Here is a 57,671-nt window from a genome sequence, read left to right as displayed (position 1 = left end):
GAACGCCGAGACGGTGGTGAAGTACATGTTGTCCGTCGCGCGGACCACCACGTCCTTGTCGACGAGCTGCGCGGCCTCGGTGGCCACGGAGGCGAACAGCGCGTCACCGGGAGCGATCAGCGGGTTGGCGTCCCCGGCGGCGTTGATGGAGACGAACGCGACGATCATGCCGAGCATGGGGGAGCGGCCCACGGCGCGGAAGGCCACCGCCCCGAGCGGGATGAGGACCACGTACGCGGAGTCCGACAGGAACTTCCCCAGTACGCCACCCAGGGCCACGCCCAGCACGACCGCGCGCGGGGACAGGCCCGACAGCATGCGGCGGGCCAGCGCCTCGAAGAGTCCCGACCGCTCGGCGACCGCGACGCCGAGCATCACCATGAGCACGGTGCCGAGCGGGCCGAAGGTCACGAAGGACTCCTCGGCACCGGTGATCAGATCCCGTACGGCGTCCGCCGACAGGGCGCTGCGCACGCCGACCAGGTCACCCGAGGAGGGATCCTCGACCCGCAGACCCGAGACGTTCAGGGCCCAGCTGACGAGGGCGACCACCCCGCCCAGGATCCAGAACAGCCAGAACGGATGCGGCAGTGCGTTTCCGGCACGCTCGACCAGGTCGAGGAGGCGGGAGCCACGGCCCCCCTCGTCGGGCTCGTCGGCCTGCACCTCCTGGGTGCGGCTGTCGGGTGTGCTCATGGCGGACTCCTGTGAGGACGGTGGAACGAGGGCACGACGCGACCGCGTCGCGGGCGCTGTGTGGGAAACGGGGACCCAGGGCCGCGCACGATCCGTCGCGACGGCACGCGGTGTGTTTGCCGGGTTGCGCTGCACAGTAGGTCCCGCGTCCGGTCCCGTCACCGTCCTGCGGAACAGTTGACCTCATGACGTCAAGTGATCGCCATGACGTGGGCGACTGCCTAGCGTCACGGAGGTGATCTCGTACGACACCCCCCACGCCTGCCCGCCCGAACCCCTCCAGGACGGGGCCCTGTGGCGCCGCACCCTGCGCGTCCCCATGCGGGACGGCGTCCATCTCGCCGCCGACCTGTACTCCGCCTCACCCGAGCCGGAGGCCACCGCGCTTCCCGTGCTCCTGGAGCGCACGCCGTACGGCCGGCGCACGCAGCGCGGTTCGGACCAGGACCGCGGCGACGCGCCCGTCCCGCAGCCCGAGGACATCGCCCGCCACTTCACCGAAGCCCGCTACCACGTCGTACGGCAGGACTGCCGGGGCCGCGGAGACTCAGAGGGAACGTTCGTGAAGTACCTGGGTGAGGGCCCGGACGGCGCGGACACGATCGCCTGGCTCAGGAACCAGCCGTGGTGCGACGGCAGGGTCGTGATGACGGGGGTCTCCTACTCCGCCCACGTCCAGGCGGCCGCGGCTGCCGAAGGAGCGCAAGGGCTCGCCGCCATGTTCCAGGACTCGGGCGGCTTCTCCTCCGCGTACGACGCGGGGATGCGGATGGGCGGCGCCTTCGAGCTGAAGCAGGTGACCTGGGCACTGCGGCACGCGGTGCAGAGCCCGGAGGCGGCGGCGGATCCGGTGCTCCGCGAGGCACTGCTGCGGGTGGACGTGCCGGGCTGGTTCGGTGCGATGCCGTGGCGGCCGGGCTGCACGCCGCTGCGGCACCTGTCGGCGTACGAGGACTTCCTGCTGGAGCAGTGGCGGCAGGACACCTTCGGGGACTACTACCGCACCCCGGCGCTCTACGGGCGGGGCTTCTACGGGCGCTTCCCGGATGCGCCGAGCCTGCACATGGGCAGCTGGTACGACCCCTACGTCCGCTCCACCATCGAGAACTTCACCGCCCTGCGGGAACTGAAGTCGGCGCCCTCCCACCTGGTCATGGGCCCGTGGACGCACGGGCACCGCTGCGAGACGTACGCCGGAGAGGTGGACTTCGGTCCGCGGGCGACACTGGACGGCAACCTCGCCCCGTCGTACCTGGAGTTCCGCCGCCGCTGGTTCGACCGCGCGCTGGGCCGGGACGACGAGGGGGGTCCGGAGAGCGGAGACCTTCCCGCCGTCCAGTACTTCCTGATGGGCGGCGGTGACGGCCGACGGGATGCGGCAGGGCGGATGCGGCACGGCGGAGCGTGGCGCACCGACACCCGGTGGCCGCCGACGTCGACGGTCCCCGTCGCCCTGTACCTCACCACCGACGGCGCCCTCACCCTCGACCCGCCCACCACGGCCGCCGCGTCGGTGACCTACGACTTCGACCCGCACCATCCGGTACCCACCATGGGAGGCCAGGTCACCTCGGGCGAGCCGGTGATGACCGGCGGGGCGTACGACCAGAACGCCCCGGACGCCCGGGTGTACGGGGCGCGTGAGCCGTACCTGCCGCTGGACTCCCGCCCGGACGTGATCAGCCTGACCACACCGCCGCTCCAGCAGGACGTGGTGCTGGCCGGCCCGGTGTCCGTACGGCTCCACATCTCCACCACGGCCCGGGACACCGACTTCACCATCAAGCTGATCGACGTCCACCCGCCCAACCCCGACTATCCGCACGGCTTCGCCATGAACCTCACCGACGGCATCGTCCGCTGCCGCTTCCACCGCTCCTACGAGAAGCCGGAACTGCTCACTCCGGGCGAGGTGTACGAGATCGAGGTCACCGCCCCCGACACGGCGAACCGCTTCGCCGCCGGCCACCGCATCCGGCTCGACATCTCCTCCAGCAACTTCCCCCGCTTCGACGTCAACACGAACACCGGCGAACCGGAGGCCGCCGCCCGCCGCACCACCGTGGCCGCGAACACCGTGCACATGGATGCCGAACACCCCTCCCGCCTGCGCGTGTGGGTGGAAGGAGGAGCGGACGCGTTCGCCTAGCGGCCGGAGCGGGTCCGGCCGGCCCCGCCGCCGTCAGCCGCCTCAGCCTTGACGATCTCCATGAACCTGAGGACTCTCGAAGGTAGTTGACGATCCGTCAGTCATGCCGGATCGAGTGCTGTCGAGAGAGGAGTTCAAGGGTGCCTGACTACGAGTTATCCCCCGATGGGACGAGGTTCCCCTTCCCGCCGGGTCCTCACGGCAGCCCGCCGCGGGACTACAGCAGCAGGCGGAGCGCCTGCCCGCTGGCCCCGGTGGTCCTGCCCAGCGGGGACGAAGCTCTCCTGGCGACCACGTACGACGACGTACGGGCAGTCCTCGGAGACCCGCGCTTCAGCCGCAATCTGCGCTACGTGGGCGCGCCGCGCATGCTGGCCGCCGCCGACTTCTCCGACGATCCGAACGCGCTGGTCAACATGGACCCGCCCGAGCACACGCGGCTGCGGCGCATCGTCCAGGCCGCCTTCACCCCTCGGCGGGCCGAGAGCTGGCGCCCCCGCATCCAGGCCGTCGCGGACGAACTCCTCGCGGAGATGCGCGCCGGGTCACGCCCGACAGACCTGATGACGGCCTTCGCGTTCCCGCTGCCGATCGACATCATCTGCACACTGCTCGGCGTCCCGTCCCAGGACAGCCCGCACTTCCGCGGCTGGTCGGACCTGTTCCTGTCCACGAGCACCGCCGACGCACCGGAACGTGCCAAAGCCGGGGCGGAGTTCGCCGCGTACGTCGACGCCCTGATCGCCGCGCGCCGCCGGGCCCCGGGCGAGGATCTGCTCGACGCCCTCATCAACGCCCACGACGCGGACGACCGGCTCAACGAAGTCGAACTGGCCCGCATGGTTCGAGGGTTGATCATCGCGGGACACGAGACCACCGGCAACGTCATCGGCCGCGGCATCGTCACGCTCCTGCGGCACCCGGACCAACTCGCCGTGATTCGCGATGATCCAGCGCTCCTGAACATCGCCGTCGAAGAGATCCTCCGCATGGAGGTCCCCGGCCACGGAGGGCTGTTGCGCGTCGCCACCGAAACCGTGTCGCTCCCGTCAGGGGGAACTGTCAGCCAGGGACAGGGAGTTCTTGCCCCGGTCGTGGCCGCGAACTTCGATCCCCAGCACTTCCCGGCCCCGGACATCTTCGACGTCCGGCGTGCCGACAACAAGCACATCACCTTCGGACATGGGCCGCACTTCTGTCTGGGCGCCAATCTCGCGCGCGTCGAACTGCAGGTCGCCATCGGCTCGTTGATCCGGGAACTCCCCGGCCTCGCGCTCGCGGGCAGCGACCAGGAACTCTCCTGGACCAGCGGAAGCCGGGTCTGCGGCGTCTCCCAACTCCCCGTCACCTGGTAGGCAATCCCCCGAACCATCCGTCACTGACGGAGCCGCCTGCGCAGCACGGGCGCCGAGGCGTTCTCCCAGGCCGCGGGCACCTCCTGTTCCCTGGCGTGGGCGACGGCCTGCTCCGTGCCGTACAGCAGACCCCAGGTGAAACCGGCTTCGCCCGCCGCCTGGGCCGCCACGGCCTGATCCCTGATCGTGCCGCGGGCGACCACGCTGTCCTGATGATCACCGAGGACCTTCTGCACCGCCTTGACCCGCTTGCCCAGACGCTTGGCCGGTTTGCCGAGGGCAGGGCGGGCCACCTCGGTCGCGTAGCGCACCTTCTTCGCCGCCTTGCGGGCCTCGTGCAGCGCCACGTCCCGCTTCGGACCGGGCGACAGCGCCAGAGCGGGGGTCATGCGCTCGGCCAGGCGGTCGTACTCCTTGAGGACGGCCCTGGTCATGACCTTGCCCGCCTTCTTGCGGGCCTTGGCCCGCAGCGGGGGCTGTTCCACCAGCGTGGCGAGGGAGTCGAGCAGGGTCAGATAGCGGCGCGAGCCCAGGGCATCGAGAGTGCGCTGATGGGACTCGTTGCCACGGGCGACGTTCCACGTCTGCAGCCGTGCCACGACGGGGCCGAGAACGAGTTCCTCGGGCAGGACATGGATCCGGTGGGTGAGGCGCTCCATCAGTACTTCCTGATCGCGCTCGGCGCCCAACTCGCCCGCCAGCCACTTCAGTTCGGCCCGGATCGGGTCCGTGACATCGCGGTCGAGGACGGACCGGTACGTGCGCAGACAACTGCGCAGACGGCGGCAGGCGACGCGCATCTTGTGCACCGAGTCGGGCCGGTCGCGTCGTACAGCCGGGTCCAGGGCGGTGAGGATGCGGATCTGTTCGCGCACGTACGCGAGGACCTGCTCGCCGGCCGAACCCGGGTTCAGGTCCAGGTCGCCGGACTGGTCGGCTCCGACGGCGCGGGCGCCGGTCGCCGTCTCGTCGAGGGCCCGGGACAGCTTCGACGGGGACTGCGCACGAGCGATGCCCTTCTTGCGCAGCCTCTTGTCGACGGCGTCCAGCAGAGCGGGATCGGCGCCCTCGGCCAGCTCCACCTCCACCTCGTTCCACGCGGTACGCCTGCCCTCCGCGCGCAGGGACTCCGCGCGGACCATGTCGATGTTCAGCGCGGCACGGACAGTGCCCTCGGCGTCGACGAGATGCCGCACCTCGCGAGTCGAGCGGATACGAACCACCGGGGTCAGCCGTGCGCCGCGCGTGCGGGAGACGGTCAGGTCGACCATCGTGTCCGGGACGGCGTCGGCGTCGGCGTCGGTCAGGGCCGACTGGATCTCCTCCCGGCTGTCGCCCGGCAACGGCAGCTTGAGATGCCACCCGGCGTCGGAGCCGCCGGTCCTGCGGCGCAGCGTGGCCGAAGAACCGGACAGGCGAAGGTCGGCGGTGTCGTAGTAGACCGCGTCCAGCTCCTCGGGTCCCCGGTCGACGACCGCCGTGACACCTTCCACACGCTCCAACCGGGACAGCCATGAGGCATCGGACAGCCAGGACGTGTCGGAGGACGGAGGGACGGCGTACTTGCGTTCTGTCTCGCGCATCGACTGGACCATGTAGTACCGGTAGGCGCGATCCGCCTGGCGAAACACGGCCTTGGACGTGATTTCGCAATTCTGTGAGGGATCGGGCGCGTCGCAGGGTTCACCGGCGGGCGGGCGACGGGTGGGCTGGCGACGGGTGGGCAGGAGCCGCCGCCCGGTGGGATCAGCATGCTCGCCACGGGTCGCCGTCCGTGCAATGAGGGCCGCTGTTTGCCGACCGTGGGGCTGGATACCCGGCGCGCATGGCTGGAGCAAGCGACAAGACGACGAACGGACAGTCGCCGACCGCGAGCGCGCGAGCGGCGAAGAAGACCGTGACCGAAGGCGCCGCGGCGCCGGCGAAGGAGTCGCAGCGGGCCGCCGCCGAGGCGGCGGAGAGTGCCGGAGAAGCGGCCGCCGCCGTGGGCCACGGCAGCAAGGAAGCCGTGGTGAGTCTCGGCGGAGCGGCGTCGGAGAAGGCCAGAGAGGCGGCCAGGACAGTGCAGGGCACCGTCTCCTCGGCCGCCCAGCAGACGATCGGGAAGGCAGGCATGGCCTGGACCCTCCTGAAGGCCAGGAAGGTCGTGGTGGCAGTCGCCGGAGCGGGGACCGCCACCGTGGTCCTCTGCTCCTACACGCTGGGACGCCGTGCCGGTCTGCGTCGGCGTGGACCGCTCTCCCGCCTCAGCGGCGGCCGTCTCTGAGCAGCAGAACACCACCGAGGCGCTCCTCGGCACGGGCCCGCGAGAGCTTTCCGCTCTGGCGGGCCCGGCTGTCTCGCCAGCGTGTACGGGACCTGCCGCTCGGCCGGCCCGTACGGGAACCGAGGGCCGGAGCGGGGCCGTGCCCGCCGCCCGCACCGCTCAGCGTTTCCCTGGCACACGAGCCGCCATCTCGGCGCCGACGACATGCCCGAGCAGGTGGAGCGGGGCCGCGGTCACCCCGGCCCGGTCGACGGCCCGAGCGTAGGCGTGAGCCACGTCCCGGTCCACCAAGCCGTGCACGAGCGGCAGTTCCGGCAGGGTGGCGCGCAACAGGGACTCCGTACGGCAGGAAGCGAGGGTGTCCTCGATCCAGGGCTGGGCGAGGTAGCCGGCCGCAGCCGCGGCGGGCAGTCCCGCGGCGGGTTCACGGCGCGTGCGGCCGATGTGGAGCAGGCCGCCGCCCAGGATCAGTACGTCCTGCTGGTCCTGCATCCGGGAGAGCGCCCGGCCGGTGTCGAAGCAGTGCGGGAACGAGTCGTCGACCACCGTGGTGCCGGGCCTCAGCCGGTCCACGTCCAGGACCGCGGTGCTGCCGCTGATCGCCGTCACCAGCAGCTCCGTTCCGTACACCGCGTCCGGCAGTGTCTGCCGGGACTCCACCACGTCGACCTCGTCGGCCAGCCCTCGCTCGCGCAGGTCCCGGGCCAGTCGCGTCAGTCGCGGTCCGCTGCCGAGTACGTCGCACAGCAGGAGCCGCCGTGGTGGACGCGTGGCCCCTGAGAGGAGCAGCTCCAGCGACGAGGAGCCGATCGAACCCAGCCCCACGAACGCGACATCGAGGTCCGCGAGGTTCTGGCCGGTGGCGTCCAGAGCCGCCTGCACCGTCTTGACCACTGACACAACGGTTGCCGCGTGGCCGGTCGTGACGGCCGCCGGTCCTTCGACACAGGACAGCACGTCGAAGCCGTAGCCGGTCAGCGACGGGATCATCCCCGCCAGTGAGACGCAGCGCGCGCCGAGCGAGGAAGCCAGCGAGACCGCGCGGCCGGCGTGCCGGACGAGGCCGGGATCCCGGCCGAGTTCGTCGGTGAAGAGCGGCACGCAGACGAAGCCCGATCGGCCCAGCGGTGTCTCCACCGTCTCCAGGAGGCGCGGCGCGCCGTCGGGGAACAGCATCGTGCGCAGCTCGGCGCGTGGCAGCGCCCCGTCGGGCAGGCCCGCCAGCCGCGCCAGATGGTCGGGTGCGGGCAGGTATCCGACCAGCGCCGCGTCCATCGTTTCCCGAGGCACCTGCCGTCGAACCGCGGGCTCAGGGCTTGATGCCCGGGTGAGCCGGGTGCGGATCGAGTGCGCGAAGCCGTCCAGCGCGCCTGGCGAGAAGGCCCTCGCGGACCCATGGAGCGTCACACGCAGCCCGTCCCCGTCCGGCCGCACCGCCATGAACACGTCCGTCGCCGTCGACGGCGGAGCGAACGCGCTGTCCGCGTCCTCCCACGACACCGTCAGCGTGCCGCCGTTGGGCGCCGCCAGCGCGGAGAAGTCCAGGAAGGTGAAGAAGAACTGCGACGTCACCGGCAGCCCGTTGGCGTGCCGCGGCAGGACGTCGTCGTGGGTCCGTGCCTCCTCGGCCTCGGCGACGATCCGGCGCAGGGCATCGCCGAAGTGTCCTTCTGCTGACGCCGGGCCCGCCGTGGCGGCCGGCCGTACCGGTACCGCCGCGGCGAACGGGCCGAAGATCCGGTGTACGTCCGGCAGCGGACGGTCCCGCCCGCTCACCGCCAGCCCGAGGACCAGGTCCGCCTGGCCGGTCGTCTCCGTCAACTGCTGGTAGTAGGCGGTCAGCAGGGGCGCGTACAGGGTCGCCCCCGCTTCTGCCGCGAGTGCGCGCAGCGCTGCCGTACGGCTCGCGTCGAGCACGAACTCCGCCGACACGAACTTCGCCGAATGGAAGGCGGGGGAGTCACTCGCGGTATCGCCGCTGCCGTGGTCGGGCGCACGCAGCACCGGGGGCCGGTACGGGGCGCTCAGCCGGGCTCGGCGTTCCGCGGCGTCCGGCGCAGGGGCGGATCCCGCCTCCGCTCCGCCTTCGATGCCGGTCTCGGCGAGCAGCAGGCAGTGGTCGCGGAAGGTGGCGCGTGGTGTGGACGGTTCGGCTGCGCGGTCGGCGGTCAGCAGGTCGTACGCGTCCGTCAGTTCCTGCATGAGCAGTGCGGCGCTGTATCCGTCGCCGATGAGGTGGTGTGCGTGCACGAGGAGGACGTGCTCGTGCGGAGCCAGGGTGAGCACGCGAAGTCGCAGCAGGGGCCAGGTCCACGGCTCGAAGCGCCGGCGTGCTTCGGCCGCCGCCCGCTCGTCCACGTCACCGCGGTCGCGGAGCGTCTCGAAGACGACCGGCAGCCGCAGGGAGCGCGGCAGTTCCTGCTGGACGGGCGGCCGCGCGCCCGAGGGGAAGACCGTACGCAGCATCGCGTGGCGTTCCACCAACAGGTCCACCGCGGCCTGGAAGACCTCCTGGTCCAGTGGGCCGGACAACCGCAGCCGCGCCAGCCAGGCACCGCCGCCCGGCGAGAGCTCCTCGGCGAGGAGGAATCCGCGCTGGCCCGGTGTGAGGGGGAAGGGGGCCGTGTGGTCCTCTCGCGTCGGGCGGGAGCCCGTGGCCGTGGCCTCCTTCGTCCCGCACGGTTGCCCGACGGCCGAGTCCACCGCCGCGTCTACCGCAGCGGCCAGCGCGGCGAGAGTGCGGTGGCGGTAGACCGCCGTCGGCCTGGGCAGCGGCCCCTCCTGCTCCCCGAGCCGGGCGAACACCTGGAGGACGAGCATCGAGTCGCCGCCGAGGTCGAAGAAGTCGTCCTCCCGGCAGACCCCGTCGGCCTCCAGCAGCTCGGACCAGATCGCCGCCAGCCGCCGTTCCGTCGGCGTCGCCGGGGGAGTACCACGACCGGCAGTCATCGACAGCGAGGCCGATGGCGTGCCCGCGCGGTCCGCGCGGTCCGCCGGGACAGTTTCCCGGTCGGACAGAGCGCGGCGGTCGACCTTGCCGGTCCCGGTCAACGGCAGCGCGTCGACGACCGTGATGCGTGCCGGGATCATGTACGGCGGCACGACGTCCGACAGGTGTCGACGCACATCGCGGGTTTCCGGCGGACCGGCACCGGGCCGGACGGTCACGAACGCCAGCAGACGCCCTTCGTACGCGGTCACGGCGGCCCGCGCGATGCCGGGGTGGGTCTGCAGGGCCGCTTCGACCTCTCCCGGTTCCACCCGGTTCCCACGGATCTTCACTTGGTCGTCGACACGGCCCAGGAACTCCAAGGTGCCGTCCTCGCCGAGGCGTACCCGGTCCCCGCTGCGATACCAGCGGCGACCGTCGCGTACGGCGAACGCACGGGCCGTCAGGTCCGGCTCGCCCAGGTATCCGGGTGTCAACCCGACACCCGCGATGAGCAGTTCACCGAACTCGCCCGGCCCACGCGGCGTGCCGTCGGGGCCGACCACCTCCAGCTCGGTACCGGCGACCGGCCGCCCGATGGGCAGCGTCTGCACGTCGTCGTCGGGTCGGGCGTCGATGACATGGCAGGTGGCGTTGATGGTCGCCTCGGTGGGCCCGTACAGGTTGGCGATCCGTGTGCCGGTTCCGAACAGGTCGAACCACCGGCGTACGTGTGCGGCGGGCAGTGCCTCTCCTCCGACGTGCACCCAGCGCAGTGCCGACAGGTCCGGTCGGCCCGCCCCGTGTCGCACCTGCTCCTCGGCGGCGGACAGCAGTTGCTCCCAGAGCGTCGGCACGGAGCTCCAAACGGTGATCCGCGCCCGCTCCACGTACGCGAGCAGCAGCTCGGGGTCACGCCGCAGGTCCTGCGGCACGGTCACCACGGTGGCGCCGACCAGGAGAGGGGCGAGCAACTGGCGTACGGAGGCGTCGAAGCAGGGCGATGCCGTCTGGGCCAGCCGGTCCTGAGGGCTGTAGCCGAAGGTGGCGACCGCCCAGTCGAGGTAGTTCTCCATCGCCCGGTGGGTGATGGGTACCGCCTTGGGGCGCCCGGTGGATCCGGAGGTGAAGATGACGTACGCGATCGCCTCGGCCCCCGCCAACGGTACGGAGTTGTCACGCATCGAGGCCTGTGAGGTCGGCGTGTCGTCTACGGCCACGGTCCGAACTCCCCGGAGAGCGGAGGCAGTTGACGAGGTTGACGCATGACACACCACGACGCCGGCGCCCGTGCGGGCCAGCTGATCCGCAAGTCGTGCCGCGGGGTGGCCCGCATCCAGCGGAACCCAGCCGGCACCGGCCCGCAGGATGCCCACCACGCCGATCACCGTGTCCGGGCCCGGCTCGGTGAGGAGTCCGACCAGGTCGCCCGGACGCACGCCGAGGGCGCGCAGGCGCGCGGCGAGCAGAGCCGACGCGCGGTCGAGGGCCGCGTAGGTGAGCGTCGTCGATCCGCCGTCGACCGCGGTTGCGGTGGGCGTGGCACGGAACTGGTCGAGCAGCCGGCCGACCAGGCTCGGGCCGCTGTCCGATGCGGCGAGCGGTACGGACGTCACGGGGGAAGCGGGGGAAAGGGCCGTAACAGGCACAGACGCAGGCATAGGCAGAGGCGCAGGCACGGATGCAGATGCGGGCACAGGTGCAGGCATAGGTGCAGGTGCAGGCGGTGCGGGAACCGCACACAGCGCGGTCAGTTCCTCGCGGTACTCCAGGTCCAGACGCGCCACCGTCGCCCGCTCGAAGAGCGGCAGCGGGAAGTTCCACGACATACGCAGGACAGGGCCGTCCGCCCAGCACAGCAGGCTCAGCCGGGTGGCCGCCGAGCCGGTCCCGGCCGCGGTCGCCCGTACTTCCACCGGGCAGTCGGCCGCCAGGCGGGCCGGGAAGCGGGCGAAACTGAAGCCCGCCGGGCTCACCGTGCGAGGGCCGCCATCGGCACCGGACAACAGCCCGGCCAGATCCAGACTGCTCAGATCGGCGTGCCGCTCGCTCTCCAGCCATGCCCCGCGCAGCCGCGCGGCCAGTGCCGTGAGCGGCTCCTCCGGGTCCGCCTCGCACAGCAGCGGAAGCGTGTCGGCGAGCGGACCGACGAGCCGGTCCACCCCGTCGAACCGGTCCTCGCGCCGCGCCCGGGCCACGTTCACGGCGATGTCCCGGCGGCCGGTCCACCGCACCAGGCAGCGCACGTACGCGGCGAGCAGCAGGTGGAACAGTGAAACGTCATGCGCGGCGGCGAGCCGTTCCAGGCCGGTGGTGAGGGCCGCGTCGAGTTCGCCGTGGTGTTGTACGAGCGGGCCGGACGGAGGAGCGTCGGGATCACCGTCGTACGGCAGCCGCAGTGGTTCACCGCGACCGGCGAGGCGCTCCGCCCAGTAACGCCGCGTGTCCTCCGGGCTGTTGGAACCGGGGGAGTGGACGCGTGCTGCCGCGTACCTCGCGAAGTCCAGTGCCGGCGGGATCGGTTGGGGTCGTTCTCCGCGCCAGAGTGAGGTGTACAGGGCCCATAGATCCTCGGCCAGCACGTTGAGGCTGTATCCGTCCGCCGCCGCGTGATGGACTACCAGGAGCAGGTGCGCGAGGCCCGGTTCCTGACGGAGCACGACGGCCCGCACCGGCGGTTCGACGGCCAGGTCGAAGGGCCGGTTGCACAGGGCCGATTCGACGTCGTCCACGTTCTGGGCAGAACCCTCGCGCACCTCGTACCAGGTGTGCAGGGGCATCGTCGGCGCCAGCCGCTGCATCGGCGTGGCGCCCGTGTCGTCGATACGCAGCCGCAGCATGCCGTGGCGCTCGGCCAGAGCTGCCAACGCCCGGCCGAGGACGTGGGTGTCCAACGGGCCACGGATCGTCAGGCGCAGATGGCCACGGGCCGGGACGTCCGGGTGCAGCCGACTGCTGGTGTGCAGGGCCAGTTGTACGGGGGTGAGGGCGAAGGGCGTGCCGTCGTCAGCCGCGGGTGGAAGCGGGGCGAGGCGAGCGTCCCGCCCCGGCTCGACGGCCTCCGCGTCCGCGTCCGCGTTCGTCTCCGCCTCCGCCTCCGCCTCCGCCTCCGCCTCCGCCTCCGCATCCGCATCCGCATCCGCGTCAGCTTCGGCGCCGGCTCCCGCCGCGGTCTGCGTGTCGAGGTGCGCGGCCAACTCGCGCACGGTCCGGTACTCGAAGAAGAGCGTGGTGGGCCATGGCCGTCCGGTCCTGCGCTCCAGCCGCTTGACGAGGTCGACGGCGCCCAGCGAGTCCAGCCCGAGCGACAGGAACGGGGCGTCGTCGTCGACGGCCGACGCCGGTACGCCCAGCGACTGCGCGAGCAGCTCCCGGAGCACGGCAGCGGCGCCGGAGACGGACCCGGAGACGGACCCGGAGACGGACCCGGAGACGGACGCCGGCCCGTCCGCGCCGGAGGGCTGACGAGCCGCCGAGGCGGCCCGCGGGCGTGGCGTTGCCGCAGGCCGCCTCGGCGAGCCGGCGCAGGCCGTTCCCCGCACGGACGTCAGATCGGCGAGTACCAGTTGTGCCGCGTCCATGTCGCACGCCGAACGCAGTGCGGCCAGCGCGGGCGCGGTCGCCAGCGAGCGGCTTCCGGCGCGGGCAACGGCGCCGGCCCCGAGCGAAGAGGTGAGCGAGGAGGCAAGTCCCGTCTCGGCGAACGGCCCCAGGTTCACCGACAGCCACGGTCGTCCGGCCAGCCGTTCGGCAGCGGCGAAGGAGTCGAGGAAGGCGTTCGCGGCCGCGTAGACGCCGAGCGCTCCGGCCAGCCCGGGCAGCACCGAGGCCACGGACGAGAACGCGACGCACACTCCGGGACTTTGCCCGTGCCGGTGCAGTGCCTCCGACAACAGCATCGTGCCGAGCGTCTTCGCCTCAAGCGCATCCACCGCTTCCTGCACGTCCGTTGAGCGCAGGCTCCCGGGGCGCACCACTCCGGCCGCGTGGAAGACACCGTCCAGCGGGGGCAGTTCGGCGACGAGCTTGTCGACGTCGTCCTGTGCCGCGAGGTCGGCCGGGTGGTAGCGGGCATCGGCGCCGAGCGCCGCGAGTTCCTCCACCAGGCCCTCGGGCGGCCGCGGAGAGCGGCCCGAGAGGATGACCACCGGCCGGCCCCGGCCGGCGAGGTCCCGGGCCAGAGCGGAACCGATACCCCCGCAGCCGCCCGTGATCAGGAAGGTGCCGTCGGCAGGCAGCCGCTCCCCGCCGTGAGGCGTCTCGGCCGACTGCGGGACGACGGTCCGTACCAGTCGCAGCCCGTCCCGCCAGGCGACCACTCCGGCCGCCTGGGGCGCCGCCGCCTCGGCGAGGACGGCCCGGAGCCGTTGTCCGGCGTCGTCGAGGGACGCGAGGTCGACCCAGTTCGCCACCACTCCCGGGAACTCCTCGGGCACGGCCAGAGCGAGGGCGCCCAACACGGCCTGCGCCGGGTCCGGATGCTCGGAACCGTGTCCCGTGACGTGCACGTCCTCGGTCACGACGAGCAGCCGGCGAGCCCCGGTCCGGTCGAACAGCGCGAGCGCCTCCCGGAACCCCGTGACCCACCGACGCTGCATCCGCTCGAACTCGGCAGCCGTGCCGTGCTCGGCCGCCCCGGCGACCAGGATCACCGTCTGCGCCGCAGCGACTCCGGAGCCCGTGACCTGACCACGGACTCCGGAATCCGTGGTCACCTCCACGCCCCGCTCCGCGAACTGTTCCCCGAGGTCATGCACCGCCGTCGCGTCCGGGCCGGTCACCCATACGGGTCCGGCGGGAGCGTCGTCGGCCAGGGGCGCCGCCTGCCACGTGACGCGATGCAGGAGCCCGTGCGCCGCGGAGTCGGGCCAGTACCGGCGCCGCTGGTAGGGGTAGGGCGGCAACGTCACACGCCGACGGCCCGCGTCGAGCGCTGTACGGTCCAGCGTCACGCCCCGCGCCCACAGGCGACCCACCGTCGCCAGCAACTCCCGCGCCCCGCCCGGGGTACCGCCCTTGGCGGCCCCGACCCGGTCAGCCTCGCCGGGCGCGGACACGACGAGCACCCGGCCGTCAGCGCTGGCGCCGGTGTCGTTGGCCGGATGCGGAGCGTCGGTGGTCGCAGGGTCCGCGGCGGTGGCCCGGCGATGGGCCGCCGCCGCGCGGATCGGGCCGGCGAGGTTCTCGTCCGGTCCGAGTTCGACGAACGTGTCGTAGCCCTCGTCCAGCAGTCGTGCCACGGCCCGGCCGAACAGCACCGGCCGCAGGGCGTGTTCGCGCAGATGGTCCGGGTCCATGAGCGGCTGCCACTCGGCCGTGAGCGTGCTCAACAAGGGCAGGTCGGCAGCCGTGGCGTCCAGGGCGTGTGCCGCGTCGGTCAGGGCCTGCGCGACCGGCTCCATCAACGGTGAGTGAAAAGCGTGCGGCACCCGCAGCGGGCGTACCACCGCTCCCAGCCCGGCGAGCTTCTCCGCCGCCCGCTCGACCACGTCGGGACTGCCGGAGATCACCAGCCGGCCGGGACCGTTGTACGCGGCCACCGCGAGCTCGCCGGGTGATGCGGCCACCAGGGCGGCCACGTCCTGTTCGTCGGCCCCCCGTACCGCCAGCATCGCGCCCGGCGCGGTCAACGTACCCATGAGCCGCCCGCGTTCGGCCGCGAACCCCACCGCGTCGGCAAGCGACAGCGCCCCGCCGGCACAGGCGGCCGCCAGCTCGCCGACGCTGTGTCCGACGAGCGCGTCCGGCCGTACACCCCAGGCCATCAACTGCCGGGCGAGGGCCACCCCGTGGGCGACCAGCAGCGGCTGCGCCACCTCGGTGGCGGCCTGCGCCCGCGCATCCACCTCCGCGTCCACGCACCAGGACGTCAACTGCCGCCCGTGTACGGTGCCGACCCCGGCCGACGCCTCGTCGAGCGTGTCGCGGTACACCGGCGCCGTCGCGTACAACGCACGGCCCTGGCCCGGCCGCAGTGCGCCCTGGCCGGGGAAGACGAAGACGGTCCGTGGCCGGTTCGCCACCGTCCCGGTGACCACTCCCGGCGCCCGGCCGTCACTCGTGGCGGTCGCCGCGGCGAGCCGCTCCCGGAGGTCCCCGTCGGCCACCACGGCCAGCCGGTGCGGTCCCTCGTCCCGAGCCGTGGCCGCCGTCAGACAGACGTCGCCCTCGTCGAGTTCCGGGTGGTCGCGCAGATGGTCCGAGAGACGGGACGTCCAGGCGGCCAGACCGTCCGCGCTGCGCGCGGAGAGGGTCAGCAGCCGCGGGCCGCCTTCCGCGCGCGGCGCAGGGGCGGAGGGGAGGGCCGGCGGTGCCTGTTCCAGAACCGCGTGCGCGTTCGTGCCGCCGAACCCGAAGGCGTTGATGCCCGCCCTGCGCGGACCCTGCGACTCCCAGTCGGTCAGCTCGGTGACCAGGGCGAACCCCGACCGCTCGACCGCGGGGGAGGGCGACGTGTGGTGCAACGAGGCCGGCAGCCGGCCTCGCCCGAGAGCCAGCACGACCTTGACCAGGGAGGGCAGTGCTGCCGAGTTGAGCAGGTGTCCGACGTTCGTCTTGACCGAGCCGAGCAGCCGCGGCCGCCCGTCCGCACGGGCCGGGAAGGTCTGTGCGAGTGACCGCAGTTCGATGGGGTCGCCGACGGCCGTGCCCGTCCCGTGGGCCTCGACGTACGTCACCGACCGCGGATCGACGCCGCAGATCTCGTACGCCCGGCCGATCACCTCGTGCTGTCGCAGCGGATTGGGTGCCATGAGGCTCAGGGAGGTGCCGTCGTTGTTGACGGCGGTGCCGCGTACGACGGCCAGGATCTCGTCGTTGTCACGGCCGGCTTCCTCAAGTGGCCGCAGGACGAGGGCGGCTCCACCCTCGCCGGGTACGAACCCGTCGGCCGCGGAGCTGAAGGCGCGGCTGCGGCCGGTCGGTGACAGGGCCTGCGCCGACTCCAGCGCCTGGTACCCGTCGGGTGTCAGGTGGAGGTTGACGCCGCCGACGACGGCGATGTCGCACTCCCCGTCCGCGAGGCTGCGCCGGGCCAGATGCAGCGCCACCAGACCCGACGAACACGCGGTGTCCACGGCGAGCGCCGGCCCGTCGAGGTCGAGGCAGTGCGCGACACGGGCGGCGACCAGGTTGGGCAGGTTGCCGGTCAGGGCGGTGGCCGCCGGTGGCGTACCGGCCGGGGTCGCGTCCGCGAGGACCTGCCGGTAGCCGCTGTCTCCGACGGCGGCGAACACCCCGACGCGCAGGCCGCGGCGGCGGGTTCCGGCATAGCCCGCCCGTTCCAGTGCCTCGTGGGCGAGTTCGAGGAAGATCCGTGCCTGTGGGTCGAGCGTGCGGGCCTCCTCGTCACCGATGCCGAAGTGCCCGGCGTCGAATGCGGCCGGGTCGTCGAGGAAGGACCCCCAGCGTCCGCCGGAGCCGGGATACGCCTGCCGGCCGGCCGGAGCCGAGGGTGTGCCGTCCCAGCGACCCGGCGGCACCGTGGTCACGGCGTCCCGGCCGCCGGCCAACAGGTCCCAGAACTCCTCCGGCGTGCTCGCGCCGGGGAACCGACAGGCCATCGCGACGATCGCCGTCGAGGGTGTGCCGGCTCGGGCGGGCACCGTTCCCCGCCCGTCGGCGGCGTACGGCCGCCGGTCTGACGTGCTGTCAACTGCCGCCAGGAGGTGGTCGGTGAGCGCGTCGACGGTGTCGTCGCGCATCACGGCCGGAGCGAGGGTGACATGGAAGGCGTGCTCCAGTTCGGCGAGCACTTCCATCGCCTTGAGCGAGGTGCCGCCCAGATCGGTGAACCGGTCCCGGTCCGTGAAGGACGCCTCCGGCCGAGCCAGGACGCGTGCCCATACGCCGCGCACCAACTGTCGTACGTCACGGCGGGAGCGGGGTGACGCCGATCGCTGTACGCCGTCAGGTTGCCCCGGCCCACCCGCCGGCCCGCCCGCGGGTGCGTCTGACGAGGCGGCGGACGGAACGGCGGCGGACGGAACGGCGGCCGAGGGGATGGAGGGCATGGCCCGGGGGCTGGACGAGGCCACCGGCCGGTACGAGCCCTCCTCGAAACGGGTCCGCATCCGCTGCCGCTGCAGCTTCCCGCTCGTAGTACGCGGGAAGGCCGACGGCGGGAGGGCCAGGACGTGCACGTCGTCGTGGCCCAGTGCCCCACGAATCCGCCGCGCGACCTGGTCCAGCACCTCCGACGCGGTGCCCGGCGGGCGGCTCCAGGACACGAACACCACCACGCGCTCGCTCCCGGTCACCGGGTCGGTCGATCCGACCACGGCCGTGAGACCGGCAGGCAGCCCGGGCGTCGCGGCCGCCACGTCCTCCATGTCCGGGGCGTGGAAGGTGCGGCCGTTGAGGAAGAGGACGTCCTTGTGGCGGCCGCTGACACACAGTCGACCGTCCCGCAGGAAGCCGAGGTCCCCGGTGCGCAGCCAGCCGTCCGCGAAGGTCCGCGCGGTCGGCTCGGGAAGGCGGTGGTAGCCGCGCGCGATCTGCGGGCCACTCACCTCGATGTGTCCCACCCGCCGGTCACCAAGCGGCCGGCCGGCCTCATCGGTGATCCGCACTGTGCAGCCGGGCACCGGTATTCCGACGTCCATCACTTCCACGGCCGCTGCCTCGGCGTCGCCGCCGGGCTCCCGTTCCACTGCCCGGCCATCGCTGAGAGCGGCCCGGTCCAGCACCACGGGTGCCGCCACTTCACCGAGCGGCGGGACGGTGACGGCCAGCGTCGACTCGGCGAGACCGTAGACGGGCGTGGCCGCCCGGGCGTTCAGTCCGGTCGGCCGCATCCTGGCCGCGAAGTCACGCCACACCGTCGCCGAGATCGGTTCGGCCCCCACCAGCATCAGCCGTACGGAGCTGAGGTCCACAGCGGCGAGTACCTCGTCGGGGACCCGGCGGACGGTCAGGGCGAGTGCGAAGTTGGCGGCCGACAACACTGTGGCCCGGTGCGCGGCGGCCACGTCGAACCACAGGCGCGGCGTCTTCGCGAACGACAGGGGACCGATCTTCACCTGCTTCGCCCGCACGGCGAGCGGTGCCAGATGAGTGCCGATGAGGCCCATGTCGTGGAAGTAGGGCATCCAACTGACCACGACATCCTGCTCGTTGAGCCCCGAGGCGGCGGCCATCTGTCGCAGGTTCGCCAGGACCGCCGCGTGTGTCAGCTCAACTCCCTTGGGCGAACCGGTACTTCCGGAGGAGAACTGGAGGAAGGCCAGATCGTCCGGGCCCGGCATGACAGGCGAGACCGGTTCGGCGCACTCGCGCAGCGTCTCCAGCCGCAACACCCTTGCACTGTCGGGCAGTTCGGCAGCCATCCCCGCACAGGCCGCGTCCACCACGACGGGTGGACGGCCCAGGTGCTCCCACACCGGGGCCACCCGCCGCGCGTCGGGCGCGAGCGGCACCGGCACCAGCCCGGCGGCGAGAGCGCCCCAGAACATCGGCTGGAAGTCCTCACTGCGGTCCGCGAGCAGCGGCACGCAGGTGCCGGGCTCGACGCCCGCGCCGCGGAAGCCACCCGCGACGCGCAGGGACTCGTCGAGCAACTCCCGGAACGTGACCACCAGTTCGCTACCGTCCCCACGGACATGTACGACGACCTGCTCAGGGGCCTGGCGGGCTGCGTCCAGCAGTACGTCAAACAGCGATGCAGTCTTCATGGGTCCGTTCATTCGTGCGTGGGTGAATTGAGCCGGTACAGCGGTGGGTCGAGCCGGGTGGCGAGCCGGAGGCCCTTGACCTCGTCCTTTCGTTCATTCGGGAGCCTGCCTGAGCCTGTGTCCCGTTTCATGAGTACGCATACTCAAACGGAGTTCCGTATCGAACCACTGTCCGGGCGCACGACGTGTTCGCATTCCTGGCCGAAGGCGGGGAACGTGGAGTACATGGGAGTCGGGAGCACTGCACGCCAGTCGGGCGCACGCGCCGTGCCGTCCGCCCGTCCGGCCCGTGAAGCCCCCGACGGACCGGGCATCCTCGTAAGGAGTTCCAGTGACCACGTACGTCATCACCGTTCCGGGCACGTTCGTCCGCAGTGTCTCCGACGCCGCGCGCTCCGGCATCGAGGACAGGCTCCGGCCTCGTGATCCGCAGAACACGGACCTGGGCGAGAGCGAGGAACTGAGCCTGCTGACCGTCGAGGAGGGTGGCATGTTCTCGGCCAGGGTCGAGGTCGAGGCGGCGGACCGCTCCACTGCCGAGAGCGAGGCGGTGGGCCTGGTCTCGAAGGCTCTGCGCGACAGCGGATTCACCGAGGACGACGCCCCACTGGGGCAGGCGGTCGTGACCGGAATCGACAGCGAGTTCTGAGAAGGCGCAGCCTCGCGGCCGGGCACGTACCCGCGCCGAAGTCCGTGCTCGTACTCAAGGCCGAGCCGGTGATCGCCCCGCGTCGAACGGATCGGTCTTCGCCCGGCAGTGGCTGAAGCCCTTCGTCGGCGATGATGAACTCACAGCAGGCAATGGTCAATTCAAGCCGTTGTCTTGTCACTTCCATGACAACCCTGTGCGAGTGGTGTCACTCTGCTGTGGAACATTCACTGTTCGTTCACATCGTCACACCTGTCACACCTCCCATGTCCCCCACTCGTACATCCCCGCACCCTCACGTCACACGCGTCGCCGCGTCCTCGGGCGCCCGCGCGTATCGGCCGGTGCGGAGCTCCTTCCCGCTCCACCCCCCATTCCGGACCGGCCGCACCCAGCCGGTCCGCTCGCCGTCGGCCCTCACCAGGGGCCGGCTGTCGCAGGAGGAGAAGACCTTGTCCGGGTATCACCGTTCCACCCACCGGCGCAGACGCGCCGCGGCCCTGGCCCTCACGACCGCCAGCTCGATGCTCGTCCTCGGAGTCCAGGCCGGACCCGTGTCGGCCGCACCCGCGGATCCCGGTTCCTCGAAGATCACCGCCACGCCGCGCGCCGGTGCGGCCCAGACCGAGCTGTCTCCCGCCAAGCGCACCGCGCTCCTCAAGAGCGCGACCGCAGGCGCCGGCGACACGGCCGATCAACTCGGCCTCGGCTCGCAGGAGAAGCTCGTCGTCAAGGACGTCATCAAGGACGCCGACGGCACGACCCACACCCGGTACGAGCGCACCTACGCGGGACTCCCGGTCCTCGGCGGTGACCTGGTGCTGCACGTGAAGAACGGCCGGACCACCACGTCCAAGGCCACCGGCGCCACCATCACGGTGCCCACGACCACGCCGAAGATCTCCGCGGCCCGCGCCGCCACCAAGGCGCTCGCGATCGGCAAGGCGGCCGACGTGGAGCGCTCCGAGGTCGAGGGCAAGCCTCGGCTCGTCGTCTGGGCCGCCGCCGGGTCCAAGCCGGTCCTGGCCTGGGAATCCGTCGTCGAGGGCTTCCAGGAGGACGGCACGCCCAGCGAACTGCACGTCGTCACCGACGCGGCCTCCGGCAAGGTCGCCTCGAAGTACGAGAGCGTGCACACCGGCACGGGCACGGGCCAGTACAACGGCTCGGTCTCGGTCGGCACCACGGCGTCCGGTTCGTCGTACCAGATGGTCGACGGCGATCGCGCGGGCCAGCGCACGTACGACCTGAACCAGGGAACCTCCGGCACCGGCACACTGTTCACGGATGACAACGATGTCTGGGGCGACGGCACCCCGGGCAACCGGCAGACCGCCGGTGTGGACGTCGCCTTCGGCGCGGCCGCGACCTGGGATTACTACAAGAACGTTTACGGCCGCAACGGCATCCGCAACGACGGTGTCGCCGCCTACAGCCGCGCCCACTACGGCAACAACTATGTCAACGCCTTCTGGCAGGACTCCTGCTTCTGCATGACGTACGGCGACGGGTCGGGCAACGCTAAGCCGCTGACCTCGCTGGACGTGGCGGCCCACGAGATGACCCACGGCGTCACCAGCGCCACCGCCAATCTGACGTACTCGGGGGAGTCGGGCGGCCTGAACGAGGCGACCTCGGACATCTTCGCCGCGGCGGTGGAGTTCAACGCCGGTCTGGACGCCGATGTCCCCGACTACTTGGTCGGCGAGAAGATCGACATCAACGGCAACGGCACCCCGCTGCGGTACATGGACAAGCCCTCCAAGGACGGCCAGTCCCGCGACAACTGGGACGCCTCGCTGGGCGGCATCGACGTCCACTACTCCTCAGGGCCTGCCAACCACTTCTTCTACCTGCTGTCCGAGGGCAGCGGAGCGAAGACCGTCAACGGCGTGAACTACGACAGCCCCACCGCCGACGGTGTACCCGTCGCGGGTATCGGCATCGAGAACGCGGCCCGGATCTGGTACCGCGCGCTGACGACGTACATGACGTCGTCGACCAACTACGCGGGTGCCAGGGCCGCGACCCTGCGGGCCGCGGGCGACCTCTTCGGTGCCTACAGCGACACCTACCTCGCCGTCGCCGCCGCGTGGGCGGGCATCAACGTCGGTGACCGCATAGCGCTGGGCGTCAACGTCTCCCCGATCGACGACCAGACCTCCGGTGTCGGCCAGGAGGTGTCCCTGCAGATCGACGCCTACACGACCAACGCGGACGCGACGCTGACCTACGAGGCCACCGGCCTGCCCGACGGCCTGACCGTCAGCGACACCGGCCTGATCTCCGGGACCCCGACCACGACCGGCACCAGTGACGTCACCGTGACGGTGACCGACAGCACGGGTGTCGCCGTGTCGGACACCTTCGAGTGGCGGGTTGCGTACGTCTACGGCAACTCCACCCGGGTCGACATCCCCGACGTCGGTGCCGCGGTCGAGTCGCCCATCACCATCACGGGCCGTCCGGGCAACGCCTCGGCGGCCACCGAGGTGTACGTCAACATCGTGCACACCTACCGGGGTGATCTGACGGTCGATCTGGTCGGCCCCAACGGGACCGTGTACTCGCTGCTGAACCGCAGCGGCGGCTCGGCCGACAACGTGAACCAGACCTTCGTCGTGGACGCCTCGGCGCAGCCCGTCGACGGCACCTGGAAGCTGCGGGTCCGTGACGTGGCGTCGATCGACGTCGGCTACATCCAGCAGTGGAGGATCACTCCCTGACGCACCGCCCGCTCCCACGCCCGCCCGGACCGCGCCATGGTCCGGGCGGGCGTTCGCCTTGTACGTTCCGGTCGCCCGGTAACGCTGCGATGTGTCCGGTATCGCCTCTAGCCTCGGTGGTAGAGATGTCCCTCGGCGTACAGGCAGCACAGGAGAGGCGGACCGATGGACCACTACGATCTCGGCACCCACAAGCGGACCGTGACGACATCGTCCACCGAGGCCCAGCAGTGGTTCGACCGCGGCCTGGTCTGGTCGTACGCCTTCCACCACGAAGAAGCCGTCTCCTGCTTCGAGGCGGCCGTGGCGGTGGACCCCGACTGCGCCATGGCCCACTGGGGCATCGCCTACGCACTGGGCCCCAACTACAACAAGCCCTGGGAGTTCTTCGACGGGGAGGACCTGGCCCGTACCGTCGACCGCACCCACGCCGCCGTCGAACTCGCGCAGCGGAAGGCGGTCGGCGCCACCCCCGTCGAACAGGCGCTGATCGGCGCGCTGCGGGCCCGCTATCCGCAGGCGGAGGCGGTCGAGGACTGCTCGGTGTGGAACGAGCCCTACGCCGACAGCATGCGCGCCGTGTACGAACTCGCCCCCGACGACCTCGACATCGCCACGCTCTACGCCGACGCGCTGATGAACCTCACCCCGTGGCAGCTGTGGGACCTGCGCACCGGGGAGCCCGCCGAGGGCGCGCGCACGCTCGACGCGAAGGCGGTCCTGGAACGGGCGATCGCCACCGATGCCGGGGCGCGGCACCCGGGCATCCTGCACATGTACATCCACCTCATGGAGATGTCTCCGACCCCCGAAACCGCGCTGCCCGTCGCGGACCGACTGCGCGGCCTGGTCCCCGACGCCGGCCACCTGCAGCACATGCCCACACACCTGGACGTGCTCTGCGGCGACTACCGGCGCGTGGTGTCCGACAACAGCACGGCGATCGTCGCCGACGAGAAGTACCGCGCGCGGGCCGGCGCGATGAACTTCTACACGCTGTACCGGTCGCACAACTACCACTTCAAGATCTACGGCGCGATGTTCCTCGGCCAGTCGAAGACCGCCCTGGAGACCGCCGCCCAACTCGAAGCCTCCATCCCGGAGGACCTGCTGCGCGTGCAGTCCCCGCCCATGGCGGACTGGCTGGAGGCATTCCTCGCCATGCGCGTCCATGCGCTGATCCGCTTCGGCCGTTGGTCCGACATCGTGGAACTGCCGCTGCCCGCCGACCCGAAGCTGTACTGCGCGACGACCGCGATGCTCCACTACGCCCGCGGGGTCGCGTTCTCGGCCACCGGCCGGGTCACCGAGGCCGAGGCCGAACGTGAACTGTTCCGCGAGGCGGTCACCCGGGTTCCGGAGACGCGGATGCTGTTCAACAACACCTGCGCCGACATCCTCGCGATCGCGTCGGCGATGCTCGACGGCGAACTGGAGTACCGCAAGGGCAACCACGAGGCCGCCTTCGCCGCCCTGGAACGGTCCATCGAACTGGACGACAACCTGCCCTACGACGAACCGTGGGGCTGGATGCAGCCCACCCGCCACGCGTACGGCGCCCTCCTCCTCGAACAGGGCCGCGTCGAGGAGGCCGAAGCGGTCTACCGGGCCGACCTCGGCCTGGACGACACGCTTCCGCGCGCCCTGCAGCACCCGGGCAACGTCTGGGCCCTGCACGGCTTCCACGAATGCCTCGTCCGGCTGGGCAGGACGGGGGAGGCCCGGATCGTGGCCCAGCAACTGAAGATGGCCACGGCGCTGGCGGACGTACCGGTCGAGGCGTCCTGCTTCTGCCGCCTCGACGCGGTCAACGGCGGTGTGGACGGCGGGTGTTGCTGACGTCCACCGTTGCGATTCCCACCTACGTAACAGTGAGAGCGATGAGTGAGGCAGGGCGCGCGGCCGATGTGATGACCCGTAGTGCCACGTAGCGGGCGGTGCGGTCAGTGCGCAGGACGCCACGCGCCGACAGCCGCGCCGCGCCACTGTACGTACGGCCGTCGAGGCTGAACTCGACCTGGGATGCCGGGACATCGCCTCCTCGCCACTGGGTCCGGATCTCGGTGATGTGCTGTTCGGCGCCCAGGTCGACGACCATGCGACCGTCGGGACCGGGCTTCCACGCGGTGCCCGCGTCTCCGTCGACCGCGGCCCCGGGGTCCGTCATAGCGGGCGGCAACGGCGCGGTCGGGAAGGTGGTGCGGCCGAGTGCCAGGTCGGCGATCGGGTAGGCCGTGGCGCGTGGCACGGTGACGGTGGTCGTGCGGCCCGCCCGGACCGTGGCATCGACGCTCCTGCCCTGTGCCGAGACGGTGACGTGGCAGGAGGGACCGGAGAGCCGTACGGTGCGGCCGTCGCGCACCTCGGCGCGGAGCCCGACAGGAATGCGGCCGCCGGAGAGGATGATGCGCGCAGGCGCCAGGGCGGCGGAGGCGGCGGCCAGCTCGGCATGGAAGGCCGTGCCCGATTCGGTGACGGTCTGAACGCCTTGGTAGAGACGGATCCCCGCGGCAGGCGAACTCGGGATCGTCACGGTCGTGATCACGGAGTCCGACGAAAGGTTGAACAGGCTCAGGTAGTGGTCGGTGAGGGCTGCCTTCACCTGTGCGGACTGCGTCGAGGGGGTCTTGCGGGCGGCCGCGGTACGCAGTTTCTCGGGCGTCGCGCCGGGGAGTGCCTCGATGAGCACGCTCTCGGCCGGTCCGTCGGAGAGCACGACCGTGTCTCCGTACACCGAGATCGGGTTGGCGCCGCCTCGTACGAGGAGACCCGCGCGGTCGTCGATGTCCAGCCATCCGCCGCGGCTGGTGAGGTCCGGTCGTGGCCAGGCGCCCAGCTCGGTCCACTGCTGTCCGTCGACCGATCCCTGGATCCGGTACGCACGGCCCGCCGCGGCCTCCCAGCGAAGCGTCACCCGGTCCACGTCCCGGGACGCGCCCAGGTCGACCGCGATCCAGCTGTCCGCCCGTGGACGGTCCGCGCGCGACACTGCCCAGCGGCTGGTGGCGTTACCGTCGACGGCGAGCCCGGGTTCCCTGCCCGGGTCGAAGGAGGAGGCGGAGGCTGTCGCTCCGGCCTCGCGCGCCAGGTCGCCGCCCGAAGCTCCGTCACGTATCTCGAAGGCGTACAGCGAATAGCCGTACGACGGGTCGGGGCGCACCCCGAGCATGCGCAGATGACGGAACCGGGCGCGAGGAAAGGTGAGTTCGTCGACGCGTGGGCCGGCGGACGTGCCGCCGCTCCCGGCCGCGACCGTCGTGCTTCCCTCGGCGGCCCGATAGGTGCGCTTCCCGTCCAGCCCCGGCATCCCGGGCATGGTCAGGTTGTGCACCTCCAAGTGGCCCTCGCCGTACGCCGTCCCGGAGGTCGCGTACACGACGGCGCCGGACGGCAGTGTGGTGAACCCCGCGTACCCCCGGTCCAGTGTGAACAGGCTCGCGCTGCCGTCGAACCCGTCCCGCGTCCGCGAGTACGTGACGACAGAACGCCCGGTGACCTTGGCGCCGGTGCTCGGCAGGAACATCGGTGTCGAGCCGCTGAGTGCGAACAGCCAGTCGTCATGGGCCGGTTGCCAGGCGAACTTCACGAAGCCGGACTTGCTGACCGCACCGGACCACGCGCCCGGTGACTGATGGGAGACGAGGCCGGGCCGCGGGCCGTAGTCGGTGACGCCACTGGCCTGCTCGAAGAGTTCGCGCTGCGACAGGGGACGTACGGGGGCCTGCCCCGACCGGGCCCGCCATTCGTGCAGCAGGTAGCTGATGGCCAGTTCGGCCCGGGCCTCCGGCTCGTACTTGGATTCGCCCGAGAACTTCGCGAGGCGGTACTGCGGCGGGTACTCCTGATACGCCTCCAGGCGCTCGGCCAGCGCCACTTCACAGCGGGCCGCCGCACGGTCGCCGACGACCTGGGCCAGGAACGCGAGCGGAATGACGTCCCGCCCGTAGAGGTGTTCGCGATCGGCGACCATCGGCATCAGGGGCTCGCCGGCGTCGCTCATCACGCCGAGCAGGGTGCACCACAGCGGTTCGGCGTTCGGCTGTGCCGTGAGCACCTCGGGCAGGGCGCGGCCCGCGGCGAGGAAGTGGGCGCTGTTGCGTCCCGAGGTACGCCAGAGTTCTTCCTGATAGTGCGGGCCGAACGAACCGTGGTTCTCGACGATGAACGTGTCATAGAGGTTCTGAGCGGTGTTCGCGCTGACGGCGACCCCGTCCACGCGGGCTGGATTGGCGAGGTCCGCGGCCGGCAGCCCCGCCTCATTGCGGCTCCACCTGCCGAAGGCGGCGCGCCATGCCTCGTACCGCGGATCGTCGCTCGCCCAGGCCAGACCGGGGGCCAGCGACTGGGTGTAGACGCCCATCTCCTCCAGCTTGGTGTCGCCCTCGAATCCGCCGCTCAGGCCGTGCGGGGTCCAGCCGCCGGAGTCGGGGTCGTCGCCCGTGCCCAACTGCGTGGTGAACTGCGCCTGTGCGCGGGCGATGGTGTCGACATTGCGCCGCGTCGCCTCATCGAGGTCGTCCCACAAGAGGCGGGCCGCGAGCACGAAGTACGACTGGAACGTGGTGTCCCAGAACAACCGCCGCCCCCACTTGGTGCCGCCGGTCAGCCGGTTGGACGCCGCGAAGTGCTTCACGGTGGCGACGGTCCTGGCGCGCAGGGTGTCCTTGTCGACTCCGGCACGCTCGGCGTCGTACGGGCCTCGGGTCAGCAGGACGGCGTTGCCGAGTACGACCGCGAACCCGAAGTCCTTGTCGGTGTAGTGGCCTTGGGCCGGGTCCCATTGCCCTTCCGACCACCGGGTGTGCGAGAGCAGCACGCGGTAGTACGTGTCGGAGACGGGGTCCGCGGCCGGGGCGGCCGTGGGTGTCGCGGCGGAGGCCCGGCCCGAACCCAAAGTGAGCGGGAAGGCGGTCATGGTGCCGGAAACGCCGAGCAGTTGCATGGCTTGACGGCGGGTGAGTCCCACGGCGTGCTGCGACATCGACGCGACCTCTCGACAACGTTGTCAGGGTGTCCGGTCAGTCTGTGGCCGTCACTTGCGCACGTCAAGACTCCTGAAGTCTCTTCCGGTGGGCGGGTCTCTTGTGGCGCTCGGTGGCTCGCGCGCAACGGTGGCGTGTTCCCGCCTGGCCCCATCAAGCATTTCCTGCAACACCGTTGACCGACCCGTCGAACGCCGCTTACGTTCCCTGGAGGTGAAAGCGCTTGCCGCGGCGCACCGTTCACTCCGCGCGGCCCAATCGGGCGCGCACTCCCGCTCCATGTCCTCTCCCCTTCCTGGCTCTGGTGCGTGATGGAAACGTTGTCATCCCAGTGTTGTCACTGCATCGCGCCCGTCGAACTCCGCACCGCGCCTCCTCCGACGAAAGGTGATCTCCGCGATGCCACCTGTGAGCCGTCGTTCCTTCCTCGGCGCGGCCTCGGCCGCCTTCCTCGGTGCCGGCACCGGATCCGCCGCCGCGGTGTCGGACAGCATCCGGCACAGATCCAGAGAGTGGACCTTCGAGAACGACGCCCTGCGCGCCACCGTGACCTACCAGAACGGTGGAATCCACCTCACGCGGCTCCTCAACAAGCGTGCCGGAAGCGACTACTTGAGCACCCCCGCGTTGCTCTTCGCCCACGAACTCGACGGCGCCGACACCGTCCGCGCGGACGACGGAGGGTGGCGCCTGGGCGCGACGACCAGGGAACTCATCACCGTACGCACCAAGGAGAGGTCCTGGCGGGTCGGGGAGCGCGTCCGCATCGCCCTGCACAGAGCCGTGCCCCGACCGTTCCGCGTCACCCTGGTCTTCGAGATCTACGACGGCGAAGCGGGCCTGCGCTACTTCACCCTCGTGCGCAACGAGGACACGTCCCGCGAACTCACCCTCACCCGCTCCACCGTGATCGACCTACGACTGCCGGACGAGCCGCACACCCTCCACTACGTCCCGAACATGAAGTGGTTCAGCACCCGTGGCTCGCTGAGCACCGACCCCGTCGGCAGGTCCTGGCCGAAGAAGGCCCTCACCGTGTACGACACCGGCGACGGCTGGAGCCTGAGCCCCGAGCTCAACTGGAAGACGCAGCGCGGAAACGGCAACTACCCGACCGACTACATGCTCCCGCCCTTCGCGGGCATCAACGCCTGGCACGAGCAGGACACCGTGTCCGTGGACACGCACCCCGAATCGCTGCAACTCACTTTGCTGCCGGGGGAGGAGTTCGAGTACCTCTCGGTGAACCTGACCGTGTTCAAGGGGGATGTCGTCGACGGGAAGATGGCCGACGAACTGCACTTCCGCAAGCGCTTCAAGTACCACCACACCACCACGCTCTTCCACCAGAACGACTGGGACTACCGCGGCGGCCCGGGCCATGAACTGCCCGCCGGCTACTACTACGACACCGTCATCCCGCAGACCAGGCGGGCCGGCCTCGACATGGTGATGCTCGACGACTACTGGAACACCACGCGCGACTCCATCGAACCCAGCGACTCCATGAAGAAGTCGATCACCAGCCTGGCCACGCTCTCGAAGACCCTCAAGGACAACGGACTCGGTTTCGGTCTCTGGTTCTCCCTCACCGGGGACGGTCACCTCAAGGGCCGCGACCTCGCCGACCCGGCCCAACTCGCCTACAAGCGGAGCCAGATCGAGACGCTGCTCAACGACTACGGCGTCACCCAGCACATGATCGACCTCACCGAGTACTGGCAGAACGAGCAGACGACCGCCTACTCGCACGCGGGCGACAACGTCTACCGCAAGGCCGTCCTCACCAGGACGATGCTCAACGACCTGGTGACGAAGAACCCCGAGTACCTGCCCAAGCTCACCAGCGAACTCGACATCGCCCCCACGCAGGGTGACCGCAACAACGGCCTGCTGCACATCGCGTACAACGGCTGGAACACCTCGAACGGAGGTATCACCGGGGAGGACCTGTCGCTGCGTACGGCGCTCACCGCGTTCGGGCACCTGCCGATGGGGGCGACCTACATGAACGGCGGCAAGATGACCGGCCGCATGGAGGACTACTACTCCTACATGGCCGTCCGCGCGGTCAAGTTTCCCCAGGACCCCGGCGACGCGACCAAGTGGCCCGAGGCGGCGGTGAAGCTGATGGGTGTCTTCAACGCCTGGCGCAGGCGGCCCGAGATCACCGCCCTGACGGATGGCCAGTTCCTGCCCGTCCACCTGGGTCAGGGCTGGGACACGACGGCGTGGGACAGCAGCAGGGGCCCGTACGTGTGGATGTGGGCGGACGCCCGGAGCCGCACCGCACTTCTCATCGCGACGGCCGCCGGCACCGCGCAGACGGTCGTCGACGCCAAGGTGCGCTGGCTCAACGACCGTACGACCTACGCCGTCACCGACATCACGATCGACGACGACGGCACTCAGGCCCACACCGCGAAGGGGGAGTTCACGGGCGAGCGACTGCGCACCCAGGGCCTGCCGATCGACCTGTCCGAGAACACATCGAAGGGCAAGGCGTTCTGGTTGGAGGCGGTGGCGCGGTGAGGCGGCGGGCGCTGTAACCCCGGCCCCTGACGACTTGCCCTTCCTCGCACCGGTGCTGCGGTGCACGGCCGAGCGCCGGTGCGAGGCGGCCAGGGAACCTCGTTCGTTCCTCGACCACACTGTCAGAGGCGACTGACACGCAGGTCAGGCGGGCCTGCCGCCCGCGTTCTGCGCAGTGGGCAGAGCTCGCGGGTGTACGGGAAACAGCTGCCGTACGCCTCCCGCGCACAGGTCGAGGGCGAGTTCGGAGAACATGGCGTTGGCCCAGCCGAACCAGTGCCGGGTGAACCGGCCGGGGTCGTCGACGTGGAAGCTCTCGTGCATCAGGCCGGTGCCGGCGGTCGTGGCGGCCAGTGTCCGCAGAGCCTGTGCCGCGGCGTTCTCGTCGCCGGTCAGGCCGGCGGTGGCGATCGCCAGCGGCCAGACGTGACCGGCCGGCGTGTGCGTACTGCCGACACCGGACGCGTACCTGCCGTCGAAGAACGAAGGGTTCGCCTCGGAGAGCACGAGACGCCGGGTGGCTTGATAGAGAGGGTCCTCCGGTGCGCACCAGCCGCTCAGGGGGAGGCCCAGCAGGCTGGGGAGGTTGGCGTCGTCGCCGAGCAGCACCGGGCCGAGGCCGTTCACCTCGTAGGCGAGTACGGATACGCCGCCCACCTCGACCACCGCGTGCGCCAGGATTCCGGCGTCGATCTCGTCGGCCAACCTCCGTGACTCGCGGGCGAGTTCGACGTCGCGGAGAGCGGACGAGGCGAGTTCGGCCAGCCCGTGCAGGCTCGCCGAAGCCAGTGCGTTGGCCGGGACGAGGTAGCCGTGCCGGCAGGGATCGTCGCTCGGCCGGAAGCCCGACCACGTCATACCGGTCCGCCGGACGCTGGCTCCGCGGCCGCCCTGGGGAAGGCTGTCACCGGCGAAGGGGCCGGACGGCCGGACGAACCAGTAGGGCGAGTGCGTGTGGGACTGCTCCGCCCGCCACAACCGCACGATCGTCCAGGCGGCGCGGCGAAAGGCGTCGTCGAGGTGGTCCTCGCGGCCGGTCGCCCGCCGGATCGCGTACGCCAGCTGCAACGGCGCGCAGAGGGAGTCGAGTTCGTACTTGCGCTCCCACACCCATGCCCCGGGCGCGGGTCGGTCGGCGGGCTCGCCGTGCGTTCCGGTGGGTCCGTCGTTGAAGGCGTTGGCGTACGGGTCCAGCAGGACGCAGCGGATCTGGCGGCGGGAGACGCCGACCAGGACGTCTCCGACCTCGGGATCCTCGGCCACGGCGAGGTAGGGGCGGACCTGGGCCGTGCTGTCCCGCAGCCACATCGCCGGAATGTCCCCGGTCCTGACGAAGACCTCCTGTGCTCCCGGGACCTCCGGGGCATCCGGCGGCAGAGCGCCCCAACTCATGGATGTGGTCCAGGTGTTGGTCAGGCAATTCTCGACGATGTCCGCCGCCGGGCTGCCCCGCAGTTCGGTGGCGAGCCGTCGGCCGAGCGTCCTCAGCGACTCCGGAACCGCCCACGCTGTTCCGGATGTTGGCTTGGGAAACGTTACCATCGCGCCTCTTGACTCCCTCTGGGGCGTGCGCCACCGTGTGATCAACAGGGAATGGAAACGTTACCTTGAAGGAGCTGGAGACCACCAGACGGCCGGGTCCGCCTGGTCCGAGTCATCGCCAACTCCTCGGAGTCAGAAGGTGAGCGCGTGTGACAGCCACTCCGCACCGAGAGACGCGAACCACCGCACCGCCTGTGGTCCGGCCGCCCGGGCAGAGCAGCCCGGGGGGCCTCCGGCGGCCATGGCGCCGGCGAAGGAAACCGGCGTCGGACACCCTGGCCGCGTATGTGTTCCTGGCACCGGCCCTGATCGGCTTCACGGTGTTCGTCGTCTATCCGCTGATCCGGTCGGCCTACTTCGCGCTGACCAGGTACAACGGCCTGTCGGACCCGGAGTTCGTCGGGTTCGACAACTTCAGCAGGATGTTCACCAGCGACCCGTCCTTCTGGCCCTCGGTGCGCGCCACGCTGCTCCTGGTCGTGCTGTACGTGCCGTTGTCACTGGTCATCGGGCTGGCCCTGGCGGTGTTCTGCAATCAGCGGATGCGGGGTGTCCGCCTGCTGCGCACACTGTGCTATCTGCCGGTCGTCCTGCCCGTGGTGGCCACGATCACGCTCTGGAAGTTCGTGTTCAATCCCCAAGTCGGCCTGGCCAACCAGGTGCTGACGTGGTTTCACCTGCCCACCAGTGAGTGGCTGTCCGGTTCGGGCTCGGCGATGCCCTCGATCGTGATCGTCATGCTGTGGAGCGTCGGCTCCACAATGATCATCTTTCTCGCCGCGCTCCAGGCGGTCCCCACCGAGCTCTACGAGGCGGCCAGGCTCGACGGCGCCGGCCCCCGTACGGTGTTCTTCCGGATCACCCTCCCGCTGATCAGCCCGATCATGGTTCTGCAGGTGGTCCTGCAGATGGTGACCGCCCTTCAGGCCTTCAACCAGCCGAAGATCCTCTCGCCGGACGGCCTGGGCGGTCCCGGATTCAGCACCAGGACGCTGATGCTGTCGATCTACACCAACGGCTTCCCCAAACTCGGGCAGGTCTCCCAGTTCGGCTATGCCTCCGCCCAGGTGTGGGTGCTCTTCCTCGCGATCGTCGTCGTGATCGCCGCCACCGCCCGCTTCTCGTCGATTTGGACCTACAGTGACCACGTCTCCTGACGTCACGAGGGCGCCGACGACGGCGCCGACGACGGCGCCGACGACGGCGCCGACGACAGCCCCGGCAGCGAAGCCGCGCGGCAGGACCGTACGCAAGGCGTCCTGGTACGCCACCGCGCTGCTGATCAGCTCGGTGATGGTCCTGCCCATCCTGTGGATGCTCACCGTCGCGCTGAAGGGTCCTTCGGCGGTCTTCGAGGTCCCGCCCAAACTGCTGCCCCACCAGTTCCACTTCGAGAACTTCGTCAACGGGCCGAAGGCCATCCACTTCCCGCGGCTGCTGCTGAACTCCGTCGTCATCACCGGACTGTCGGTGGTCGGCGGCGTCATGACCTCGATGATGGCCGGATACGCCCTGGCCCGGCTGCGCTTCCCCGGCCGCAAGGCCTGGTTCTACGTCTTCGTCGGCAGCATGCTGCTGCCCCCGGTGGTCGGCATCATCCCGCTGTTCCAGTTGTTCAAGGACATCGGCTGGTACGACACCTGGCTGCCGCTGATTGTCCCGGCCTTTCTGGGCGGCAATCCGCTCTTCATCTTCCTCGCCCGCCAGTACTTCCTGTCGATCCCGCACTCCATCGACGAGGCGGCCAAGGTCGACGGCGCGGGACACGTCCGGATCTTCGTCAGCGTGATGCTGCCGATCACGAAGCCCGCCTGGATAACGATGTCAATCCTGGCCTTCCAGATGTCGTGGAACGACTACCTCAACCCACTCATCTACCTGTACTCGTCGGAGAAGTGGCCGCTGAGTGTCGGCATGGCCTCCTTCGTCGCCCCGTTCGCCGGCCAGACCCCGGACTGGAACCTGTACATGGCCACCAACCTGCTCTACATGCTCCCGCCCCTGGCCGTGTTCTTCGTCGCCCAGCGCTACTTCATCCAAGGCCTGAGCGCTCTGGGCACCGTCAACCAGCGCTGATCCGCACCACGACCCACGTACGAGCCATGTACCAGCCAGGTATCAGGAGGCCATGATGAAACGATCGATCCATGTCGCCGGCGCGTTGCTGGCGGCTGGGGGACTGCTCGCGACGGCGGGCTGCGGCGGCTCCTCCGGAAAGCAGTCGGACGGCAAGGCGACCGTCACCATCATGACCTGGGAGTCCAACGCGACCAACAAGGCCATCGACAAGGCCCTGACCGGCTTCGACGACCCGAACATCACGGTCAAGCGCATCGACACACCCAACGGCAACTACAGCGACAAGCTCGCGGCGCTGACCCAGGCCAAGAAGCTGCCCGACCTGTTCTGGTGCGGCAACGACACCGAGCGGCAGTACACCGACCAGGGCCTGCTCACCGACTGGTCCTCCCGGCTCTCCGGCTCCGGTGACTTCAACGCCGACAGCTTCGTCGCATCCACGATGAAGAACTGGAAGACCGCCGACGGAAAGATCGGCGGTGTCCCCTCGCTGATGAACACGTACGGCATCTGGTACAACATCGACGCGTTCAAGGCCGCCGGAATACCCCTTCCCACCGCCGGGTGGACCTGGGACCAGATGTTCGACGCCGCCGCAAAGCTGCACGCCAAGGGTGCCAAGTACGGCCTGGTCGCCGACGCCATGACCTCCCTGGACGGCCCCTTCACCCTCAGCACGTACTCCCAGTCGGCCGGCGGCGCGCCCTTCACCGACTCCGTACACCAGCCCACCAAGGCGACCATCGACGCGAAGTACACCGAAGGCGTGAGCAAGCTCGTCGCAGGCATCAAGAGCGGCGCAGTCGCACCTCCCGGATACGACATCAGCAACCAGCAGGCACCGTTCGCGGCCGGAGAGATCCCCATGCTGTGGAGCGGACAGTGGCTGGCCGCCGGTTTCCTCACGGACAAACCGAAGATCAAGTACGGGTTCGCGCCCATCCCGCGGGTGGACAAGCCGACAACTCTGTACGACGCCGTGGGCATCTGCACCCCGTCGTACACCCAGAACGCCGACGCGACGTTCAAGGTCCTCAAGTACCTCGACTCCACCGTGTGGACGAAGGTGCTGCCCGACTCCCCGGTGGCGGCCCCGGCCTATCTCTCCGCCCAGGACGCCTACTTCGGTGCCCTCGACAAGGCAGGTCTGACGACCGTCGCGTCCACCGTCAAGACGGGGCTGAATACGTCGTCCACCATCGGCGTGCGATTCACCACCCAGTGGGCCGGCCAGACGAACGACCTCATCACCGCCTACTGGCCTGACATCCTCCAGGGCAAGAAGCCGCTCTCCGAACTCCAGACCATGACCGACAAGATCAACGAAGTGATCAAGAGCAACAGTTAGCCACCCGACCGGGCAGCGGGCCGGGACCCGAAACGTATCCTGAGGGCGGTCCCGGCCCCGGTACGCGATGGAAGGTTGGTCTTCAACTCACGTGAGCAGTCGTCCCCCGCACCACCAGAACGCCAGGCCCACGATGCGCGATGTCGCGGAGCGTGCCGGAGTCGCCGTCGTCACCGTCTCCCGCGTCGTCAACGGCATCGGAACGGTCCGCGAGGAGACGGCCGAGCGGGTGCTCGCGGCCATCAACGCCATCGGGTACCAGCGCAACGAGATCGCTCGCTCGCTCCGTCCCGGGCAGAACTCCATGACCATCGGACTGCTGCTCGGCGACCTGACCAACCCGTTCTACGCGTCCCTGGCCAAGGCCGCCGTCGAAGTGGCCAACCTGGCCGGCTACGCGGTCCTCCTCAGCACGGCCGACGAGGACCCGGAGGTCGAACGCCGTGCCGTGGGCGAGCTGATCGGACGACGCGTCGCCGGGCTCATCATCGTCCCCGACCAGGGCGACCACGCCTTCCTCAACGAGATCAACGGCCACGACCACGTACCCATCGTCTTCGTCGACCGCCCGGCCACGGGCGCCGAGGCCGATGTCGTCCTCGTCGACAACGAGGACGGTGGACGCAAGGCCACCCAGCACCTCATCGACCAGGGCCACCGCCGGATCGCCATCCTCGTCGCCCCCTCCTACTACAGCACCGGCCGACGACTGCGCGGCTACCGCAAGGCCCTCCGCCGCAGCGGCATCACCCCTGACAACGACCTGGTCGTCACGCTGCGCCGCGGCACCACCGAGGAAGCCTCCGCCGCCGCACACAGCCTGCTCACGTCCGACCAGCCACCCACCGCGGTCTTCTCCACCACGGGCTTCCTCACCGAGGGCGTCCTACGCGCCTGCCGTCAGCTCCAGACCACCGTCGCGGTCGTCGGCTTCGACGACTTCAAGCTCGCCGACATGCTTCCCACCCCGGTCACCGTGGTCACCTCCGACACCGAGGAACTCGGCCGCCATGCCGCCCACCTTCTGCTGGACCGCATCAACGGCGACGACGCCCCCTCCCGCAGGATCGTCCTCCCGGTTCACCTGATCGCGCGCGGCACGGGAGAGATCGGGCACCCGTAGTCAGTAGAGCGTCCGCCACTTGGCGCGGGGCCACGCGAGCACGGCGTAGATCTGCGCGAACGCCGCCTGCTGGATCGCTTCCGTACCGCCGGCCGCGTTGAAGTGCACGAGGCCGGTGGCGGGGTCCCGCATCGTGGACCACAACTGGTCGGCGTAGTCGGCCATCGCCTGGTGGTACTTGCCCTTCCCGGTCACCGACTCCAGGAGCAGCAGGTTCTTGAAGAAGATCGAGTTGAAGTACACGGGCTGCGTGAACAGCCGCCCCTGCATGACGTAGTAGTCGTACGCGGCCTCGGCCGTCCGCTCGGCCCGGCGCAGATAGGAGCGGTCGCGGGTGACCTCGTAGAAGAGAACGTTGACGCCGACCGGCACGCCCTGGTTGTAGGACCAGACGGTCTTCTCGACGGTGCCCTTGAGGTCAAGGTGGTCCCAGTACAGGCCGTCAGGTCTCCGCAGATGCGTGTTCGTCCAGTCGTAGAAGCGTCTCGCCCAGGTCAGATAGCCGGCCTCGCCGGTGATCTGGTGCAGACGCAGGGCGAGTTGGGCGCCCGGCATGTTCGAGACGGTGTTGCGGTCGTGGCTCCAGTCGGCCTGGGTCCAGAAGACTCCGCCGGGTGCGGCGTGGCTCGTATCGGTGTCCCAGCCGGACCTGACCAGGGCGAAGATCTCCTTCGCGCGTGCCAGCGCGGCCGTGTTCCCGGTCTGCAGATGGCGCTGGACCTTCGCCAGGCCGACCCATTCGTTGTCGTCGTAGAACATGTCACCGCCCGTGCCGTACGGGGCGACGGGGTAGGAGTCGTATCCGGGAAGCCCGGTCGTGCCTCCGCCGGCGTTCCAGAAGTGCTCCTGCGCTCTCGACCGTCGGGCCAACTCGGGCTCGTACGTCGCGTCCACGGCCGTGAGGTCGAGTGCGGCGATGTGCACCTGCGAGAAGGGCCATTCGTACGAGTACGGCTTGTCGCCGGCGGCAGCCGGATACTGCTCGCGGACCAGCCCGGAGCCGTCTTTCGCGCCAAAGTGTCTCTCGATCGCGGAGTATGCGGCGATGGCACGCGACAACGCCCGGGCCGGTCCCGAGCGTTCCGCTGCGGCCGCCGGTGTCGTGGCCATCGCTGCCATCGCGGCCAGACCGGAACCGACCATCACTCGCCGAGAGGGAAAGCTGGGCATGGGAAGCGCCTCCAAGGATGCGGCTATGGAAACGTTGTCATTGACCCCTGGTATCGTCAACGCTTCTGGCAGCACGAGTAGTTCGTCCCGGCGGCGATCCGGTCTGGATCATTGAGGGCCATCCGTGGGCCCCGGCGAGCTGGTCGTCGCGCCCTGGGGCCCACCGACTGTGGCCACTGCGAACACTGCGGCGCCGGACCGACCGTGCACTGCGGCGCCGGACCGACCGTGCACTGCGGCGCCGGATCCTGCCCGCGCCCGTGCCCTGTTCCCGAGCCTGCGCGGGCACTGACGGTTGATGACCGGTACCGGATCACACGTTGCGGCGGTACTGGCCCCCCACCTCGAAGAACGCGTCGGTGATCTGCTGGAGCGAGCAGACCCGGGCGGTCTCCATGAGGACGGCGAAGACGTTGTCACCGCTGACGGCGGCATCCTTGAGGGCGACCAGGGCCGCGTGGGCCGGGTCGCGGTGGCGGGACTGGTAGTCGCGCACGCGCTCCAGCTGGGACTGCTTCTCGTCCTCCGTGGCGCGGGCCAGCTCGATGACGACGGGTTCGGCGGTGTCCGCGTGCGGGTTGCGGAAGGTGTTGACGCCGATGAGGGGCAGACTGCCGTCATGCTTGCGCTGCTCGTAGAGCATCGACTCGTCCTGGATGCGGCCGCGCTGGTAGCCGGTCTCCATGGCGCCGAGCACGCCGCCCCGCTCGCTGATCCGCTCGAACTCCTGGAGGACGGACTCCTCGACCAGATCGGTGAGTTCGTCGATGATGAACGAGCCCTGGAGAGGGTTCTCGTTCATGGCCAGGCCCCATTCCCGGTTGATGATCAACTGGATGGCCAGGGCCCGGCGGACGGAGTCCTCGGTGGGGGTGGTCACGGCCTCGTCGTAGGCGTTGGTGTGCAGGCTGTTGCAGTTGTCGTAGATGGCGATGAGCGCCTGCAGCGTGGTGCGGATGTCGTTGAAGTCCATCTCCTGGGCGTGCAGGGAGCGTCCGGAGGTCTGGACGTGGTACTTCAGCTTCTGGCTGCGCTCGTTGGCGCCGTACTTCTCCTTCATCGCGACGGCCCAGATCCGGCGGGCGACCCGGCCCAGGACCGAGTACTCCGGGTCCATGCCGTTGGAGAAGAAGAACGACAGGTTGGGAGCGAAGTCGTCGATGTGCATGCCCCGCGCGAGGTACGCCTCCACATAGGTGAAGCCGTTGGCGAGGGTGAAGGCGAGCTGGCTTATGGGGTTCGCCCCGGCCTCGGCGATGTGGTAGCCGGAGATGGACACCGAGTAGAAGTTGCGGACCTTGTTGGCGATGAACCACTCCTGGATGTCCGCCATCATCCGCAGGCTGAACTCGGTGGAGAACAGGCAGGTGTTCTGCCCCTGGTCCTCCTTGAGGATGTCGGCCTGCACCGTGCCGCGTACGTTCGCCAGTGCGTGCGCGCGCAGTTCGTCCGTCTCCTCGGGGGAGGGGTCGCGGCCCTCGGCCGTGCGGAACCTTTCGATCTGCTGGTCGATGGCGGTGTTGAGGAAGAACGCGAGCACGGTGGGGGCCGGGCCGTTGATCGTCATCGACACCGAGGTCGTCGGCGCGATCAGGTCGAAGCCGTCGTAGAGCGTCTTCATGTCGTCCAGGGTCGCGACCGACACGCCGGAGGTGCCGACCTTGCCGTAGATGTCAGGACGCTCGTCCGGGTCGCGGCCGTAGAGGGTGACCGAGTCGAACGCGGTGGACAGCCGGGTGGCCGGCTGACCCTCGGACAACAGCTTGAAGCGTCGGTTGGTGCGGAACGGATCTCCCTCGCCGGCGAACATCCGCGCCGGATCCTCACCGTCGCGCTTGAAGGGGAACACCCCGGCGGCGAACGGGAAGTGGCCGGGCAGGTTCTCCCGGCGCCAGAACCGCACCAGCTCCCCGTGGTCGGTGAACCGGGGCAGCGAGACGCGCGGGATCTTGTTGCCCGAGAGCGACTCGCGCGTCAGCCGGGTGCGGATCTCCTTGTCCCGGGCCTTCACGACCAGCTCGTCGCCGGAGTACGAGGCCACGACAGCGGGCCAGTTCGCGATCTGCTCCCTGACGTCCTGCGGGAGCTGCTTGCGGGCGCCGTCGAGCAGCGACTGGACGTTCCCCGCCTCGGAGCCGGCCGCGAGAAGCTCGCCCTCGACGGCCTCCAGACGCTGCACGCGCCGGGCGGCCTCGGCCAGCAGTTCGGTGGCGGCGTGGTATCCACGGACCGAGTCGGTGATCTCGGCGAGGTAGCGCACCCGGTCCGCGGGAACCACCTGCCGGATGCCGGAGGAGTGGCGCACGTCGACCGGCGCCAGCGTGCCCTCGGACAACGGCAGCCCGTGCTCGGCCAGCGCCGCCTTCACGTACTGGTAGAGCGCGGTGACACCGTCGTCGTTGAACGTGGCCGCCGAGGTGCCGATGACCGGCATGTCCTCGGGCCGCTTCCCGAACGCCTCGCGGTTACGGACCAGTTGGCGGCCCACGTCGCGCAGGGCGTCCTTGGCGCCACGCCGCTCGAACTTGTTGATCGCCACGACGTCGGCGAAGTCGAGCATGTCGATCTTCTCCAGCTGCGAGGCGGCGCCGAACTCCGGTGTCATCACGTACATCGAGGTGTCCACGAACGGCACGATCGCCGCGTCGCCCTGGCCGATGCCCGGTGTCTCCACGATCACCAGGTCGAAGCCGGCGGCCTTGACCACGTCGATCACCTCGGACAGGTGCTCGGGCAGCTCATGGCTGCCGCGGGTGGCAAGGCTCCGGAAGAAGATGCGGTTCCCGTCCAGGGAGTTCATCCGGATCCGGTCACCGAGCAGCGCACCACCGCCACGGCGCCGCGTCGGGTCGACCGCGATCACCGCGATCCGCAGCTTGTCCTGCTGGTCGAGACGGAACCGGCGCACCAGCTCGTCGGTCAACGACGACTTGCCCGAGCCGCCGGTGCCGGTGATGCCGACCACCGGCGTGCTGCGTACGGCACCGGCGGCACGCAGCTGCTCCAGGAGATCGGTGGGCAGCTTGCCGAGTTCCGCACCCGTGATCGCGCGGGCGATCGCGAACCGGTCGCCCGCGAGTACGGCGGCCGCGTCGGCGGGCTTGCCGTCCCAGAGGTCGAAGTCGCAGTCCTTCACCACCGTGTTGACCATCCCGGCGAGGCCCATGCGCTGGCCATCCTCCGGGGAGAAGATCGTCACCCCGCTGTTGCGCAGCCGGGTGATCTCCTCGGGCACGATGACACCGCCCCCGCCGCCCACCACGCGCACGTGCTCGGCTCCCTGCCGGCGCAACGAGTCGACCAGATACTCGAAGTACTCCACGTGCCCGCCCTGGTAGGACGAGACGGCCACACCGTGCGCGTCCTCCTCGAGTGCCGCGTCCACGACCTCCTGCACCGACCGGTTGTGCCCGAGATGGATCACCTCGGCCCCTTGGGACTGGAAGATCCGCCGCATGATGTTGATCGAGGCGTCATGCCCGTCGAACAGCGCCGACGCGGTGACCAGACGGATGGGGTGCACGGGGCGGTGCAGGTCGCTCATGGGGGCCTTCCCGGACAGGTCAGGGGAACGCTGACTGATTAGATAGTAGGACGTCCTAGTAAATTACAGGAGGCGATGGCGATGTGAGCAGAAGCACAGGGCGCGCGCGAGTCGGCTCGGCGTCATGAGCGCCCCTCTTGAGAGCCCCCCGCCGGGCTTGTCTTGAGAGCCCCCTGCCGGGCCCGCGCAGGCCACCGGCTCGGCGACCGCGGACCGGCGGACGGCACGGTGATCACGCCGACCGATCCCTCCGGCCCGATGAGCGGGGCCACGGCTGTCCTGCTCAGCGCTAGTTTTCAATCATGAGCCGCCGCCACGTGCCACACGCCTTCACCGCGGTCGACAGCCAGGCCCGGCCGTCCGAACTCGTCGAGGTCCTGAAGAGGCTGACCGCCGAGCCGTTCTACGGGTCCTACAAGAAACGGCTGCGAGAACTCCTGCACGCCCGTCCCAGCGGCCGATTCCTCGACGTGGGCGCCGGAGCGGGGGACGGCGCGCTGGCTCTGAGCACCGAATCGGGAGCACGGGTCGTCGGAGCGGACAGTTCCCTGACCATGGCCACCGCGATGAAGGGCGCCGGCCTCGGACACGTAGTCGTGGCGGACGGGCACCGTCTCCCGCTCCGGGACTCGTGCTTCGACGGCGCCTGGGCGGATCGCGTGCTCCAGCACGTGGAGGATCCGGCGCGGGTGGTCGATGAGATGTCCCGCGTGGTCCGGCCCGGCGGCCGGATCGTGCTGGCCGACCCCGACTACACCACCCAGGTCCTCGACATCGAGGACCGGCACCTCGCCGCTCAGGTGCTGCGCTTTCGAGCCGAGGTGAACCTGCGCAACGGCACGCTCGCGCATCGGCATGCGGGCATGCTCGCCGCCCGGGCCCTGGAAGACATCGCGGTGGAGGCCCGCACGCTCGTCGTCCGCGACCCGACGGCCGTCGACAACGTGATGGGAATCAGGAGCTGGGCCCACACCGCTGCCGCTCGTGGTCACCTCGACCCTGTCGACGCCGACCGGTTCGTCGCCCAGTTCGATCAGGCGGTCCGCACCGGACGCTTCACCTACGCCGTCACGTTCTTCCTGACCTCAGGGACGTTGCCGATCTCAGGGGGCTCTGGCAGTACACGCGGTACTGCCAGGGAATGATGGGGCTGTCGTCCGCGCGCGGTTTCCACGAGAGGAATCCTATGAAGCCCACAGCCGACCTCTACGACGAGCACGGGGACGACCTCCAGTCGTGCACCACCCAGTTCCGGATCTTCGGTGCCCGGACGTCGTTCGAGGGTGCCGTCACGACTGTGCGATGCCACGAGGACAACGTGATCCTCAAGGCCACCCTCGGGGAGCCCGGCGCGGGGCGGGTGCTCGTCGTCGACGGTGGTAGTTCGCTGGCCGCCGCTCTGATGGGGGATCTCATCGCGGACCTGGGCGCGTCCAGCGGCTGGGAGGGTGTCGTCATCAATGGCGCCGTCCGCGATGTCGAGGCGCTTTCGAAGATCAACATTGGTGTGAAGGCCCTGGGGTCCAACCCCCGGAAGAGCCGCAAGGAGGGTGTTGGGGACAGAGACGTCGAGGTTTCCTTCGGCGGAGTGACGTTCACGCCCGGCTGCCACCTGTACAGCGACGCCGACGGGATCCTCGTCACTCGCGCCCAGGGCTGAGCGCTCGCCTTGCCCCCTTCGCCGGACCGGCGCACGCTGGTCCTATGGGCGAGCGCGACGGCCCCACCCTCATCACGTCGGTCCAGCGGGCCTTCCGCCTCCTGGAGGCCGTCAGCGCGCATCCGAACGGAGCGCCGGCGAAGCAGCTGGCGCGCGAGACGGGCCTGCCCCTGGCCACCGCTTACCACCTGCTGCGGACGCTGGTCCACGACGGATACCTGCGGAAGCTGGACGACGGCGGCTTCGTCCTGGGCGACAAGCTGCAGGTGATGCAGAGCACGGGCCGTGGTCAGGCGCTGCTCAGCCGGGTCCGCCCCACGCTCGCCGCGCTGCGCGACGAGCTCACGACCGCCGCCTACCTCACGTTCTACGAGGAGGGCGAGATCCGGGTCGCCGAGATCGTCGACGGCCCCCGGGCCCCCCGCGTCGACCTCTGGGTGGGGTTCGAGGACGCGGGCCACGCCACCGCGCTCGGCAAGGCCGTGCTCAGGGAACTGGATGAGGAGAACCGCGAGGACTACATCTCCAGGCACCACCTCGCCGACCTCACACCGCGGACGATCACCAGCAGGCCGGAACTGCTCCGGCGCCTGGACACCTCACCCGTGGCCCCGGCCGTCACGGACCTGGAGGAGTACGCCCTGGGCACGGTCTGCGTCGCCGTGCCCGTCTACAGCGGGGACACCCTCGGCTCGCTCGGTGTCTCGATGCCGGTGGACCGGCTCTCCCGGCTGCAGGACATCCGGGAGAGGCTGATCCCGACCGCGAACCGCGTGACCAGGAGCCTGTCGCTCACTATCTGAAAATCCGCTTCTTGTGACGTCCGCGCCGACACCGTTTCCTGGATGAAACCGACATTCCAGGAATGTGCGCCATGCACAGGTGAGGACAGCGGACGAAGTATGAGTCAGGCCCGTGAGTATGGCGGCAACCACTGGTCCATACGGACACTCAGGAACCGGGTGGCCGGTTCCGGGGCTTCGGCACGCGACCGGACTTCCGCGCGGCCGGCCGCCGGAATGCCGCTACTGCATCTACTGCACGTACTGCCCGTGCTGATCGTCTCCGTCGTCGTGCTCGCCGACTTCGTCGGCGGGGCCGGAATGGTCTGGCTGCCCCTCCTCGCGGCCGGACCCGCCCTGGCCGCCACCACGAACGGGCCGCGCGGTGTCGTGTGCGTCGGTCTCCTCGCCGCGGTGCTCGGGGCGACGCTCGGAGCCCGGGACGGCGTCCCGGGCCACGAACTGGCAGCCGTACTGTCCGCCCTTGCCGCCGTCACCGTGGCGAGTGGCCTGGCCAGCGCGCTGCGCGGGCGCCGTGACCGGGTGCTCGCCGCCGTCCGCTCGGTGGCGGAGACCGCCCAGCACGCCCTGCTCAAGCCCGTACCGGCGACCGTCGGCCCGTTCCAGGTGGCGGTCCGCTACAGCGCCGCGGCGGCCGAGGCCCGTATCGGCGGGGATCTCTACGCTCTGATACCGACCCCGTACGGAGTGCGGCTGATCGTCGGCGATGTGCGGGGCAAGGGACTGCCGGCCGTGGGGACCGCCGCGCTGGTGCTCGGTGTCTTCCGTGAGGCCGCCTACGACGAGCCGGATCTCCTCGCCGTCATAGACAGGATTGAGCGGAGCCTGGCGCGCAACCTCGGTTGCGACGACTTCGTCACCGCCGTGGTCGCCGGCTACTCACAGGCAGGGCAGCTGGAGGTGGTGAACTGCGGACACGCGCCTCCGCTGCTGATACGCGCGTCCGGAGGTGTCGAGGCGGTGGAGCCCACGCATCCGGCCCCGCCGCTCGGCCTGCGCGCCCTGACGAGGCACACTCCCGCCCTGGAGGTCGTGCCGTTCTCCGACGGCGATCAGCTGCTGCTCTACACCGACGGGGTCACCGAGGCCCGCGATCGCGGCCGTGAGTTCTACCAGCTCGCCGACGGGCTGGCACGCCACGTGTCCGACGAGCCGGCCCGCACTCTCACCGCGCTGCATGACGAACTGCTGGCCCATGTCGGCGGTCGGCTGCACGACGACGCGGCGCTGCTCCTGATCCGCAAACCGACGCTCCGGGAAGTGGTGGTTCCCGAACCGACGGTCTGCGGAGCGAGCGAAGCCACTGGTTCCGAATCGACCGTTACTCGCCCGACGGCGCCGTCAGTGTGACGCCGAGGGCCACCGGTGTGCCGAAGTTCGGCGTGCCGTCGGCGTTCCAGGTGAACTTCTGCGCCCGGGTGGACCGGTTCATGTCGCAGCCACCGCCCGCGGAGTTGTTCGCGTGGTACACGATCCAGTCCTCGGTCCCGTCCGGCGACTTGAAGAAGCCGTTGTGGCCGGGGCCGTACACGCCGTTGGCGTTGGACCGCTGGAAGACCGGGTTCGGTGACTTGACCCAGGAGGAGGAGCTGAGCGGGTCACCTCCGTTGTACGTGAGCATCCCCAGCTTGTAGTCGGGCGTGGAGCAGTGGCTGGCGGAGTACACGATGAAGGTCTTGCCGCCCCGCTGAAGGACCTCGGCACCCTCGTTGACCGCGCCGCCCACCGTCTCCCAGCTGTAGGTCGGGGTGGACAGCACCCTGCGCGTGCCGCTCGCGGTCCACGGGTTCGACAGCGGCCGGATGAACATGGGCTGCGAGCCGTTGTAGAAGGTGCCGAGGAGATAGAGCTGACCGTTCAACTGCAGGATGCCCGGGTCCAGTTCCCAGGTGTTGTCCTGGGCCGGGTCGAGCAGGTCGGCCTTGAAGCTGTAGGGGCCCATCGGGTCCAGGCCCGCGCTCTCCAGGACATGGATCCGCTGGGTTCCCAGGTCGTACGGCTCCCGCCCGGCCGTGTAGTAGAAGTACCACCGCTTGCCGTTGGGACCGTCGAGCAGGTGGAACTCCGGGGCCCACATCGTGCCGGCCCCGTTGGGCCTGGTGAGGTTGAAGATCACCTGGTCGGTGGCCGTGGCGAGGCCTGACAGGGTGGTGGCCCTGCGCATGGTGATCGTCGAGTTCCAGGTGGTCGTGGCGAGGTAGTAGTAGCCGTCGTAGTACGTCAGCCAGGGATCGGGTCCGCGCTGGGAGAGCGGGTTGGCGAACGTGCCCGGGCTCGTGCCGCCGCCGGTGAAGCCGGGCAGACGCCACACCCTGCCGTTCCCCGTGCCGCAGGGCAGCTGCACCAGGCCCGTGTTCGAGGCCGACGAACCGCCGCTCGGAACAACGCACTTGCCGGAACCGACGGAGACGAGGTTGAACGTCCTGTCCGTTCCGCCGACGGTCACGGGCACGAGCCGCCACCGCTGGTTCGTGCCGTTGTGGCAGGTCCACTGGATGATCGTGGCGTTGTCCGCGGTGGACGCGCCGTACACGTCGACGCACTGGCCGGAGGCGTGCGTACTGATCGTGTAGGTGTCGGACGTCCCCGCGACCGGGGTGAAGCCGAAGGACTGGCTCGCACCCGAGGTGCATGTGCCGGCGCGGAGCTGTGTTCCGCTGGTCGTCGAACTGCCGGGGACGTCAAGGCAGTTGGAGCCGTTCTGGTTCACCCCCGTCGAGGTGAACGTGACGGCGGCGGCCGCGTGCGGCGGTGCCACCAGGAGGGCGACCACCATGGTGAGCACGGCGGTGAGCACGGACAGGCATCTGGAACGAGTCACTTGGGCACACCCTTCATCGCTTGGCGGTCGCGCCGGGGCCGTACACCTTCGCCTCAAGGAGCCCCACGGAGCTGGTGCCGTTCCCCGTGAGCAGCACCCGCAGCCGCGTAGTGCTCGTGGAGGTGAAGGTGACGGTGTTGTACTGGTTCTTGGCCACGGGGTAGCCGCCCGCACCGGGCACGTCGACGTAGGCGCTGCCGTTCCAGTACTGCAGCTTCCATGAGGCGGGCATGTCGATGCCCTGGTCGTCGTCGAAGAAGTACACCTCGGCCCTGTCGAGGGTTTTCGCGGACGGCCAGGTCAGCTCCGCCCACTGCTGGCCGGTCTCCGGCCAGGTCCCCCAGCGCGGATTCACGGTGTCGTTGGACGACGGCGGATCGATTCCGTCGTTGACCGCGGTGACGGTCTCCCATGAGGAGGTGTACGACGCGGACGCCGTCGCGGACCCCGCCTGGTTGGCCGGTGGCTGCATTCCGCCCCGGTTGAAGACCTTGACCTCGGTGAGGCCGGTCTTCGCGCCGGACGCGTTGGTGGCCAGGACCCGGATGCGCTGGGCGCTGATCGCCGGGAACCGCACCACGTTGTAGTTGGCCCGCGGCGCGGCCGGACTCCTGGCCTGCCCGGGCACGCTCACCCATGAACTGCCGTTGTAGTACTGGATGGTGTACGCGGACGGGGCCCGGTAGGTGGTGCTGGCCGGGCGGCTGTCCTTGAAGTGGAGGCGTACCTCGTTCAGCGTGCGGGCGGTCCCGAGGTTCAGCTCGTACCAGTCCTGGCTGTTGGGGGAGCCGCCCGCGCCCCAGAAGGGTTCGTTGGTGGGGTAGCCGTCGACCGCGCCGGAGGCGACGCTGCCGGACCCGGTGTGGGAGGCGGACACGGCCGCCCCGGAGGCGAGGTTGGTGAGGTCGGCGGTCAGGTCGACGCCGGCCTTGGCGAGCATGTCGACCATCTGCGGACTGTCCTGCACGACCTGGTTGGGGGCCTTCAGCCCGGCGACGGACATGTGGTGGGTGACCGTGCCGCTCGTGGTGACGTCACCGGTGGCCGGGTCCCAGGTGAAGGGCACTAGCGAGCCGACGGTGGCGGCCCGGCTGCCGTTGACGTAGATCGAGTACCCCTCCGGAACGCCGGGATAGCGCACCACGCCGTCGGCCGGGTCGTCCCAGACGATGGACAGGTCGGCGCCCCGGTAGCGGAGGTTGTTGACGGTGAAGTGGCTCCAGCCGATGTCGATGGGGGACAGCTCGACCTTGGCGTCGTTACGGGGCCGCAGACCGGCGACGTCCTCGATCACGGTCCAGTTGCTGCTGCCCAGGATGTTGTGGTGGATCCAGGAGCGGTAGTTGATCGAGCTGCCGTTCCAGTCGGCCCAGAACTCGTTGGCGTCCGGCCACTGGGTGTTGCCGCCGACGTACTGCGCCCAGGTGTTCCAGTACAGGAGCTTCTTGTAGTCGGTCGCGCTCATCCAGGAGTTGGAGTAGTTGCGCAGCACCGACGAGTACAGCCGGAACTGGACGGTCGAGTTGATGGTGGAGAAGTTGTTCGACCCCGGATTGCCCGCCTCGGCTGCGGCCTTCTTGTCGACCTGGTTGGCCGTGTAGAACGGGAAGACCGGGTACTGGGCCGGGTCGTCGTACAGACGCAACGCCTGCTTGTAGGCGGTGGTGTTGGGGACGGCTCCGACCGAGAACGGGTAGTAGTTGTTGATCTCCTTCCACGGCACCCATTCGTCGGTCGACTTTAAACGGTGCTCGAACAACTGCCGGTTGGGATTCCAGAGCACGTTGACGATGGCGTCCTTGATCTGGGTCGCGAGCGTGCGCATCTCGGTGGCCTTGGCGGTGTTGCCGGTCGCCTCGTAGGCCTGCGCGGCGGCGAGCGCGCCGCTGTACTGGTAGGCGGACTCGGCGCGGTCCATGGTGCCGGGCTTCCAGTGGAAGGAGACCGCGTCGGCGTCGTTGCCCGTCAGGGCGCCCCAGTCGTACTCGATGAGCTTGTTGTTGTCGTGGTCGTAGTACGAGAGCTGCCCCTTGACGTCACCCTCGGCGTAGCGGGCCAGGTTGGCGGCGATGCCCGGCTGACCACCGTGGATCTGATAGCTCTTCCAGGCCGCCTCGGCGATGTACTGGGTGTAGCTGTTGGACCAGTTCTCCGGATCACCCGGGTTGTCGAGGAAGCGGGCCCCCTTGGACGTCTGGCCGACGCTCAGCCAGTCCCCGTACGCGTAGGCCGGGTTGCGCAGATACTTCAGGTCGTCGATGTGCATGGGCTGGGTCAGCGCGATCGCGTTGTTGTAGCCGAGGACGCCTTCGGTGGAGGTCGGGAACTGGAAGGTCTGCCCGGGGATGTCGGCGTCGAGGCTGTTGAAGCGCATCAGCCACCAGCGGTAGTAGATGTTCTTCTTGATCGCGCCCTCGGGCACGTCGATGTAGGGCACGTTCTGCGCCCACCACAGGTTGTAGGCCCTGACATGGGTGGCGAACGCGGTGGCGTTGGAGTAACCGGCGTAGGCGTTGTACTCGGTGAGCGACTGGGGGATCTCGTCGGTGACGAAGCCCATGACCACCTTGGTGGTGACGGTGGCCCCGGCCGCGATCGTCACGGACCGGTTGAGGCCGCCGTTGGAGACCGAGAAGCCGTCGCCGGTCAGCCGGGGGCGGATCGTGGTGAGGTTGTTGTAGGCGTTGACCTGCCCGGTCAGCTCACCGCCGCTGCCAGTGGTGGCGTACGGGGAAGTGGCCCGTAACTGCAGGGTGGTGGCGCTGCCGCCGTTGTTCTTGATGGACAGGTTGGTCACGGCGACGTTGTTGTCGGTGATGAACTTGGTCTGGTCGACCGTGACCGAACCGTTGGTGTGCACGCTCTTCCAGTGGCTGGGCACCTGCCGGCGCTGGGCGACCTGTTCCGTGAAGGTGCCCGGGCCGATGGTGACGCTGTAGGCGTTCTGGTCGTTGACGCTCTCCCAGTAGGCGACATGGCCGCCGAAGCCGAGCACCGCGGGGTCGTGGGTCTTCATGAAGAGCGCGCGCCCACGGCTCATCAGCCAGGGGCCCGCCGGGTCGTTGCCCGAGCGGGCCAGGAGGCGGTCCATCCAGAAGTCGGTGCCCGAGCTCTCCGCGTCGTAGATGCTCCGCATCATGTCGCCCGGGGTGTAGCCGACGGGCGCGGCCGGGATCGCGGGTCCGCCGAAGGTGGGGAAGCCGATGGTCTGCGCGGCGTGGGCCGGGGCCCCGGCGACGACGGAACAGACGCTGAGCATCAGTGCGACGAGAAGGCATCTCGTGCGCCGACGTCGTACCAGGAGGGCGTGCGGTCTTCTCATCGGAGGCTCCCTGTCCGGTTGACAGCAGGCGGTTGCTCGCGATGGTGCGTTCAGCCGCGCGACCGCCGGGGCCGTGGGCTATGGCGTGTCCCTGACATGCGCAAGTGTCAGTGGGTAGCCGCAAATAAGGCTTACCTAAAAGGTTTTCGCAACGTAGAGGCGGGCTGACGCACTGTCAATAGCCGAGAGTGGGCCTCAGCCCTTACATGGGAAGGGCTTACCGGTCTAGGTTCGGATCGGGCGAGGTGGGACGGCGTCCGAAGTGACGGTTTCCTCTGGGTGGAAAAGGTTTTCGCGACGATGAGTTCTACGCGGCGACGCGCGACCACGATCACCGATGTGGCCACCCGCGCGGGGGTGTCGATCGCGACCGCGTCCAAGGCGCTCAACGGCCGGAGCCAGGTCCGCGCCGAGACGCTCCAGCGTGTTCTCCGGGCGGCGGAGGAACTGGGATACCAGCCGAACGCGCTCGCCCAGAGCCTGATCTCGGGCCGGACTCGCACGGTCGGGCTGCTCACCAGCGACAGCGTCGGCCGTTTCGGCATCCCCGTACTGCTCGGTGCGGAGGACGCCTTCGGCACGGGGGAGATGGCCGTCCTGCTCTGTGACGCCCGCGGAGACGCCATCCGCGAGCGGCACTACCTTCGTACCCTGCTGGCCCGTCGCGTCGACGGGATCATCGTGGTCGGCGAGAGCACGGATCCACGGCCGTCGATCAACCTCGATCTGCCCGTGCCCGTCGTCTACGCCTACGCGCCGTCCGACGATCCGCAGGACGTCTCGTTCGTGCCCGACGACGTGGGCGGGGCTCGCATCGCCGTTCAGCATCTGCTGACCGTCGGCAGGCGGCGCATCGCCCACATCACCGGGCCCACCCACTACCAGGCCGCCCAGGACAGGGCGGCCGGCACCGCCGAGACCCTGGAGGAGGCGGGACTCGCCCTCTCCGGCGGACAGGTTCTCTTCGGTGCGTGGTCCCGGCGGTGGGGCCGGCAGGCGGCCGAGATCGTACTCACCGCCGACCCGGAGACCGACGCCGTGTTCTGCGGAAGCGATCAGATCGCCGCCGGGTTCGTCGAGGCCGTCCGCGAACGGGGCCGCCGCGTTCCCGACGACATCGCGGTCGTCGGGTACGACAACTGGGAGGTCCTGTCCGCCGAGACCAGGCCACCTCTGACGACCATCGACATGAACCTGGAGGTGCTGGGCCGCACCGCCGCCCAGCACCTGTTCGCCGCCATCGGCGGCCGGGCCGCCTCGGGAGTCCACCGCATGCCCTGCAGCCTGACGATCCGGGAGTCGACCGCGGTGGAGTAGGGCCGCGGGGCGCGGTGGCTAGCGGACGAGTTTCCACTCCTGCGAACCGTCCGGGACCGCGTTCTGCAAGGTGAGCGGCGCCCCGGCCGACGCACCCGTCAGGTACAGGTTCTGGTTCCTGGCCGACTGCAGGCTGTAGAACCCGTCATCGTTCTTCACGAGGTTCCAGCTGCCGGTGGGGCTGTTGTCGACCCACTGGCCGATCCGTTGGCCGACCGTCGCGTTGCCGGTCCAGATCGCCGCCGCGCGGCCGCCCGACTTGTTGAGCAGCGTGGTGCCGCCCTGGGGCCCGGTGATCACGTGCCAGTACTGGGTGTCCGGGTTCGCCGCCGAGCCGGGCTCCTCCAACACGACGTCAGGAACATCCCCGTTGCCGATGTTCGCGTCGTTGGTCTTGTTCCCGGTGCCGATCACCTGGCCCGTCCTCCGGTTCACCAACCGGTAGTAGGCGCCGTCCGACCGGCCCAGGTCGACCTCCGCGTAGGCGAGCGTCGAGGTGCCCTGGTTGTTGAGGATCGAGATGCGGCCCGTGCCCTGGACGTACTGGAGGTTGCGGCTGTAACCGGCCCGCGAGGTCGTCTGGTACTCCTTCCAGGTGCCGTCGCTGCGTCCGCTCTCGTTGACCCAGACGTTGCCGCTGCCTGCGGCGTTGTAGACCAGGCGCCCATCGGGAAGCCTGATGACGACCGGACTGCCGCCTCGCGCGAGAGGACGGGAGCCGGCGTCGACCGGCAGCGAGGCGACGTCCGTGCCGGTGGCCGAGCCGCGGTAGAACTCCAGCGGGCTGTCGGCGGTCACGTACCGGGTGTTGGCTCCGCCACCCCAGTACTCGAACGGGAGCATCCACTTGCCGTCCGTCGTCCGCACGACGTTCGTCATGCCGGGCCGCCCGCCGCCGATCTCCGTCTTGCCGCCCCCCATGTCCTGGGTGAGTCCCGCGATGTCGACGACCGGAGCGCTCCACTTTCCACCGCGGCCGTCCCAGGTCCTGTGGACGAGGATCTGGCCGTGCGAGTCCTTGGCGGTGTCGTTGGCCGGGTCCAGGATCGGGACGCCGGTCTTCGGGTTGAAGCCGATGTAGTCGTTCTCGTCGGAGTAGAAGCAGACGAGCTTGCCCTTGTAGACCATCAGGTAGGGCTCCCAGAGGGGATCCACCTGCTTGGTCGTGTTGGCGCTCGCGACGAACTGGCCGATCGCGCCCGCGCTGCCGCCCTGCCAGCCGCCGGTCGCGACGACGTTGAGGACCTTCCATGTCGCACCGTCGTCGGTGCTGGAGTACAGGGCGATCGCCAGGTTCTTGCGGTCTCCGTCGTTGGTCGGAGTCCAGTTCGGGTCGGCCGCCTTGCGCTCCTTGTAGTAGTAGTCGTCGCCCGACACGACACTCGCGAGGAGCAGCGTGCCCTTCCTCAGTTTCCCGACGTTCTGCGGCAGCGTGTAGAGGTACGGGTTCGTCCAGTTGCTCGTGTACTTCGCGTACTTGGGGTCCTTGGAGAGGTACGCGGGTGCCTTGACCTCCGACAACGGCTGCCAGCTCGTTCCGTGGTCGTCGCTCTTGTACACGGGGAGCGTCTGCCTGTCGGCGCTGCCCGTCTCCGGCACCACCGTGGACTTCTCGAACGACGCGACCAGGCGTCCGCCCGGCAGTTGCGCCGACTTCGGGTAGACCGCGCAGTTGCCACGCCCCTTGAGGCACGGTTCGTCTCCGAGCTGGTAGAGGATTCCACCCGTCGGGTTGTAGGCCTGTGCGGTGCCCATGGGTATCGCCAGCATCGCGGATGCCGCGACGAAGGTTCCCAGCGCTTTCCCTGCTCTTCTTCTCTGCATAGCCCCTCCTCGGGGATGGCTGCGGTGGTGCCTGTCGGGGGTGGATCAGGAGACAAGCACGCGGACGTCCCAGGCGCCGAGGCGCAGCGCCGTGCCCGCGGGGACGGGCGTGCCGTCGAGGGCGTCGGAAAGGTCCACCGGGGAGGCGACGCCGACGGGCTGCCAGGCCCAGTTGTGCACGATGTGGACGCGACGGCCGTCGGGGGAGGTGCCGGTCGTCGCGGTGACGGATGCGGGGAGGTCCCGCCACGCGCTGCGGGGGGCCGGTGCCATCCAGACGGCCAGGGCCCGGGCGAGGTCGCGACCGGGGACGGTGCCGACGCAGGTCACGCGGCCCTCGCCGTGGCGGCGGGTGGTGACCGCGGGCCAGCGGCCGAAGTGCGGGTGGTCGTAGGTGGCGAGCACGTCGGCATCGATGACCGTGAGGCCGTCGGCCCAGCGCGTCGCCGTGGCGTTCGGCGACAGCTCCAGCGGGTCGCCGGGCGCGGTGCGCAGCGGCACATCCTGGGGCAGGTTGCTGAACTCGTCGTAGGTGACACCCGCGGCGTCGGCAAGGCGCCCCGGGGCCGCCTCCTGCCGGGCCCGTGCCTCGTGGTCGGCGTAGGCGGTGCGCGGGCCGAGCACCAGATGCCCGCCGGCGTGGGCGTAGGCGGCGAGCCAGTCGAGCGTCGTGTCGTCGACGACGTACAGCGCGGGGACGACCAGGACCGGATGACGGCGTGCGCCCTCTTCGGCCGTCAGGCCCTCCCGCTCGCCGCGGGGATCGTGCAACTGGCGGGCGTGCACGATCCGCGCCTGGCGTCCTGTGTCGAAGGCGCCGCGATAGAAGGGGTCGAAGATCCGGTGGTAGGCGGCGGCGTCCGGTCCGCCGTCGGCGGTCGCCAGCGGCGGGTGCTTCTGCATGAGCCACTTGCTGGGAGTCGAGTAGACCATCGTGATGTCGGCGTCCGGTTCGATCCCGGCGACCAGCGGGCCCGCGGTCTCGAACTCCGCGCCCAGGCGGGCGATTTCGGCGTACGTACGGCCCGGTCGGCCGGTGTGCGGAAGGACGCCGCCCCAGTAGGTCTCCGCGCCGAAACGCAGGGTCTGCCACTGCCAGTACTCGATCATCCGCGCGCCGCGCGCGACCTGCGCCCAGGCGGCCTGGCGCCACTGTCCGTCGTAGCCGGGCCGGTTGTCCCACGCCATGCCGATCGAGTTGGCGTTGGTCTCGGTGACCAGGAACGGCTCCTGGCGGGAGGAGTACATCCAGTCCGCGGTCTGGTACATCGACCACACGCCGGTGGTCTTCCACTTCTGCTCGTGGTCCTCGGGCGTGGGGTCGGGGAGCAGCAGGCCGTCCTGCATGTCGTAGTAGGGGTTGCCCGAGGCGATGTCGAGACGGTCGGACAGCTCGTCGTCCGCCACCGCGTCGCGCGTGTAGGAGATGCACGTGGTCACGAACTGCTCGGGCCGGGCGTATTCGCGGACGATGTCGGCCTGCCGGCCGATGAACTCGGTGACCTGGCGGGCCTGGAACTCCCGCCACGCGACGTCGTACTGCGGCTGGGCGTTGCCGTCCGGCGTCCACAGGTCGGCCCAGGTCGACAGCCGGTGCGACCAATAGACCAGGCCCCACTCGCGGTTGAGGGTCTCGACGTCCCCGTACCTGTCGCGCAGGTGGTCCACGAAACGCTGGAACACACCGTGGTTGTGGAGGAGGTGCAGGCCCGGCTCGTTGTCCACCTGGAAGCCGATGACCGCCGGGTGGCCGGCGTACCGGGCGACGATCTTCCGGATCACCCGCTCGGCATGGAAGCGGAACGCCGGGTGGGTGAAGTCCGCCTCCTGACGGGCACCCCAGCCGATGCGCTGCCCGGTGGGCCGTTCCCCGGCGATCTCCGGGTACTGGCGGGCCAGCCACGGCGGTACGGCGTACGTCGGTGTGCCGAGGATGACGGAGATGCCACGCTCGTGGGCGCCGTCCAGCACCGGCTGGAGCCAGTCGAGCTCGAACCGCCCGTTCGTGGGCTCCCAGGTCGACCAGACCGACTCACCGACCCGGATGACGCTGAAGTGCGCGGCGGCCATCAGGTCGAGGTCGCTCTTCAGCTGTTCGTCGGGCGCCGACTCGGCGTGGTAGGCGGGTTGGTACTCGTGGTAGTACGCGGCGCCGAACAGGACGCGGGCAGGCAGAACCGCCATGAAGGAACCTCCGAGGACAGGGGGTGGTACGAGGACTGCGCGCTACTGCTTGACGCCGCCGGCGGCCAGTCCGCTCTGCCAGTACCGCTGGAGCAGGAGAAAGGCGACGACGAGTGGGAGGACCGAGATGAGGGAGCCCGTGACGACGAGCGCGAGCATGTCGCTGCTGGCGCCGGCGCCGCCGTTCTGGGCCTGGGCGGCCCAGGAGGAGAGGCCGACGGTGATCGGGTACAGGTTCGGGTCGTTGAGCATGATCAGCGGGAGGAAGTAGTTGTTCCAGGTGGCGACGAGCGTGAAGAGCAGGACGGTCACCAGGCCCGGCGCGAGCAGCCGCAGGGCGATGGTGAAGAAGATCCGGGCCTCCCCGGCGCCGTCGATGCGGGCGGCCTCCAGGATGCTGTCGGGGATGGCGTCCTGGGCGTAGACGCGCATGAGGTAGAGGCCGAAGGGGTTGACGAGGGAGGGCAGGATGATCGCCCAGGGGGTGTTGACCAGTTCGACCTTCGCGAAGAGCAGGTAGGTCGGGATCGCCAGGGCGGTGGCCGGGATCATGACGGCGCCGAGGACGAGGTTGAAAGCCGCGCGGTCGCCGCGGAAACGGAACTTGGCGAAGCCGTATCCGGCCGCGGCGGCGAGCAGGGCGGCACCGAGGGCGCTCACCACGGCGTACATGACCGTGTTGAGTAGCCAGTTGACGAAGACCCCGTCGTCCTGCGTGAAGGTCTCCTTGACGTTCGCCGGCAGTTGCGGGGCGCGGGAGAACCACAGGCCGAAGCTGTTGAACAGGTCCTGGGCGCTCTTCGTCGAGGCGACGACCAGCCAGAACAGCGGCAGCAGGAAGTAGGCCAGAGCGGCCAGCATGGCGATGGTCAGCGGGGTGCTGCGGCGCATGGACGCAGAGGGACGGCGTCGGCCACGGGGCGCGGGCGTCCCGTCCGTCGGCGGGGAACCCGCGGTCGCCGGGGGCATGGCCGAGGGGGGTCCTCCCTGTTCGAGGGCAGCCGAGAGGTCGGGGGAGGTCACAGGGGCCTCCTGCGGTTCGCGGTGAGCAGGACGGCGTAGGAGGCGACCACGATGACGAGGCCGAGAAGGAAGGACACCGTGGCCGCGTAGTTGAGCCGCTGGCCGGTGAAGGCGAGGGTGTAGGAATACAGGTTCGCCGTGTAGGAACTGCTGATGACGTCGGGAGCGATGACCTTCAGCAGCTGCGGCTCGTTGAACAACTGGAAGCTGCCGATCACCGAGAAGAGCAGGGTGAGCATCAGCGCCGGCCGCAGCGCGGGGAGCTTGATGGACCAGGCGATGCGCCAGGCGCCGGCCCCGTCCACCGCGGCCGCCTCGTACAGCTCGTGGGGGACCGTCCGGAGGGCGGCGTACAGGATGATCATGTTGTAGCCGACGAACTCCCAGGTGACGATGTTCGCCAGGCTGGCGAGCATCCAGCCCTCGCTGAGGAAGTGCGGGGCAGGCAGATCCAGCTTCTCGCTCAGCTGGGCGAAGGGACCGAAGTCCGGCCCGTACAGATAGCCCCACATGAGCGCGGCGACCACGCTCGGGACGGCGTACGGGACGAAGATGCCCAGCCGGATCACCCGGGCGAGGCGCAGCAGGCCACTGTCGAGCGCGAGCGCGAACAACAGGGCCAGGAGCAGCATCACCGGGACCTGGATGACGAAGAACAGCGCGACGCGTCCGACTCCGTGGATGAGCTGCGGATCCTGCACGGCCTTGACGTAGTTGTCGAGGCCGACGAACGCCGTCCCGCCGATCAGCTTCTCCTGGAACAGGCTGAGGTAGGCGGCGTAGCCGAGCGGGGCGAGGAAGAGCAGGACGAAGAGCACCATGAACGGCGCGACGAAGAGCGGCCCTGCCGCACGGTGCTTCGCCTTGGCGGACGTCTTCGTGGACGACCTGGCGGATGCCGCGGTGGTGGCAGCCATCTCAGCCCCCCTTGACGGTGAAGCCCTGGTCCTTGGCGTACGTGGTCAGCCGTGACTGCCAGGTGCCGAGCGCGCGGACGGTGTCGGACCTGTCGGCCAGGGACTTGCCGACCGTCTCGGTCCAGTCGGTCGCCGCCTGGTCCAGGAACGGCGGCCACTGGAACGAGGAGTTGACCGTTGAACTGATGTCGGCGAAGACCTGGTTGACCTTCTGGCCGCCGTAGAAGGCCGGCGCGTCCCCGACGAACGCGGCGTCCGTGAGCAGCGCCTTCGTCGCCGGGAAGAAGAACTGCTCGGTGGCGAACATCCTCGCGCTCGCGGGGTCGGTGTTGAGGAACTGCGCGAACACGGCGGCCGCGATCGGATTCTTGGTCGACCGGATCACGGCGGTGGTCGAGCCGCCCCAGTTTCCGGAGCTCGGCTTGGCGGTGTCCCACTGCGGCAGTGGGGCCGCACGCCACTTGCCCGCGGTGGACTTGGCCGAACCGGAGAGGAAGACCGGCCCCCAGGCGGCGGTTATCCAGGTGGCGTACTTGCCCTTGTTGAGTGCCGCGTACCAGGCGTCGGTGAAGTCCGGCTCGACACCGATGACCCCCTCCTTCGCGAGCCCGCCCCAGTACTCGCCGAGCTTCCTGGAGGCGGCGTCGTCGACGCTGATGGTGATGTCGTCGCCGGAGGTGACGTACGGCTTGGCGCCCGCCTGCCACTGCAGGCCGTGCCAGGCGGCGGGCTGGTTCGCCGCGAGATTGGTGAGGTAGACATCGGGGTCGGCCTTGTGGAGCTTGCGGGCGGCCGCCGCGAACTCGTCCCAGGTCTTGGGTACGTCGATGCCGTGCTCGTCGAAGATGTCCTGCCGGTACAGCATGCCCATCGGACCGGTGTCCTGCGGTATCGCCCAGACCTCGCCCTTGGCACCGCTGACCTGCCCCCAGGTCCAGTCGACGAACGTGTCCTTGAGCTTCGACGCTCCGTAGGGCCGCAGGTCCAGCAGGCTGTTGGTGATCGTGAAGGTCGGGATGGCCTGGTACTCGATCTGCAC

General features: G+C 69.8%; 30 protein-coding genes (2 of these 30 only partly in view). 16 read left to right on the top strand and 14 right to left on the bottom strand.

The window, feature by feature from the left end; all coding sequences use genetic code 11:
* Positions 1 to 696, bottom strand: partial view of an AbgT family transporter gene (locus ACIBEI_RS21370; RefSeq protein ID WP_398891018.1) — the start only. 879 nt of this gene lie to the left of the window's left edge; 696 of the gene's 1,575 nt are visible here — the first part of the coding sequence; it begins with the start codon at positions 694 to 696; its stop codon lies beyond the left edge, outside the window.
* Between the two features lie 235 nt (positions 697 to 931).
* Between ACIBEI_RS21370 and ACIBEI_RS21365 the strand changes: the two genes are divergently transcribed.
* Complete coding sequence (locus ACIBEI_RS21365) at positions 932 to 2,845, top strand: CocE/NonD family hydrolase (RefSeq protein ID WP_398891016.1); 1,914 nt, start codon at positions 932 to 934, stop codon at positions 2,843 to 2,845.
* 140 nt (positions 2,846 to 2,985) lie between these two features.
* A complete protein-coding gene (locus tag ACIBEI_RS21360) occupies positions 2,986 to 4,200 on the top strand; it encodes a cytochrome P450 (protein WP_398891014.1) in 1,215 nt (404 codons plus the stop codon).
* 20 nt (positions 4,201 to 4,220) lie between these two features.
* Here the strand turns inward: ACIBEI_RS21360 and ACIBEI_RS21355 are convergent, their stop codons facing one another.
* On the bottom strand, positions 4,221 to 5,795 hold the full coding sequence (locus tag ACIBEI_RS21355) for a CHAD domain-containing protein (protein WP_398891399.1): 1,575 nt from the start codon (positions 5,793 to 5,795) through the stop codon (positions 4,221 to 4,223).
* A 230-nt stretch (positions 5,796 to 6,025) separates the two neighbouring features.
* On the opposite strand from ACIBEI_RS21355, the gene ACIBEI_RS21350 reads away from it, so the two are divergent.
* A complete protein-coding gene (locus tag ACIBEI_RS21350; protein ID WP_398891012.1) occupies positions 6,026 to 6,466 on the top strand; it encodes a hypothetical protein in 441 nt (146 codons plus the stop codon).
* 159 nt (positions 6,467 to 6,625) lie between these two features.
* On the opposite strand, the gene ACIBEI_RS21345 is transcribed toward ACIBEI_RS21350, so the two are convergent.
* Positions 6,626 to 19,066 (bottom strand): amino acid adenylation domain-containing protein, encoded by a 12,441-nt coding sequence (locus ACIBEI_RS21345; RefSeq protein ID WP_398891010.1) that lies wholly within the window; start codon positions 19,064 to 19,066, stop codon positions 6,626 to 6,628.
* 331 nt (positions 19,067 to 19,397) lie between these two features.
* Between ACIBEI_RS21345 and ACIBEI_RS21340 the strand changes: the two genes are divergently transcribed.
* The 3 genes from ACIBEI_RS21340 to ACIBEI_RS21330 all read left to right on the top strand — a co-directional run bounded on the left by ACIBEI_RS21340 (position 19,398) and on the right by ACIBEI_RS21330 (position 24,280).
* Positions 19,398 to 19,715 (top strand): hypothetical protein, encoded by a 318-nt coding sequence (locus ACIBEI_RS21340; protein ID WP_398891008.1) that lies wholly within the window; start codon positions 19,398 to 19,400, stop codon positions 19,713 to 19,715.
* A gap of 524 nt (positions 19,716 to 20,239) precedes the next feature.
* Complete coding sequence (locus tag ACIBEI_RS21335; protein WP_398891397.1) at positions 20,240 to 22,441, top strand: M4 family metallopeptidase; 2,202 nt, start codon at positions 20,240 to 20,242, stop codon at positions 22,439 to 22,441.
* 165 nt (positions 22,442 to 22,606) lie between these two features.
* Positions 22,607 to 24,280, top strand: coding sequence for a hypothetical protein (locus ACIBEI_RS21330; protein WP_398891006.1), 1,674 nt, complete (start codon positions 22,607 to 22,609; stop codon positions 24,278 to 24,280).
* Positions 24,281 to 24,302: 22 nt separating this feature from the next.
* Here ACIBEI_RS21330 and ACIBEI_RS21325 read toward each other — a convergent pair whose 3' ends face one another.
* Positions 24,303 to 27,422: a discoidin domain-containing protein gene (locus ACIBEI_RS21325; protein ID WP_398891004.1), complete on the bottom strand. Its 3,120-nt coding sequence runs from the start codon at positions 27,420 to 27,422 to the stop codon at positions 24,303 to 24,305.
* Positions 27,423 to 27,822: 400 nt separating this feature from the next.
* On the opposite strand from ACIBEI_RS21325, the gene ACIBEI_RS21320 reads away from it, so the two are divergent.
* Positions 27,823 to 29,955 carry a hypothetical protein gene (locus ACIBEI_RS21320; protein ID WP_398891002.1) on the top strand — a complete coding sequence of 711 codons (2,133 nt, stop codon included), beginning with the start codon at positions 27,823 to 27,825 and terminating at the stop codon, positions 29,953 to 29,955.
* Between the two features lie 144 nt (positions 29,956 to 30,099).
* Here the strand turns inward: ACIBEI_RS21320 and ACIBEI_RS21315 are convergent, their stop codons facing one another.
* A complete protein-coding gene (locus ACIBEI_RS21315) occupies positions 30,100 to 31,497 on the bottom strand; it encodes a glycoside hydrolase family 125 protein (protein ID WP_398891000.1) in 1,398 nt (465 codons plus the stop codon).
* A 287-nt stretch (positions 31,498 to 31,784) separates the two neighbouring features.
* On the opposite strand from ACIBEI_RS21315, the gene ACIBEI_RS21310 reads away from it, so the two are divergent.
* From ACIBEI_RS21310 to ACIBEI_RS21295, 4 genes are all read left to right on the top strand, one after another.
* Positions 31,785 to 32,654: a carbohydrate ABC transporter permease gene (locus tag ACIBEI_RS21310; RefSeq protein ID WP_398890998.1), complete on the top strand. Its 870-nt coding sequence runs from the start codon at positions 31,785 to 31,787 to the stop codon at positions 32,652 to 32,654.
* Positions 32,638 to 33,573, top strand: a complete 936-nt coding sequence (locus ACIBEI_RS21305) for a carbohydrate ABC transporter permease (RefSeq protein WP_398890996.1) — start codon at positions 32,638 to 32,640, stop codon at positions 33,571 to 33,573. The genes ACIBEI_RS21310 and ACIBEI_RS21305 overlap by 17 nt, the downstream gene beginning before the upstream one ends.
* Before the next feature lie 55 nt (positions 33,574 to 33,628).
* The gene (locus tag ACIBEI_RS21300) at positions 33,629 to 34,924 is read left to right on the top strand and encodes an ABC transporter substrate-binding protein (protein ID WP_398890994.1); all 1,296 of its coding nucleotides are present in this window, start codon (positions 33,629 to 33,631) and stop codon (positions 34,922 to 34,924) included.
* Positions 34,925 to 35,015: 91 nt separating this feature from the next.
* Positions 35,016 to 36,047, top strand: a complete 1,032-nt coding sequence (locus tag ACIBEI_RS21295) for a LacI family DNA-binding transcriptional regulator (RefSeq protein WP_398890992.1) — start codon at positions 35,016 to 35,018, stop codon at positions 36,045 to 36,047.
* On the opposite strand, the gene ACIBEI_RS21290 is transcribed toward ACIBEI_RS21295, so the two are convergent.
* Both ACIBEI_RS21290 and icmF read right to left on the bottom strand, forming a co-directional pair.
* Positions 36,048 to 37,217: a glycoside hydrolase family 76 protein gene (locus tag ACIBEI_RS21290; RefSeq protein ID WP_398890990.1), complete on the bottom strand. Its 1,170-nt coding sequence runs from the start codon at positions 37,215 to 37,217 to the stop codon at positions 36,048 to 36,050. It lies immediately after the preceding gene.
* A gap of 313 nt (positions 37,218 to 37,530) precedes the next feature.
* Complete coding sequence (icmF, locus tag ACIBEI_RS21285; RefSeq protein WP_398890988.1) at positions 37,531 to 40,761, bottom strand: fused isobutyryl-CoA mutase/GTPase IcmF; 3,231 nt, start codon at positions 40,759 to 40,761, stop codon at positions 37,531 to 37,533.
* 302 nt (positions 40,762 to 41,063) lie between these two features.
* On the opposite strand from icmF, the gene ACIBEI_RS21280 reads away from it, so the two are divergent.
* From ACIBEI_RS21280 to ACIBEI_RS21265, 4 genes are all read left to right on the top strand, one after another.
* Entirely contained in the window at positions 41,064 to 41,906 is an 843-nt protein-coding gene (locus tag ACIBEI_RS21280) for a methyltransferase domain-containing protein (protein ID WP_398890986.1), read from the top strand.
* A 41-nt stretch (positions 41,907 to 41,947) separates the two neighbouring features.
* Positions 41,948 to 42,421, top strand: coding sequence for a ribonuclease E activity regulator RraA (rraA, locus tag ACIBEI_RS21275; protein WP_398890984.1), 474 nt, complete (start codon positions 41,948 to 41,950; stop codon positions 42,419 to 42,421).
* Between the two features lie 44 nt (positions 42,422 to 42,465).
* On the top strand, positions 42,466 to 43,224 hold the full coding sequence (locus ACIBEI_RS21270; RefSeq protein WP_398890982.1) for an IclR family transcriptional regulator: 759 nt from the start codon (positions 42,466 to 42,468) through the stop codon (positions 43,222 to 43,224).
* A gap of 99 nt (positions 43,225 to 43,323) precedes the next feature.
* Positions 43,324 to 44,574 carry a PP2C family protein-serine/threonine phosphatase gene (locus ACIBEI_RS21265; RefSeq protein ID WP_398890980.1) on the top strand — a complete coding sequence of 417 codons (1,251 nt, stop codon included), beginning with the start codon at positions 43,324 to 43,326 and terminating at the stop codon, positions 44,572 to 44,574.
* On the opposite strand, the gene ACIBEI_RS21260 is transcribed toward ACIBEI_RS21265, so the two are convergent.
* Together ACIBEI_RS21260 and ACIBEI_RS21255 are read right to left on the bottom strand one after the other, a co-directional pair.
* Positions 44,546 to 46,045 carry a family 43 glycosylhydrolase gene (locus ACIBEI_RS21260; RefSeq protein ID WP_398890977.1) on the bottom strand — a complete coding sequence of 500 codons (1,500 nt, stop codon included), beginning with the start codon at positions 46,043 to 46,045 and terminating at the stop codon, positions 44,546 to 44,548. The genes ACIBEI_RS21265 and ACIBEI_RS21260 overlap by 29 nt on opposite strands.
* Positions 46,046 to 46,058: 13 nt before the next feature.
* Positions 46,059 to 49,367 carry a discoidin domain-containing protein gene (locus ACIBEI_RS21255; RefSeq protein ID WP_398890975.1) on the bottom strand — a complete coding sequence of 1,103 codons (3,309 nt, stop codon included), beginning with the start codon at positions 49,365 to 49,367 and terminating at the stop codon, positions 46,059 to 46,061.
* A gap of 300 nt (positions 49,368 to 49,667) precedes the next feature.
* Between ACIBEI_RS21255 and ACIBEI_RS21250 the strand changes: the two genes are divergently transcribed.
* Positions 49,668 to 50,684 carry a LacI family DNA-binding transcriptional regulator gene (locus ACIBEI_RS21250; protein WP_398890973.1) on the top strand — a complete coding sequence of 339 codons (1,017 nt, stop codon included), beginning with the start codon at positions 49,668 to 49,670 and terminating at the stop codon, positions 50,682 to 50,684.
* An 18-nt stretch (positions 50,685 to 50,702) separates the two neighbouring features.
* Here the strand turns inward: ACIBEI_RS21250 and ACIBEI_RS21245 are convergent, their stop codons facing one another.
* The 5 genes in view from ACIBEI_RS21245 to ACIBEI_RS21225 are tightly spaced (at most 50 nt apart) and all read right to left on the bottom strand, a layout consistent with a single transcriptional unit that may run on beyond the window.
* Positions 50,703 to 52,508: an RICIN domain-containing protein gene (locus ACIBEI_RS21245; protein ID WP_398890971.1), complete on the bottom strand. Its 1,806-nt coding sequence runs from the start codon at positions 52,506 to 52,508 to the stop codon at positions 50,703 to 50,705.
* 45 nt (positions 52,509 to 52,553) lie between these two features.
* A complete protein-coding gene (locus tag ACIBEI_RS21240) occupies positions 52,554 to 54,692 on the bottom strand; it encodes a beta-galactosidase (protein ID WP_398890969.1) in 2,139 nt (712 codons plus the stop codon).
* A 42-nt stretch (positions 54,693 to 54,734) separates the two neighbouring features.
* Complete coding sequence (locus ACIBEI_RS21235; RefSeq protein ID WP_398891395.1) at positions 54,735 to 55,661, bottom strand: carbohydrate ABC transporter permease; 927 nt, start codon at positions 55,659 to 55,661, stop codon at positions 54,735 to 54,737.
* Between the two features lie 50 nt (positions 55,662 to 55,711).
* Positions 55,712 to 56,632 carry a carbohydrate ABC transporter permease gene (locus ACIBEI_RS21230; RefSeq protein WP_398890967.1) on the bottom strand — a complete coding sequence of 307 codons (921 nt, stop codon included), beginning with the start codon at positions 56,630 to 56,632 and terminating at the stop codon, positions 55,712 to 55,714.
* A gap of 1 nt (position 56,633) precedes the next feature.
* Positions 56,634 to 57,671, bottom strand: partial view of an ABC transporter substrate-binding protein gene (locus ACIBEI_RS21225; protein ID WP_398890965.1) — the 3' portion only. The gene runs 348 nt beyond the window's last position; the window shows 1,038 of its 1,386 coding nt (coding positions 349-1,386); its start codon lies off the right edge, out of view; its stop codon occupies positions 56,634 to 56,636.

The sequence above is a fragment of the Streptomyces sp. NPDC050988 genome, assembly GCF_044456225.1.
Lineage (GTDB): Bacteria > Actinomycetota > Actinomycetes > Streptomycetales > Streptomycetaceae > Streptomyces.
Note: the sequence above shows the minus strand (reverse complement) of the source record. Positions and strands in the feature narration are given on the sequence as shown.

What these genes read in the sequence shown, in the direction of transcription:
- ACIBEI_RS21355 (WP_398891399.1), bottom strand. Translation starts at nt 5,795, where the DNA reads ATGGTCCAGTCGATGCGCGAGACAGAACGCAAGTACGCCGTCCCTCCG.
- ACIBEI_RS21350 (WP_398891012.1), top strand. Translation starts at nt 6,026, where the DNA reads ATGGCTGGAGCAAGCGACAAGACGACGAACGGACAGTCGCCGACCGCG.
- ACIBEI_RS21345 (WP_398891010.1), bottom strand. Translation starts at nt 19,066, where the DNA reads ATGAAGACTGCATCGCTGTTTGACGTACTGCTGGACGCAGCCCGCCAG.
- ACIBEI_RS21335 (WP_398891397.1), top strand. Translation starts at nt 20,240, where the DNA reads ATGCTCGTCCTCGGAGTCCAGGCCGGACCCGTGTCGGCCGCACCCGCG.
- ACIBEI_RS21330 (WP_398891006.1), top strand. Translation starts at nt 22,607, where the DNA reads ATGGACCACTACGATCTCGGCACCCACAAGCGGACCGTGACGACATCG.
- ACIBEI_RS21325 (WP_398891004.1), bottom strand. Translation starts at nt 27,422, where the DNA reads ATGTCGCAGCACGCCGTGGGACTCACCCGCCGTCAAGCCATGCAACTG.
- ACIBEI_RS21320 (WP_398891002.1), top strand. Translation starts at nt 27,823, where the DNA reads ATGCCACCTGTGAGCCGTCGTTCCTTCCTCGGCGCGGCCTCGGCCGCC.
- ACIBEI_RS21315 (WP_398891000.1), bottom strand. Translation starts at nt 31,497, where the DNA reads ATGGTAACGTTTCCCAAGCCAACATCCGGAACAGCGTGGGCGGTTCCG.
- ACIBEI_RS21300 (WP_398890994.1), top strand. Translation starts at nt 33,629, where the DNA reads ATGAAACGATCGATCCATGTCGCCGGCGCGTTGCTGGCGGCTGGGGGA.
- ACIBEI_RS21290 (WP_398890990.1), bottom strand. Translation starts at nt 37,217, where the DNA reads ATGCCCAGCTTTCCCTCTCGGCGAGTGATGGTCGGTTCCGGTCTGGCC.
- icmF (WP_398890988.1), bottom strand. Translation starts at nt 40,761, where the DNA reads ATGAGCGACCTGCACCGCCCCGTGCACCCCATCCGTCTGGTCACCGCG.
- ACIBEI_RS21280 (WP_398890986.1), top strand. Translation starts at nt 41,064, where the DNA reads ATGAGCCGCCGCCACGTGCCACACGCCTTCACCGCGGTCGACAGCCAG.
- rraA (WP_398890984.1), top strand. Translation starts at nt 41,948, where the DNA reads ATGAAGCCCACAGCCGACCTCTACGACGAGCACGGGGACGACCTCCAG.
- ACIBEI_RS21270 (WP_398890982.1), top strand. Translation starts at nt 42,466, where the DNA reads ATGGGCGAGCGCGACGGCCCCACCCTCATCACGTCGGTCCAGCGGGCC.
- ACIBEI_RS21265 (WP_398890980.1), top strand. Translation starts at nt 43,324, where the DNA reads ATGAGTCAGGCCCGTGAGTATGGCGGCAACCACTGGTCCATACGGACA.
- ACIBEI_RS21255 (WP_398890975.1), bottom strand. Translation starts at nt 49,367, where the DNA reads ATGAGAAGACCGCACGCCCTCCTGGTACGACGTCGGCGCACGAGATGC.
- ACIBEI_RS21250 (WP_398890973.1), top strand. Translation starts at nt 49,668, where the DNA reads ATGAGTTCTACGCGGCGACGCGCGACCACGATCACCGATGTGGCCACC.
- ACIBEI_RS21245 (WP_398890971.1), bottom strand. Translation starts at nt 52,508, where the DNA reads ATGCAGAGAAGAAGAGCAGGGAAAGCGCTGGGAACCTTCGTCGCGGCA.
- ACIBEI_RS21240 (WP_398890969.1), bottom strand. Translation starts at nt 54,692, where the DNA reads ATGGCGGTTCTGCCTGCCCGCGTCCTGTTCGGCGCCGCGTACTACCAC.
- ACIBEI_RS21235 (WP_398891395.1), bottom strand. Translation starts at nt 55,661, where the DNA reads ATGCCCCCGGCGACCGCGGGTTCCCCGCCGACGGACGGGACGCCCGCG.
- ACIBEI_RS21230 (WP_398890967.1), bottom strand. Translation starts at nt 56,632, where the DNA reads ATGGCTGCCACCACCGCGGCATCCGCCAGGTCGTCCACGAAGACGTCC.